The sequence below is a fragment of the Streptomyces sp. NPDC005070 genome, from assembly GCF_053600395.1.
Genome location: NZ_JBSFZS010000037.1, coordinates 1 through 56,861, shown reverse-complemented (window position 1 = coordinate 56,861; position 56,861 = coordinate 1). Strand labels below are relative to the sequence as shown.

Annotated in this window: 50 protein-coding genes and 1 riboswitch (1 of these 51 running past the window's edge); of the genes, 36 read left to right on the top strand and 14 right to left on the bottom strand. The window is 70.1% G+C overall.

Annotation, left to right across the window (positions count from 1 at the left end):
* The 5 genes from ACWEBX_RS15195 to ACWEBX_RS15175 all read left to right on the top strand — a co-directional run.
* Positions 1-708, top strand: partial view of a type II secretion system F family protein gene (locus ACWEBX_RS15195; protein WP_451885306.1) — the 3' portion only. The gene continues 216 nt to the left of window position 1, outside the view; 708 of the gene's 924 nt are visible here — the last part of the coding sequence; its start codon lies beyond the left edge, outside the window; the stop codon is at positions 706-708.
* A 63-nt stretch (positions 709-771) separates the two neighbouring features.
* On the top strand, positions 772-1,023 hold the full coding sequence (locus ACWEBX_RS15190) for a hypothetical protein (RefSeq protein ID WP_351863077.1): 252 nt from the start codon (positions 772-774) through the stop codon (positions 1,021-1,023).
* A gap of 90 nt (positions 1,024-1,113) precedes the next feature.
* Positions 1,114-1,494, top strand: a complete 381-nt coding sequence (locus ACWEBX_RS15185; protein ID WP_451885305.1) for a TadE family protein — start codon at positions 1,114-1,116, stop codon at positions 1,492-1,494.
* Positions 1,491-1,937 (top strand): TadE/TadG family type IV pilus assembly protein, encoded by a 447-nt coding sequence (locus ACWEBX_RS15180; RefSeq protein ID WP_451885304.1) that lies wholly within the window; start codon positions 1,491-1,493, stop codon positions 1,935-1,937. Before ACWEBX_RS15185 ends, ACWEBX_RS15180 begins: the two co-directional genes overlap by 4 nt.
* Positions 1,934-2,500, top strand: coding sequence for a Tad domain-containing protein (locus ACWEBX_RS15175; RefSeq protein ID WP_451885303.1), 567 nt, complete (start codon positions 1,934-1,936; stop codon positions 2,498-2,500). Before ACWEBX_RS15180 ends, ACWEBX_RS15175 begins: the two co-directional genes overlap by 4 nt.
* A 31-nt stretch (positions 2,501-2,531) precedes the next feature.
* On the opposite strand, the gene ACWEBX_RS15170 is transcribed toward ACWEBX_RS15175, so the two are convergent.
* From ACWEBX_RS15170 to ACWEBX_RS15155, 4 genes are all read right to left on the bottom strand, one after another.
* The gene (locus ACWEBX_RS15170; protein ID WP_451885302.1) at positions 2,532-2,861 is read right to left on the bottom strand and encodes a hypothetical protein; all 330 of its coding nucleotides are present in this window, start codon (positions 2,859-2,861) and stop codon (positions 2,532-2,534) included.
* 34 nt (positions 2,862-2,895) lie between these two features.
* Positions 2,896-3,039 carry a hypothetical protein gene (locus ACWEBX_RS15165; RefSeq protein WP_451885301.1) on the bottom strand — a complete coding sequence of 48 codons (144 nt, stop codon included), beginning with the start codon at positions 3,037-3,039 and terminating at the stop codon, positions 2,896-2,898.
* A gap of 151 nt (positions 3,040-3,190) precedes the next feature.
* The gene (locus ACWEBX_RS15160; RefSeq protein ID WP_451885314.1) at positions 3,191-3,394 is read right to left on the bottom strand and encodes a DUF397 domain-containing protein; all 204 of its coding nucleotides are present in this window, start codon (positions 3,392-3,394) and stop codon (positions 3,191-3,193) included.
* A gap of 9 nt (positions 3,395-3,403) precedes the next feature.
* Entirely contained in the window at positions 3,404-4,255 is an 852-nt protein-coding gene (locus ACWEBX_RS15155) for a helix-turn-helix domain-containing protein (RefSeq protein WP_451885300.1), read from the bottom strand.
* A gap of 558 nt (positions 4,256-4,813) precedes the next feature.
* Here ACWEBX_RS15155 and ACWEBX_RS15150 point away from each other — a divergent pair.
* From ACWEBX_RS15150 to ACWEBX_RS15135, 4 genes are all read left to right on the top strand, one after another.
* Positions 4,814-7,843, top strand: a complete 3,030-nt coding sequence (locus ACWEBX_RS15150; RefSeq protein WP_451885299.1) for a BTAD domain-containing putative transcriptional regulator — start codon at positions 4,814-4,816, stop codon at positions 7,841-7,843.
* Between the two features lie 196 nt (positions 7,844-8,039).
* Complete coding sequence (locus ACWEBX_RS15145; RefSeq protein ID WP_451885313.1) at positions 8,040-8,777, top strand: prepilin peptidase; 738 nt, start codon at positions 8,040-8,042, stop codon at positions 8,775-8,777.
* A 158-nt stretch (positions 8,778-8,935) separates the two neighbouring features.
* Complete coding sequence (mqnC, locus tag ACWEBX_RS15140) at positions 8,936-10,135, top strand: cyclic dehypoxanthinyl futalosine synthase (protein WP_361677010.1); 1,200 nt, start codon at positions 8,936-8,938, stop codon at positions 10,133-10,135.
* A 7-nt stretch (positions 10,136-10,142) separates the two neighbouring features.
* Positions 10,143-10,742, top strand: coding sequence for a hypothetical protein (locus tag ACWEBX_RS15135; protein ID WP_451885298.1), 600 nt, complete (start codon positions 10,143-10,145; stop codon positions 10,740-10,742).
* Positions 10,743-10,762: 20 nt separating this feature from the next.
* Here the strand turns inward: ACWEBX_RS15135 and ACWEBX_RS15130 are convergent, their stop codons facing one another.
* A complete protein-coding gene (locus ACWEBX_RS15130; protein WP_451885297.1) occupies positions 10,763-11,812 on the bottom strand; it encodes a chitinase in 1,050 nt (349 codons plus the stop codon).
* Between the two features lie 328 nt (positions 11,813-12,140).
* Between ACWEBX_RS15130 and ACWEBX_RS15125 the strand changes: the two genes are divergently transcribed.
* The 5 genes from ACWEBX_RS15125 to ACWEBX_RS15105 all read left to right on the top strand — a co-directional run bounded on the left by ACWEBX_RS15125 (position 12,141) and on the right by ACWEBX_RS15105 (position 18,919).
* Positions 12,141-12,560, top strand: coding sequence for a hypothetical protein (locus ACWEBX_RS15125; protein ID WP_451885296.1), 420 nt, complete (start codon positions 12,141-12,143; stop codon positions 12,558-12,560).
* Positions 12,561-12,579: 19 nt separating this feature from the next.
* Positions 12,580-14,937, top strand: a complete 2,358-nt coding sequence (locus ACWEBX_RS15120; protein WP_451885295.1) for a bifunctional polysaccharide deacetylase/glycosyltransferase family 2 protein — start codon at positions 12,580-12,582, stop codon at positions 14,935-14,937.
* Complete coding sequence (locus ACWEBX_RS15115) at positions 14,938-16,338, top strand: acyltransferase family protein (RefSeq protein ID WP_451885294.1); 1,401 nt, start codon at positions 14,938-14,940, stop codon at positions 16,336-16,338.
* Positions 16,339-16,454: 116 nt separating this feature from the next.
* Positions 16,455-17,993 carry a reprolysin-like metallopeptidase gene (locus ACWEBX_RS15110; protein ID WP_451885293.1) on the top strand — a complete coding sequence of 513 codons (1,539 nt, stop codon included), beginning with the start codon at positions 16,455-16,457 and terminating at the stop codon, positions 17,991-17,993.
* 230 nt (positions 17,994-18,223) lie between these two features.
* Entirely contained in the window at positions 18,224-18,919 is a 696-nt protein-coding gene (locus tag ACWEBX_RS15105) for a demethylmenaquinone methyltransferase (protein ID WP_451885292.1), read from the top strand.
* A 49-nt stretch (positions 18,920-18,968) separates the two neighbouring features.
* On the opposite strand, the gene ACWEBX_RS15100 is transcribed toward ACWEBX_RS15105, so the two are convergent.
* Positions 18,969-19,301 (bottom strand): PASTA domain-containing protein, encoded by a 333-nt coding sequence (locus tag ACWEBX_RS15100; RefSeq protein ID WP_451885291.1) that lies wholly within the window; start codon positions 19,299-19,301, stop codon positions 18,969-18,971.
* Positions 19,302-19,383: 82 nt separating this feature from the next.
* Positions 19,384-19,890, bottom strand: coding sequence for a GNAT family N-acetyltransferase (locus ACWEBX_RS15095; protein WP_451885290.1), 507 nt, complete (start codon positions 19,888-19,890; stop codon positions 19,384-19,386).
* Positions 19,891-19,989: 99 nt separating this feature from the next.
* Here ACWEBX_RS15095 and ACWEBX_RS15090 point away from each other — a divergent pair, with 99 nt between their 5' ends.
* Positions 19,990-21,291 (top strand): geranylgeranyl reductase family protein, encoded by a 1,302-nt coding sequence (locus ACWEBX_RS15090; RefSeq protein ID WP_451885289.1) that lies wholly within the window; start codon positions 19,990-19,992, stop codon positions 21,289-21,291.
* Between the two features lie 120 nt (positions 21,292-21,411).
* Here the strand turns inward: ACWEBX_RS15090 and ACWEBX_RS15085 are convergent, their stop codons facing one another.
* Complete coding sequence (locus tag ACWEBX_RS15085; protein WP_451885288.1) at positions 21,412-22,245, bottom strand: C40 family peptidase; 834 nt, start codon at positions 22,243-22,245, stop codon at positions 21,412-21,414.
* 724 nt (positions 22,246-22,969) lie between these two features.
* Between ACWEBX_RS15085 and ACWEBX_RS15080 the strand changes: the two genes are divergently transcribed.
* From ACWEBX_RS15080 to nuoN, 14 genes are read left to right on the top strand one after another with little or no spacing between them, the layout of a single operon-like run.
* On the top strand, positions 22,970-23,329 hold the full coding sequence (locus ACWEBX_RS15080) for an NADH-quinone oxidoreductase subunit A (RefSeq protein ID WP_037627175.1): 360 nt from the start codon (positions 22,970-22,972) through the stop codon (positions 23,327-23,329).
* A gap of 14 nt (positions 23,330-23,343) precedes the next feature.
* On the top strand, positions 23,344-23,898 hold the full coding sequence (locus tag ACWEBX_RS15075) for a NuoB/complex I 20 kDa subunit family protein (RefSeq protein ID WP_003998928.1): 555 nt from the start codon (positions 23,344-23,346) through the stop codon (positions 23,896-23,898).
* Positions 23,895-24,635: an NADH-quinone oxidoreductase subunit C gene (locus ACWEBX_RS15070; protein ID WP_451885287.1), complete on the top strand. Its 741-nt coding sequence runs from the start codon at positions 23,895-23,897 to the stop codon at positions 24,633-24,635. Before ACWEBX_RS15075 ends, ACWEBX_RS15070 begins: the two co-directional genes overlap by 4 nt.
* Positions 24,632-25,972 carry an NADH-quinone oxidoreductase subunit D gene (locus tag ACWEBX_RS15065; RefSeq protein ID WP_451885286.1) on the top strand — a complete coding sequence of 447 codons (1,341 nt, stop codon included), beginning with the start codon at positions 24,632-24,634 and terminating at the stop codon, positions 25,970-25,972. The genes ACWEBX_RS15070 and ACWEBX_RS15065 overlap by 4 nt, the downstream gene beginning before the upstream one ends.
* A complete protein-coding gene (gene nuoE, locus ACWEBX_RS15060; RefSeq protein ID WP_451885285.1) occupies positions 25,969-26,811 on the top strand; it encodes an NADH-quinone oxidoreductase subunit NuoE in 843 nt (280 codons plus the stop codon). The genes ACWEBX_RS15065 and nuoE overlap by 4 nt, the downstream gene beginning before the upstream one ends.
* Positions 26,808-28,160, top strand: a complete 1,353-nt coding sequence (gene nuoF / locus ACWEBX_RS15055; RefSeq protein WP_384789661.1) for an NADH-quinone oxidoreductase subunit NuoF — start codon at positions 26,808-26,810, stop codon at positions 28,158-28,160. Before nuoE ends, nuoF begins: the two co-directional genes overlap by 4 nt.
* On the top strand, positions 28,157-30,661 hold the full coding sequence (locus tag ACWEBX_RS15050) for an NADH-quinone oxidoreductase subunit G (protein WP_451885284.1): 2,505 nt from the start codon (positions 28,157-28,159) through the stop codon (positions 30,659-30,661). The genes nuoF and ACWEBX_RS15050 overlap by 4 nt, the downstream gene beginning before the upstream one ends.
* Positions 30,658-32,031 (top strand): NADH-quinone oxidoreductase subunit NuoH, encoded by a 1,374-nt coding sequence (gene nuoH / locus ACWEBX_RS15045; protein ID WP_451885283.1) that lies wholly within the window; start codon positions 30,658-30,660, stop codon positions 32,029-32,031. Before ACWEBX_RS15050 ends, nuoH begins: the two co-directional genes overlap by 4 nt.
* Entirely contained in the window at positions 32,024-32,653 is a 630-nt protein-coding gene (nuoI, locus tag ACWEBX_RS15040; protein ID WP_451885282.1) for an NADH-quinone oxidoreductase subunit NuoI, read from the top strand. The genes nuoH and nuoI overlap by 8 nt, the downstream gene beginning before the upstream one ends.
* Positions 32,650-33,468, top strand: a complete 819-nt coding sequence (locus ACWEBX_RS15035; protein WP_384789673.1) for an NADH-quinone oxidoreductase subunit J — start codon at positions 32,650-32,652, stop codon at positions 33,466-33,468. Before nuoI ends, ACWEBX_RS15035 begins: the two co-directional genes overlap by 4 nt.
* Positions 33,465-33,764 carry an NADH-quinone oxidoreductase subunit NuoK gene (nuoK, locus tag ACWEBX_RS15030; RefSeq protein WP_384789676.1) on the top strand — a complete coding sequence of 100 codons (300 nt, stop codon included), beginning with the start codon at positions 33,465-33,467 and terminating at the stop codon, positions 33,762-33,764. The genes ACWEBX_RS15035 and nuoK overlap by 4 nt, the downstream gene beginning before the upstream one ends.
* Before the next feature lie 14 nt (positions 33,765-33,778).
* Positions 33,779-35,692 (top strand): NADH-quinone oxidoreductase subunit L, encoded by a 1,914-nt coding sequence (gene nuoL, locus ACWEBX_RS15025; protein WP_451885281.1) that lies wholly within the window; start codon positions 33,779-33,781, stop codon positions 35,690-35,692.
* 5 nt (positions 35,693-35,697) lie between these two features.
* Complete coding sequence (locus tag ACWEBX_RS15020) at positions 35,698-37,269, top strand: NADH-quinone oxidoreductase subunit M (RefSeq protein ID WP_451885280.1); 1,572 nt, start codon at positions 35,698-35,700, stop codon at positions 37,267-37,269.
* A complete protein-coding gene (gene nuoN / locus ACWEBX_RS15015) occupies positions 37,266-38,924 on the top strand; it encodes an NADH-quinone oxidoreductase subunit NuoN (RefSeq protein ID WP_451885279.1) in 1,659 nt (552 codons plus the stop codon). Before ACWEBX_RS15020 ends, nuoN begins: the two co-directional genes overlap by 4 nt.
* Before the next feature lie 59 nt (positions 38,925-38,983).
* Here the strand turns inward: nuoN and ACWEBX_RS15010 are convergent, their stop codons facing one another.
* Positions 38,984-39,703 (bottom strand): hypothetical protein, encoded by a 720-nt coding sequence (locus ACWEBX_RS15010; protein ID WP_451885278.1) that lies wholly within the window; start codon positions 39,701-39,703, stop codon positions 38,984-38,986.
* A 290-nt stretch (positions 39,704-39,993) separates the two neighbouring features.
* On the opposite strand from ACWEBX_RS15010, the gene recQ reads away from it, so the two are divergent.
* Complete coding sequence (gene recQ, locus ACWEBX_RS15005; RefSeq protein ID WP_451885312.1) at positions 39,994-42,027, top strand: DNA helicase RecQ; 2,034 nt, start codon at positions 39,994-39,996, stop codon at positions 42,025-42,027.
* 349 nt (positions 42,028-42,376) lie between these two features.
* On the opposite strand, the gene fahA is transcribed toward recQ, so the two are convergent.
* Positions 42,377-43,606 (bottom strand): fumarylacetoacetase, encoded by a 1,230-nt coding sequence (gene fahA, locus ACWEBX_RS15000; protein ID WP_451885277.1) that lies wholly within the window; start codon positions 43,604-43,606, stop codon positions 42,377-42,379.
* Between the two features lie 719 nt (positions 43,607-44,325).
* Here fahA and ACWEBX_RS14995 point away from each other — a divergent pair.
* Positions 44,326-45,135, top strand: coding sequence for an HAD family hydrolase (locus tag ACWEBX_RS14995; RefSeq protein ID WP_451885276.1), 810 nt, complete (start codon positions 44,326-44,328; stop codon positions 45,133-45,135).
* Between the two features lie 77 nt (positions 45,136-45,212).
* Here ACWEBX_RS14995 and ACWEBX_RS14990 read toward each other — a convergent pair whose 3' ends face one another.
* Positions 45,213-45,983: a transglycosylase SLT domain-containing protein gene (locus tag ACWEBX_RS14990; RefSeq protein WP_451885275.1), complete on the bottom strand. Its 771-nt coding sequence runs from the start codon at positions 45,981-45,983 to the stop codon at positions 45,213-45,215.
* A 4-nt stretch (positions 45,984-45,987) separates the two neighbouring features.
* Positions 45,988-46,149, bottom strand: a riboswitch (cyclic di-AMP (ydaO/yuaA leader).
* A gap of 539 nt (positions 46,150-46,688) precedes the next feature.
* The gene (locus ACWEBX_RS14985; RefSeq protein ID WP_451885274.1) at positions 46,689-48,680 is read right to left on the bottom strand and encodes a CocE/NonD family hydrolase; all 1,992 of its coding nucleotides are present in this window, start codon (positions 48,678-48,680) and stop codon (positions 46,689-46,691) included.
* Between the two features lie 432 nt (positions 48,681-49,112).
* On the opposite strand from ACWEBX_RS14985, the gene ACWEBX_RS14980 reads away from it, so the two are divergent.
* Complete coding sequence (locus ACWEBX_RS14980) at positions 49,113-50,123, top strand: polyprenyl synthetase family protein (protein ID WP_355761912.1); 1,011 nt, start codon at positions 49,113-49,115, stop codon at positions 50,121-50,123.
* A gap of 160 nt (positions 50,124-50,283) precedes the next feature.
* Here ACWEBX_RS14980 and ACWEBX_RS14975 read toward each other — a convergent pair whose 3' ends face one another.
* Positions 50,284-50,859 carry a COG4315 family predicted lipoprotein gene (locus ACWEBX_RS14975; protein WP_451885273.1) on the bottom strand — a complete coding sequence of 192 codons (576 nt, stop codon included), beginning with the start codon at positions 50,857-50,859 and terminating at the stop codon, positions 50,284-50,286.
* Between the two features lie 254 nt (positions 50,860-51,113).
* Here ACWEBX_RS14975 and ACWEBX_RS14970 point away from each other — a divergent pair, with 254 nt between their 5' ends.
* The 4 genes from ACWEBX_RS14970 (at position 51,114) to ACWEBX_RS14955 (ending at position 55,836) form a co-directional block, all read left to right on the top strand.
* Entirely contained in the window at positions 51,114-52,130 is a 1,017-nt protein-coding gene (locus tag ACWEBX_RS14970) for a CHRD domain-containing protein (RefSeq protein ID WP_451885272.1), read from the top strand.
* A gap of 278 nt (positions 52,131-52,408) precedes the next feature.
* On the top strand, positions 52,409-53,674 hold the full coding sequence (locus tag ACWEBX_RS14965) for a LolA family protein (protein WP_451885271.1): 1,266 nt from the start codon (positions 52,409-52,411) through the stop codon (positions 53,672-53,674).
* 31 nt (positions 53,675-53,705) lie between these two features.
* Positions 53,706-54,845 (top strand): ABC transporter ATP-binding protein, encoded by a 1,140-nt coding sequence (locus ACWEBX_RS14960; RefSeq protein WP_451885270.1) that lies wholly within the window; start codon positions 53,706-53,708, stop codon positions 54,843-54,845.
* Positions 54,832-55,836, top strand: coding sequence for an ABC transporter permease (locus tag ACWEBX_RS14955; RefSeq protein WP_451885269.1), 1,005 nt, complete (start codon positions 54,832-54,834; stop codon positions 55,834-55,836). The genes ACWEBX_RS14960 and ACWEBX_RS14955 overlap by 14 nt, the downstream gene beginning before the upstream one ends.
* A gap of 9 nt (positions 55,837-55,845) precedes the next feature.
* Here the strand turns inward: ACWEBX_RS14955 and ACWEBX_RS14950 are convergent, their stop codons facing one another.
* Complete coding sequence (locus ACWEBX_RS14950) at positions 55,846-56,430, bottom strand: flavodoxin family protein (protein WP_451885268.1); 585 nt, start codon at positions 56,428-56,430, stop codon at positions 55,846-55,848.
* Between the last annotated feature and the right edge of the window lie 431 nt (positions 56,431-56,861).

Sequence of the window (56,861 nt, the reverse complement as noted above, 5' to 3'; positions counted from 1 at the left end):
GCCGAGCTCTACCTCCAGCAGGGCTGGGAACAGCGCTCGCTGCGTGCCGATCTGGCGGTCCTGGACCGGAGTTGGGAGAGGTTCCTCGCGACGAAGGTGCTGCTGGCCGCGGCCGGTGTCTTCTTCGGCCCGTTCCTCTTCGCCATCGTCTGGACCCTCGGCGTCGGGCGCAGTCCGATCATCCCGGTCTGGCTCGCGCTGCTCTTCGCGATCGTCTTCTTCTTCCTGCCCGATCTGGAGGTGCGGCGGGACGCGGTGGACAAGCGGCGCGACCTGCGGCGCGTGATCGGCGCGTATCTCGACCTGGTGTCGATGAGCCTGGCCGGCGGCCGCGGTCTGCCGGAGGCGCTGATGGCCGCCGCCGAGATCTCCGACGGCTGGGCCACGCAGCGCATCCGCAACGCGCTCGCCGACGCCCGGATCACGGGCATCAGCCAGTGGCAGGCGCTCGGCTCGCTCGGTGAGGAGCTCGGCGTCGAGGAGCTGAAGGATCTGTCGGCGTCCCTGGCGCTGGTCGCGGACGACGGGGCCAAGGTGCGGGAGTCGCTCGCCTCGCGTGCCGAGACGATGCGCCACCGCGAGCTCTCCGAGATCGAGGGCAGCGCGGGCGAGAAGTCGCAGTCGATGCTCGTCGCCCAACTGCTGCTGTGCGCGGGCTTCCTGGTCTTCCTGATCTTCCCGGCGGCGATGCGTGTGTTCCAGGTCTGATCGACCGCGGCGCCCGCGGGGCCACCCGTCGGCCAAAACTTTTCTTCGAGAGGACAACTCACCATGAACGGACGGAACTTCAGCACCGGGATCCCGGGGGTGGACTTCCTGATCACCTTCCTCCAGGGCCGGGTGCAGCGTGCCCGCTCCGGCGAGCTCGACCGGGGCGCGTCCGCGGTCGAGTGGGTCATCATCTCGGCCGTCGTCGTCGCCATCGTCGGCGTGGTCGCGGCCATCATCAACGCGGCGCTGAGCGAGGGCGCCAACAAGGTCGGCGACTGCATCAAGGGCGCCGACGCCGGCAAGACCTGCTGAGCGGCGGGGATGCGCGTGCGCGAACACCGAGGGCTACGACGCTGGGTGCGCCGCAGGGTGGAGGCAGCCTCCGCCCGCGGTGACTCCGGCATGACCGCGATCGAGTTCGTGCTGCTCACTCCGGTGCTGTTCTTCATGATCTTCGCGACGGTGCAGTTCGCGCTGTACTTCTTCGCGGACCACGTCGCCCAGGCGGCGGCCCAGGCGGGCGCCCGCAAGGCCCGTGCCACGGCGGACGCGCAGCCCGGCGCGTGGCGCGGCGAGGCGGGTGACGTCGTCGACAGCTACATCAGCCAGCTCGGCCCGAAGCTGGTCCTGTCCCCGGACGTGACGATGCTCCAACCGGAGCCGAACACCGTCGGGGTCGAGATCAGGGCGAGGGTGCCCTCGGTCTTCCCGGGCCTGGACCTGACGGTGCACGCGCAGTCGTCCGGCCCGGTGGAGAGATTCGTGAAGGAGGAGGCGCCGTGACGGGACCGAAGGTCCGGCTCGCCGCCCTCCTGGACCGCGTGTCCGGGCATCGGCGCGACCGGGGACTGTCCACCATCGAGGTGGTCATCCTCGCGCCGGTGATGATCCTCTTCATTCTGGTGCTGGTGGCCTTCGGGCAACTGGTCGACGGCCGCGGCGCGCTGGACGGCGCCGCCCGGGACGCCGCGCGGGCTGGTTCGATCCAGAAGGACCACGCGACCGCGATGGCCGAGGCGAGGAAGGCGGCCGAGGCCGACCTCGGGGACGTGTGCTCGGGACCGGTGAGCGTGACGCAGACCAGCGCGGGCTTCGAGCCGGACACGCTGTTCACCGTCGAGGTGAGCTGCGAGGTGCGGGGCCTGGCGATGATCGGCCTCGATGTGCCCACCACCCTGGAGGCGTCCTTCAGTTCACCGCTCGACCCGTTCCGGAGGACGGCATGAAGCTGAACTCCGCGCTCCGGGAGCGGACCCGCCGGGCGTGCCCGAAGCCGAGTCCCGCCCGGCGGGATCCGAAGCCGAGCCCCGCCCGGTGGGGCCCGAAGCCGCCCACCGCGCTGCGCGGCTGGGCCGCCGCGCGCCGGGAGCGGCTCGACGACCGGGGCTCGGGGGCCGGCGCGGTGATCATCTTCGCGCTGGTCTTCCTCTCCCTCTCGGCGTTCGTCATCGACGGCGGGATGTCCATCTCCAAGCGGGAACGGGCCGCCGACATCGCCGAGCAGGCCGCCCGGTACGCGGCCCAGGACATCGACCTGGACTCCCTCTACGAGAACCAGAACGGCCCGGCGCCCATCAACTTCGAGAACTGCGGCGCCCGAGTGAAGGCGTTCGCCCGGGAGATGGGCATGTCCGGCGCGGACATCGCGGCGACCCGCTGCGTGACCGCGGACGCCGATCAGGTCGAGGTGGAGGTCCAGTTGACCTACTCGCCGGTCTTCACGGGCATGTTCTACGGCGGAGACGTGACCGTCCACGGCCGCGCGGTGGCGGAGAACGAGGTGGGCTGAGGCCCGGCCCTGCCCGGGCCGGGGTCGCGAACTACTTGGCTCCGCCCTTCTTCTCCGTCTTCACTCCCTCGGAGACGTTCTTGGCCAGGTCGTCGTCGAGTTTCTTGAACTCGCGGACCACGGCGTCGGACATCTTCGCCAGGGCGTCGAGGGCCTGGCCGATGTCCTCGCGGCCGTCCTCCCAGCCGGACTCGAAGTCGTCCAGGGCGTCGTAGACGGTGTGGTCGCCCAGGTCGTCCTGGTACGACTCGAAGAGCTTCTTGGTGTGGTTCAGCCGGGTCTTGATGTCCCGCAGCCGCCCGCCGTAGTCCTCCAGCTCGCTCAGCGGGAGCGCGAGGTCGCTCTTGCCGCCACCACTCATGTCGGTTCCCCCTTGTCGAGTCGTGAAGTCCCGGTCAGACGAACAGGAACGTGCCGGTCACCGCGTCGAAGATGTCGTGGAACGCCTCGGCCAGATCCAGCACCGGGCCGGCTCCGGAGACGAGGACGACCTGGTCGGTGGTTCCCGGGACCGGGATGTACGTCTGGGTCAGCACCATACGAAGGGTACGGGTATCGCCCGGCGCGACGGTTGCGTCCTCCACGCCGAACGCGTCGGCCGCCAGACCGATTTGGGGGAGAACGTACGTATGAACGTATCTCGGTGATCGTTGCGAGCGGAACGCCGAACAGGGCGTCGTCGAGGGGTTGTCACGAGCGGGGTGTGCCCACCGCTCCGGTGCGGATGGCCTGGAGCAGGTGGCCGACGGGGGGAGGGGTGGTGGTGAGGACGGTGTCCGGGTCGTCGGACTCGCGGAGATGGAGCACGGCGGGGGTGGAGGCGAGCTCGACGCAGGAGTCGCCGTCACCGGGCCCCGAGTAGGACGACTTCTGCCAGTTGGCGGGGGTGCTCATGGACAACTCTCACAGCTCCTTCGTCAACCTGTGGATGAAGTCGCGGGACCGGTCGGCGTCCAGCGACACCGCCTCGACCGTGTGGAACAGCGTGCGATAGGCGTTGAGCTGGGCTTCGGAGTCGATGAACGCGGCGCCCTGGGGGGCGTCGCGTACGACGGTGTCCAGCCTGGGCACGGGGCCGCCCGCGTAGGTCATGGCACTCGCGGCGCCACCGAACCCCTCCAGGTCGAAGGGGATGACGCGCACGGTGATGTGCTCGGCCTCGGACAGGTCCAGCACGTGGGCGAGTTGGGACCTCGAAGCGGCGCGGTTGCCGACCATGATGCGCAGGGCCGCCTCGTGGACGACGCCGTCGTACCGTTTGGGACCGGGCCCGTCGAGGAGTGCCTTGCGCTGCATCCGGTGCCGTACACGTAACTCGACCTCGTCCGCCGGGAGTTCTGGGACGCGGTAGGAGAACACCGCGCGTGCGTACTCCTCCGTCTGGAGAAGGCCGGGGACGTGGAGGAACTGGACGTCCCGCAGGAAGGCGGCGTAGTGCTCCAGCTCGGCGAGGTCCAGGAACGGCGTGGGCAGCAGACCGCGGTACGGCTCCCACCACCCGCGTGTCCGGTCGGTGGCCATGGCGACCAGGGCCTCCACGAACGTCTCGTCCGTGCAGACGTACTGTGCGGCGAGCCGGCGTAATCGCTTCTCGCTCACGCCCGCGAGGCCGGCCTCGATCTGGCTGATCTGTGCGGGGCTCACTCCGAGCAGTGTGGCCGCTTCACGCGATGCGAGTCCGGCCGCTCCGCGGAGTCGGCGCAATTCCGCCGCCAGACGCATCTGACGGGCCGTCGCGTCACGCCTCAGTGCCATCGGGTTCCCCTCTCGGCGTGCCATGAAGGTGACTCGTTCGGGGGCAGATTACGCGACCGTCCCCGTGGATCTAAGGGGCTGGATCTACCGTCGGTGACGTTATGGCCACTCTGCGCACCCTCGACCTTCGCTGGAGAAGTCACTCCCTATACAGGGTGCGGGTCTCCCGGAGGCAAGGCCGGGTCGGGAGAGCCGGCCGTTCCGGCCGCCGGGGATCGTCCCGCTCGTCGAGGCTCGGTTCGCCCCGTGACCGATGCGCCGAACACTCTTCCCGGGCCGTGACCGATGCGCCGAACACCCTCCCCGGGCCCTGTCCGGGCTGCGCGGCCCGCCGGCGGGAGGCCGTCTTGCGGATGTTGTGAAGGGTATGAGGGGGTCAACGGTGCTGACGGAAGTCAGGGTGAAGCGGCAACTCGGTTGTCCTGGGCGGTTGGTGATGAAACGGGCGGTCTGCCGTCCATGCCGTCCGACCGGCCTTCGACACCCTCCTTAGACTCTCAGTAGGCTCGGTTCACCCCCGAACTCACGCCCTCCCCCAACGACCCCAGGACACCCGCCATGGCGCGACGCACCACCTCCCGTTCGACGGGCGGCTCGCCGGGTCCGAGGAATCGGACGCCGCAGCCCCTGCCCAGGCGTCGTCGGACGTTCGGGGACTTCGTGAAGGCGTTCGGGGCGTTCGTCGCCCTGCTGGTGCTGCTCGTCGGTGTGCCCGGCGCGCTGGTGGTCGCCGTGGGCTGGCCGCTGCCGCACGGGACGCCGTCGCTGGACTGGCTCCAGCAGGAGATCACCGTCGGCACGTTCATCCACGTGCTGACGGTCATCGTGTGGCTGGCGTGGGCGCAGTTCACCGCGTGCGTCCTCGTCGAGATGAAGGCCGCGCTGTCGGGCGTCGGGCTGCCCAACCGCGTACCGGGCGCCGGGGCGAGCCAGTTGCTGGCCCGTCAGCTCGTCGCGGCACTCCTGCTCGTCGGCGCCGCCGCCGCGAGCTTCACCCCCGGCCTCTCCCAGCTCGGCCAGAGCCTGGAAGGCAACCGGCACGGCTCCGTCGCCGCCGCTCAGCAGACCCCGGGCACGCTGTTCGGGCAGCAGCGGGAGCAGGCCGCCGCGGGAGCCGCCGCCGTCGCCGAACAGGCCGCCGACGCCGCGGCCCAGGCCGCCTCCCAGCAGGACGGCGGCTCCTCCACCCGGCACGGCGACACGAAGTACTACCGGATCCAGCCCCCCGAGGGCCGTCACCACGACTCCCTCTGGGAGATCGCCCAGCGCCACCTCGGCGACGGGCGCCGGTACAAGGAGATCTACGAGCTCAACAAGGACCGTACGCAGCCCGACGGGTCCAAGCTGTCCGAGGCCAGCCTCATCCGGCCCGGCTGGATCATGGAGATGCCCGGCGACGCCCACGGCGGCGAGCTCGTCGAGATGCCCGAGGCCAAGCCCGGGATCCCGGAACAGGTCCAGCAGCAGATCCACGACTACGCGAAGACCGGCGACCACCAGCAGGCCGGCGGACAGCGGGCCGGCGGCGTCGGCCGGCAGGGCGAGCAGGGCGACCGGGACACCGCGCACTTCCGCGTTCCCCAGCAGCGGGCCGGCGGCGACCAGGGCCAGGAGAGCGACCGCGCCTCCTCCGGCGAAGCCGCCCCGGACGCGCGCGACGGACAGAGCACGCCGTCGGCCTCCGAGGAGAGCGGGTCCTCCTTCGGGCTGCCCGAGGCCCTCGTCGGCGCGCCCCTCCTCGCCGCGGGCCTCCTCGGAGCCCTCGGCCGGCGCCGCCGCCAGGCCTTGTGGCAGTCGGCCCTCGGCGCGGTCGGCGGACGCCGGGGCATGGAGCCGCCGGTTCCCACCGGAGCCGCTGCGGACGCCCAGGACGCGCTGCTCGTCGGCGCCGACCCCGAGGGCGTACGCCTCCTCGACCTGTCGCTGCGCGGCCTCGCGGCCGCCCTCGCCGCCGAATCGCGCCCGCTGCCGACCGTCTACGCGGCCTGGCTCGGCGGCGACGGCGATCTGCACCTCCAGCTCGCCCAGCCGGCCGGAAAGCCGCCCACGCCGTGGCAGGTCGGCCAGGACCAGACGTTCTGGATGCTGGCAAGGGCGGACGCCGAGCGGTACGAGGAAGTCGACACCGCCGCCCCCTACCCGGGCCTCGTCAGCCTCGGCACCATGGACGACTCGCGGCTGCTGCTCAACCTGGAGGCCGTGCCCGGCATCGTCTCCCTGAGCGGCAGCGCGGCCGACCGCGCCGGAGTCTTCGCCTCCGTCGCCGCCGAACTGGCCACCAACGGCTGGTCGGACCGCATGACGATCACCCTCGTCGGCTTCGGCGAGGACCTGACGCCGCTCGCACCCAACCGGCTGCGCCACCTCGACGACATCGAGGCGCTCGTCGAGACCATGGAGGCCGAGACACGGCAGCGGCGCGGCGCGCTGGGCGCCGCCGGACACGACTCCGTGCTCACCGGCCGCACCGGGCCCGCCCAGCACACCCGTTGGGCCCCGCACCTCGTCCTCCTCGCCGCCGAACCGTCCCCCGTCGACGCCCTCAAGCTCGCCGAACTGGCGGCAGATGCCGGGCGGTTGGGCATCGGCTACCTCGTCGGCACCGAGAGCGGTGAACTGCCGGGCGCCGCCTGGGAGATGGAGGTCACCCGCGAGGGCAAGCTGCTCGCACCGCTCCTCGGCCTCGAACTCGACGCGCAGATGCTGCCGGTCGCCCAGCAGCGGGCGGTCGTGGAACTCTTCGTCGAGGCGGACCCGGAGGGCGGGCCCGACGGTCCGACCGACTCCCCGCCGTTCCTCGTCGACATCAGCGAGCAGGGGCGGCCCGCCGTCTACGCGCGGCTCGTGGGCCCGTACGAGATCATCGGTCTGGAGACGCCCGAGGGCGAACGCAGTCCGCTGCTGCACGAGGCGCTGGCGCTGCTCCTGCTGCACCGCGAAGGGGTGCACCCACGCGTGCTCTCCTCCGCGCTGTGGCCGCGCGGAGTCACCGACGACGTGCGGGACGCGCTCGTCGAGCGGCTGCGCGGCTGGCTCGGCGACGACCCCGACGGCACCCCCCGCCTCGGCTCCGACGCGACCGGGCGGCTCACGCTCGCCAAGTCCGTCGTCTCCGACCTGGACGTGCTGCGCTCCCTCTACCACGAGGCGACGCAGGGCAAGGGCGTCGACAGCCGGGTGGTGCGCGGTCGGCTGCTCACCGACGCGCTCGTCCTCGTCCGCGGCCCGCTGCTCGCCGACCGTCCCGAGGGGCGTTACGGCTGGCTCACCCACGAGATCATCGACGCCCAACTGCCGCTGCTGGTGGCGGACATCGGCCTCGCGCTCTCCGCGTTCCATCTGGAGAAGGGCCGGGCGGAGAAGGCGATCGAGGCGCTGAACGCGTCGATGAACTCGGCGCCGGCGGACGAGCGGCTGTGGAACGAGCTGCTGCGCGCGACGCACGCGACGGGGGACGAGGACAAGGTGAAGCGGCTCGCCGCCGACCTGGTGTCCCGCAGCGGGGCGCGTGGGCTGCCGCCCCGGACGGAAGCGCTGCTCGACGAACTCCTCCCGACCTGGCGCGGCGGCACGGCAGCGGTGAGCTGACCGCTCGGGCCCCGGCCCGGCGCCCGCCCGGCACACCGGCTGCTTTCGACCGGGCGGCGCGACGCACCACCCGGCCTCGGCCGTCGCTCCGGTCGCCGGCCGGGAGGGGACGTCGGTGGCCGTGGCCGACGGCCGGGCGCTCGTCACCGGTCCCGCCGGTCGGCCCGGCCGGTACACCGGACTCTTGGGGGAACGCGTGGATCTCGATCTCTGGCTCGTCGTCGCCGCCGCGTTCTGGGGCGCGGCGGCGGGGCTTCTGGTGCCCCGGCCCGCGTACCGCCTCGCCGTCGAGCCCGACGAGCCGTGGCGGGACCGCGGTCCGGAAGGGCAGCCGATCACCGGGGCCGCGCGCGGATGGCTGGGGCTCGCCCGTTCCCCGAGCGGAACCCGCTACGGCCCCAGCGCCCTCCTCGTCTCGCCGGTCACCGCTCTCCTCTGCGCCGGACTCGCCCTCGCGACCGGCACACGTCCGGAGCTCGGCGTCTGGCTGCTGCTCACGCCGCTCGGCCTCCTGCTCGCCGTGGTGGACTTCCGGGTGCAGCGGCTGCCGGACGCGCTGACCCTGCCGCTCGCGGCGGGGGCGCTCGTCCTGCTCGGGGTGGCCGCCGTGCTGCCGGAGCACGCGGGGGAGTGGACGACGGCGCTGTTCGGGTCGCTCGCACTCGGCGGCGGGTACTTCGTGCTGTTCCTCATCAACCCGAACGGCATGGGTTTCGGCGATGTGAAACTCGCCCTCGGCCTCGGCGCGGTGCTCGGCTGGTACGGGTGGAGCGTGGTCGTCCTCGGCACCTTCGCCGGGTTCCTGTTCGGCGCGCTGTACGGGATGGCGCTCGTGATCGCCCGGCGCGCGGGGCGCAAGACGTCGATCCCGTTCGGCCCGTTCCTGATCGCGGGGGCGTACGTGGGGCTGCTGATCGGGGCTTTCGCGGTCTGACGCCGACCCGGGCCGGCGCCGGTCGCGCCGATGGGCCTGACGCCGGTCGGCCGGTGAGCCCGGCGCGGGGCCGCCGGTGGGCCTGGCGTCGGCCGGTGGGGCGGGCTGGCGTAGGGTGGTTGAGTCTGTCCACAACCCTTACGAAAGGGACGCTCCCGGTGACCGAGAAGGCCGACCTTCAGTCCGTGCTGGACCGTGCCGCCGCGGGTGGGCGGATCACCCCGGAAGAGGCGCTCGTCCTCTACCGCGACGCCCCGCTGCACGCGCTCGGCGCCGCCGCCGACGCCGTACGCCGCCGCCGGTACGCGGGTACCGAGCACATCGCGACGTACATCATCGAGCGCAACATCAACTACACGAACGTGTGCGTCACGGCGTGCAAGTTCTGCGCGTTCTACGCGGCCCCGAAGGACACCGCCAAGGGCTGGACGCGCGACCTCGACGACATCCTGCGCCGCTGCGCGGAGACCGTCGAGCTCGGCGGGACGCAGATCATGTTCCAGGGCGGGCACCACCCGGACTACGGCGTCGAGTACTACGAGAAGCACTTCGCCGCGATCAAGGGCGCGTACCCCGAGCTGGTCATCCACTCCCTCGGCGCGTCCGAGGTCGAGCACATGGCCCGGATCTCCAAGGTGAGCGTCGAGGAGGCCATCCAGCGGATCCACGCGGCCGGTCTCGACTCGTTCGCGGGCGCCGGCGCCGAACTGCTCCCCGCCCGCCCGCGCAAGGCGATCGCCCCGCTCAAGGAGAGCGGCGAGCGGTGGCTGGAGATCATGGAGATCGCGCACGGCCTGGGTGTCGAGTCGACGTCCACCATGCTGATGGGCACCGGCGAGACCAACGCCGAGCGCATCGAGCACCTGCGGATGATCCGTGACGTACAAGACCGGACGGGCGGCTTCCGCGCGTTCATCCCGTACACCTACCAGCCCGAGAACAATCACCTGAAGGGCCGCACGCAGGCGACGCTCTTCGAGTACCTGCGGATGATCGCGATCGCGCGTCTCTTCCTCGACAACGTCGCCCACATCCAGGGCTCCTGGCTGACCACCGGCAAGGAGGTCGGCCAGCTCTCCCTGCACTACGGCGCGGACGACCTCGGCTCGATCATGCTGGAGGAGAACGTCGTCTCCTCCGCCGGCGCCAAGCACCGCTCCAACCGCATGGAGATCATCGATCTGATCCGCAAGGCGGACCGTGTCCCCGCCCAGCGGACCACGACGTACGAGCACATCGTCGTCCACGACGACCCGGCGAACGACCCGGTCGACGAGCGCGTCATGTCCCACATCTCCTCGACCGCGATCGAGGGCGGCACGGCGCACCCCGAGCTGAAGCTGCTCGCGTCCAACTGACACGCCCATGCTGACGATTCACGTTGCCGAGCGGACGCCGGAGACAGCCGTCCTGGTCGACGGGGCGGCCGTCGCCGCCGTCGGCCCGTACGAGGACCTGGTCGCCGTGCGCCCGACCGCGAAGGTACGGCGCTGGCCCGGCATCCTGACGCCGGGTCTGCTGAACCCGTACGGCCCGGAGCTCCTGGAAGCCACGTACCACCCGGACCCGCGCGAGGCCGAGGGCTTCGGTACCGAGCCCATCGGCGGGGAGCGGGCCCGGCGGATCTTCCGCGCGGATCCCACACGCCTCGGCGCGAGCGCGCGGCGCGGGATCCAGCGGATGCTGGCCCACGGCACGGTGGCGGTGGCCGGTGAGCTGCGGTCGCGAGCCGTGGTCGACGCGGTGCGGAGGGCCGGCCTCGCGGTGGGGCGGCGGCCGGACCGGCTCCCCGGTCCGGCGGCGCTGTCCCCGGCCCCGCTGATCCTGCTGCCCGGGCTGGTGCCGGGCGGTCCGGCCCGGTTCGCCGTGTTCGACGTCGCGGACCGCGCCGAACTGGTCCGACAGGGCGCGGGAACCTGCGTGGCGACCGTGATCGGCGGCCGACTGGTGTACCGCGCCCGCTGATCCCGGCACGTGACGCCGACTCAGCCCGCGAGTGCCTTCGCGAACGCCCCCGCGTCCTGCTTCACGCCGCTGCAGTCGGTCGCCGCGTCGTCCGCCGTGGCGCTGCCCTTCTCACACTGTCTGTCGCGGAACGTCGACCACATCGACACCCAGGCCACCCCCTTCTTCTCGGCGAACTCCCGTACCTGCGAGGCGTCCGCGAGCCCGAACGTCTCGTTGTCCACGTCGTTGACGCCGATCATCGAGGTGAGCGCCAGCCCCTGCCAGGCGTCGGCGCTCGACAGTCCGAACACCTTCCTCAACTGGGTGTGGGCCGCTTCGGCGGACGTGATCGCGTAGTCGCCCATGTCGCCGGCGTACGAACTGCCGTAGTTCATGGTCATGATGTTGACCGTGGAGACGTCCACGGAGTGGTCGTTGGCGGACTCCAGCAGGGCCAAGCCGTCGGCGTCGAGCCCGGACGGCATCACGGGCAGGGTGAACGACACCGTCAGTCCGGGACGCTTCTTCTGGAGCAGCGCGATGGCCTCGGAGCGCAGCGCGACCGAGTCGGAGTCGCTCAACTGGGCGCCCTCGACGTCGAAGTCGGCCTGCGTGGACCCGGCCGCGTCCAGGGCCGCGCCATAGGCCGCGGCGAGGTCGCTCGCGCTGTCGCACGTCGACGCCAGCTCCTTGCCGGAGGCACCCCCGAACGACACCCGCACCCGTGCCCCGGACTTCTCGAGCGCCGAGATCCGGGACTTCACCGCCGTGTCGCCGATGGCGTACATCCCGTCCCACTTCGGTGTGCAGCCGCTGCCGTCCGAGATCACGAAGGCCAGGTTGTACGTGGTCGGCGACCCCGCCGAGTCGGTGTCCGCGGCGGTCGTGGCGCTCACGTACGGCGCGTACGAGGTGGCCGACGACTTCGCCGCACCGGCCCCCGCCTCCGGCGACGCCGCCGCGGCCGTCGTCCGGCCGGCCCGCGTGGACGACCGGTCCGAGGCGTCACCGCCGCCCGAGGAGCACCCCGCACAGGCCAGGGCCACCAGACAGACGACCCCCACGGCCGGCCTCAGGAAACTCCGCATTCCGCACGCACCCACTCTCGTGATCTTTCATGATCTCGTGTGATGTCTGTCTCGGATCGAAAACAAACAGCCGTTCCCCGACTGGAAATGTGTCACATCCGGAACGGAATGCCGAATGGAGATCGTGAGGGGAAATCGCAGGCAGAGGTGCGCACAAAAGGGGTGATTCGGGCTTTAGGTGGGTGCATATCTCCCGTATCCATCGGGTCCGGGTCGCGCGGGCATTTCTCGATTCTCATAGGAAAAGTACAGGCTCGGGCCTCTCTCATGGGCCGTTCATACGGAACTCGGAGTTTCCGGCACATAAACGCGTCCTACCGTCTGGGGAATGCAATCCGAGTCCGCCGTCGAAAACCGTGTCCAGGTGCGTGGCCGTAGCCGCAAACGCGGCAGGGGGGCCGAGGCCGGCCCCGTGTTCGTTGACAGCTCCGGGCGCCGTGCCCGCCTGCTGAGCAGAGTCGGCATGCTCGTCGGCGTCGTCTGCCTGGGGTACGCCGTCGTGCTCGGCATGGCCTTCATGGGCTGGGGCACCTCGCTGACGCCGTCCTCGCTCCTCCCCTTCGGCAGCGGCCGCTCCGGCTCCGCACCCGGCGGGGCCTACGGCGGGCCCGGCGCCGGTACCCGCCCGAGCGGCGCGCCGGACGCGGCGCCCACCGGCGTCCCGCCGTCGGGCCCGCCCACCGGCTCCGCGCCCTCCTCCGCCCCCACGACCACCGCCGGGGCGTCCGCGTCCACCGGCGCCGAGTGACGGGGACGCGCCCACTCCCATGACCACGACGACACCCACGCGCGGCCGTCGGCGGGCCCCCTCCAAACTGGAGCGGGCCGCCGGGAAGGCCGCGGCGCTGCAGAAACCCCGTGTCATCCTCGCCCTGATGCTCCTGCTGGCCCTCATCAGCGTCATGCTGCTCGACGGCTATCTGCGCTCGGAGATCGGCAACGACGCCCGGGTGCGCGACGGCGCGGCCTACGACAAGGTCCCCCAGAAGATCCTCGACGGCGGCCCCATCCTGACGTTCGCCGACGGCGCCGCGAAGACGCAGTCCGTGCCGGAGAAGACCGTCGTGCTCACCTTCGACGACGGGCCGACCCCCGACTGGACGCCCGAAGTACTGAAGGTCCTGGCGAAGAACGACGTCGACGCCACCTTCTTCGTGGTCGGTTCGATGGTCTCCCGCTACCCCGACGTGGTGAAGAAGCTGGTGAACCAGGGCAACGAGGTCGGCATCCACACCTTCACCCACGTCGACCTCTCCTACCAGAGCACCGCGCGGCTCCAACGCGAGCTGAAGCAGACGCAGTTGGCCCTCGCCGGCGCGGCCGGAGTCCAGACCACGCTGTTCCGTGCCCCGTACTCCTCGGAGATCAGCGCCGTCGACAACTACAGCTGGCCCGTCTACAAGGAGCTCGGCAGTCTCGGCTACACCAGCGTCTTCGTCGACACCGACAGCGACGACTGGAAGAAACCGGGCGTCTCGAAGATCGTCCAGTGGGCGACACCGAAGAAGAACCAGGGCGCCATCGTCCTCATGCACGACGCGGGCGGCGACCGCTCGCAGACGGTCCAGGCGCTCGACGCGTACATCAAGAAGATGAAGGCGAAGGGCTACACCTTCACCACGGTCAGCGGCGCCCAGGCCGAACTGAACAGGTCCGCGTCCCTGGCCGCCGCCGCCGACCGGGGCGGGTCCGGGGCGGCGGGCCGGAGCGGGTCCGGGGCGGCGGCCGGCCAGGGCGGTTCCCGGGCCGGGGACACCGCCGCGGCCGGCGGTCCGTCGGCGGGTGCCGTCGAGAGCGCCGAGGCGCAGGCGGGCCAGCGCGAGGCGACCGGCGCGACTCTCTACGAGGGCAAGGCGCTCGTCTACGCCGTGGCGGTCGCCGAATGGGTCGTACCGGCGCTGTCCTGGTTCCTGGTGGTCGTCGGCGTCGCCGTCATGGGCCGGTTCGCGATGATGCTGGTCCTCGCCCGCCGGCACTACCGGCAGCGCAACCGCAACCGCAGCCGCAGAGGCGGCCGGGGCGGGAAGTTCGGCTGGGGACCGACGGTCACCCGGCCGGTGACCGTCATCGTGCCCGCGTACAACGAGAAGGAATGCATCGCCAACACCCTGAGGTCACTGGCCAAGAGCACGCATCCGATCGAGATCATCGTGGTCGACGACGGTTCCGAGGACAACACGTCCGAGATCGCCGAGTCGCTCGGCATGCCGAACGTCCGGGTCATCCGGCAGGAGAACGCCGGAAAACCCGCCGCGCTCAACAACGGTGTCCGGCACGCCCGTCACGACATCGTCGTGATGATGGACGGCGACACGGTCTTCGAGCCGGACGCCGTGCACCAGCTCGTGCAGCCCTTCGCCGACGCGGAGATCGGGGCCGTCGCGGGCAACGCCAAGGTCGGCAACCGCGACACCGTGATCGGCGCGTGGCAGCACATCGAGTACGTGATGGGCTTCAACCTCGACCGCCGCATGTACGACCTGCTGCGCTGCATGCCCACCATCCCCGGCGCGATCGGCGCGTTCCGCCGGGACGCCGTGCTGGAGGTCGGCGGCATGAGCGAGGACACGCTCGCCGAGGACACCGACATCACCATCGCCATGCACCGCGCGGGATGGCGGGTCGTCTACCAGGAGCACGCCAAGGCCTGGACGGAGGCGCCCGGTTCGCTCAAACAGCTCTGGTCGCAGCGCTACCGCTGGTCGTACGGCACCATGCAGGCGCTCTGGAAGCATCGCAAGTCCCTGACGGACAAAGGTCCTTCGGGCCGCTTCGGGCGCGTGGGCATGCCGCTGGTGGTGCTCTTCCAGATCGTCACGCCGGTCTTCGCGCCGCTCATCGACGTGTTCACCGTCTACTCGATGATCTTCGTGGCCTTCCGGGCCGCGCTGCTCGCCTGGCTGGCCGTCCTCGCGGTCCAACTGATCTGCGCGGCCTATGCGTTCCGGCTCGACCGGGAGAAGTACCGCTACCTCGCGATGCTGCCGCTGCAGCAACTCGCCTACCGCCAGATGATGTACCTGGTTCTGATCCACTCCTGCGTCACGGCCCTGACCGGCGGCCGCCTCCGCTGGCAGAAGCTCAAACGCACGGGCGAGGTCGGAACCCCGGCAGGAGTGAGCTAGATGACCTGGGGCGCGGAGCAGCAGGGGCAGGGGCAGGGGTACGAGGGCGGGTACGGATACGGGCACGGCTCCGGGTACGAGGGCGGGTACGGTCACGGCCCCGCGTACGGGTACGACGGCGGGTACGCCTACGACCCCGGGCAAGGGCTCCCGTACGACCAGAGCCTGGCGTACGACCAGAGCCTGGCGTACGAGCAGCCGGCGCCGTACGAGGAGCAGTGGCCGTACGTTCCCGAGCCGGCGGACCCCGTCCTGACGGAGCCAGAGCCGGAGCCGGAGACGATGGGGGTGGGGGTGGCGGCGGAGACGGAGCCGGCGGCGGCCGAGCCGGACCCGGTCCCGTCCCCTTCCCGCAAGAAGGGAGCGGGGGGCGGCCGAGACCGCTACTTCGACGCCCTCCGCGCCGTAGCCCTGGTCCGTGTCGTCACGTACCACACCTTCGGCTGGGCCTGGGCCGGACTGGTCTTCCCATCGATGGGCGTGATGTTCGCGCTCGCCGGCACGCTGATGGCCAAGTCCCTGGAGCGCCCAGCGCTCAAGGTGGTGCGCGGCCGGATGCGGCGACTGCTGCCGCCGTTCTGGTTCTGGGGCCTCTTCGTCGTGGTGGCGATGCTGATACACGGCTGGATGCCGGGATGGCAGATCGTGTTCTGGATCGTCCCGGTCGGCGACCCTCCGGGCAACCAGTGGGGCGAGCAGGCCTGGGAGATCCTCTGGTACCTGCGGACGTACCTCTGGTTCGTGCTGCTCTCGCCTCTGCTCCTGAACGTCTTCCGCAGGGCCCCCGTACCGGTGCTGCTCCTCTCGCTCGTACCGATCGTGGTCCTCCAGTACGCGTGGCAGCCGCCGGACGACCGCTTCGGCAGCGCCCTCACGGACCTCGCCACCTATCTCTTCTGCTGGCTGCTCGGCTTCGCCCACCGCGAGGGGGCGCTGCGGCGCCTGAAGCCGGCCGTGGTGGTCCTCGCCTCGGCGGCCGCCCTCGCGTACGGCGGCTGGTACGCCCTCGCGCACCGGGCGGAGTACGGCACGTACGACCTGGACGACATACCCCTCGCCCAGACCTTCTGGTCGGCGGGCTTCGTGACGGCGCTGATGTACTTCAAGGCCTACTACGACGTCGACTTCGCCTGGATGGCCCGCTTCAGGCGGCTCGACCGCACGGTGACGGTCTTCAACGGGCGGGCGGTGACGATCTACCTCTGGCACGAGATCGCGCTGATCCTGGCCGTCCCGCTGATCGACCGGTTCTGGAACGTGCCGGCCTTCGAGAAATGGCTGCCCCTGGAGAGCCAGTGGTTCATGTTCGGCGTCGGCTGGGTGCTGATCGGGATCGCGATCCCGCTGTTCGGCTGGGTCGAGGACGTGGCCGCCCGGAAGCGGCCCCGGCTGCTGCCGTAGCGGCTCGAAGGGTGAACCTCGCCCCGGTTGGCCGTGTGTGGACGTCTCCAACGAGCCGAGCGCGATCTTGGTTACGGAGCATGGGGGAAACCCCCACAGAGAGGCTGACGTTCCTCATGCGTCGTTCCCTGCTCGCCGCGTCCACCGCGGCGACCGCACTCGCCGCCGCCCTGTCGCTGGCCGTGAACACCCCCGCGGCCGCCGGAGCCGGACCCGGCCACGACCCCGAGCCGTGGGTGAAGCGCAGCGCGGTGATGCGCGCGAATCCCAAGGACTTCCATTCGCTGTGCGGCAGACAGAAGGACGGCGTGCCCGAGCGCCGCACCTTCCCGCTCTTCGAGCACCAGAAGGGCTTCACGGCGATCGAGGACTTCAAGCGAGAGGACCCGGACGGCACGGTGTTCTGGTCCGGCCACGACCCGAGGCACCCGGAGAACACGATCTCCGTGTCCATCATCGGAGCGTGTAACGCCGGACCGGTCACCCTGTCCGGCGAGATCGAGGCGGGCTTCCGGCAGTACCTCTACAAGCCGGTGCCCAAGAGGCCGGGCAGGTATCTGCTGCAGGAGATCGACGCGCTGAAACTGCCGCCGAGCGGCCAGGGCGTCGACACGGTGACACTGCCGCCGACCAGGTCGGCCCAGCCGAACCAGCCCGGTCGGCGGATCGCCACCCCCGACAACCCCGCGGCCATCGACATCGTCGTCGCCTACACCCCGGCCACCGTCACCGAACTCGGTTCGGTCTCGGCGGTCCAGAGCCGGATCACCTACGGCGTGAACCAGCTCAACAGGGCACTCGCGACCAGCTACGTGCCGGCCAGCGTGCATGTCGTCCACACGTACCAGACCCAGGCGACCGGCGTCGACCGTGAGAACGCCGGAACCCTGCTGGGCATGATCAGCAACCCGTTGAACCCGACCCTCGGAGCCACGGCCGCCGCCAACCGGACCGCCTACGGCGCCGACCTGGTGGCGCTCATCGCCTCCATCCCGGCCGAGGACAGCTCCGGGCAGGCCAACCTGCCCACCCCCGCGGGCCCGACGACCAGCAACAACGCCTTCTCGGTCACCAGCGCCTTCTCCATCACGGGATGGGAGAACCTCGCGCACGAGATCGGCCACAACTTCGGTCTCAAGCACGACCGCAAGACGGTGGTGGCCCAGGGCGGCACGACTCCCGTGGGCACCGACAACTACGGCTGGGTCACCGCCGACCAGCGGCATCACACGATCATGGCCTACTCCAGCGCCTGCACCCTGCGGTGCGCGGTCGTCAACCAGTACTCCAACACGGTGAACCTGCTGGGCGACCAGGCTCTCGGCGACGAGAACAACAACAACGCCGCCAACGCGACGAGGGCCGCCGAGTTCCTGGCGGGCTACCGGGCCTCCCTGGTCACCAACCGGGTCTCCCTCACCATGACCTCCAGCCCTGCCGCCGGAGGCAGCCTCAGGCCGAGCGAGTACGGCCCGTACGACCCCGGCACGCAGGTCACCGTCACCGCCGATACGAGCCCCGGCTTCCGGCTCACCGGCTGGGAGGTCGACGGTGTGCTCCAGACCGACACCACGCCGAACTACACGATCACCATGAACGCCAACCACACCGTCAACGCGGTGTTCGCCGAGATCCCCGAGCCGCCCACCCGCTAGTCCCCGGGACTCGGTGGTACGTGGGATTCGGTGGCACCCGGAACTCGGTGGCACCCGGCACGCGGAAGAACCCGCCAGGCGACAGAAGCCGTCGGGCCGTCGGAACGGCGCCGTATCCTCCCCGTGGTTCACGGGGGCGGGTGCGGCGCTTTCCCCGTACAGGGGAACGGCGACCGGTTCCCGGCCGGGCGCCGGAAAGCCGTCGGGCCCGTACTGCCACAATGGGGACCGTGATTCGCGCATCCCTGGACAAGCAGCCGCACGAAGTCGCCTCGATGTTCGACGACGTGGCGGAACGGTACGACCTGACGAACGACCTGCTGTCGCTCGGACAGGACCGGGCGTGGCGCAAGGAGGTCGCGAAGGCGGTCGACGCGCGCCCCGCGCAGAAGATCCTGGACCTCGCGGCCGGCACCGCGACGTCGTCGCTCCCCTTCGCCCGCACAGGCGCGTACGTCGTCCCCTGCGACTTCTCCCTCGGGATGCTCCGCGTCGGCAAGCGGAACCACCCCTGGCTGCCGCTGACGGCCGGTGACGCGACCAGACTGCCCTTCAAGGACGACACGTTCGACGCCGTCACGATCTCCTTCGGGCTGCGCAACGTGCAGGACACCGACACCGCGCTCCGCGAGCTGTACCGCGTGACCAAGCCGGGTGGACGCGTCGTGATCTGCGAGTTCTCGCACCCCACCTGGGCGCCGTTCCGCACGGTCTACACCGAGTACCTGATGCGCGCGCTGCCCCCGGTCGCCCGCGCCGCCTCCTCGAACCCCGACGCGTACGTCTATCTCGCCGAGTCCATCCGCGCCTGGCCGACCCAGCCGGAACTGGCCCAGCGGCTGATCGGCGCAGGCTGGTCGAAGGTGGCCTGGCGCAACCTGACGGGCGGCATCGTGGCCCTCCACCGAGGCTACAAGCCGGCCTGACCCCGTTCGGCGCCCGGGGGGAACCTCCGGGGCCGGCTACCGGGACCGGCTACCTGAGGACCACGAACGGGTCGCCGGGCAGCTCGAGTTCGCGGCGCAGCCCGCCCGACGGCGGACGGGGCGGACGGGGCTCGCGCACCCCGGCGCCGCCCTCCGCGTCTCCCAGGTCGAACCACACCGTCACGACGGCTCCGCGCGGCACCTCGGCCCCGGGCTGCGGAAATTGCCGTACGACGTAGTCGACGACCGTCCGATGGAAATCGGGCCGGTCGGGCGCGGCGAGCAGAACACCGCGAGCCTCAGCCGTCTCACGCGCGTCCACGGCCATCAGACCGACGAGCCGCGGCACGCGCACTTCGGATGTCTTGGGTGTTATGCGCACAGACGTCACCCCCAGCGGTACCCGGAAGGGTAAGCCTCGCCCGTGCCCTTCCGGAAGCCATGAGAAGACGCGCGGGACTCCGTCACAGGGCCAGCCGGTAGCGGTGGCCCTCCTGCCGTGACGAGGGCAGCGTGAACCGCTCCGCGAGCTCCATGCCGAGCCGTCTCGTCACCGCGATGGAACGGGTGTTGCCCGCGTTGACCATGGCGACGACGTCCGTGACGCCCGCCGCGCGGACCCGCTCCAGGGTGGTCCGGGCCGCCGCCGTGACATACCCCTTGCCCCAGTGCGCCCGCCCCAGCCGCCAGCCGATCTCGATCTTCCCGGCCGGGCCCCAGGCGTGCGGCCAGGGCTGCGCGCCCGTGAAGCCCAGTACCTCGTCCCCGGGACCGACCATCGTCCACAGGCAGAACCCGTGCTCCGCGTCGTGCCGCCGCTGGCGCGCCGTGAGTTCCTCGTAGACGGAGCGCTCGGCCGCGCGGCCCCCGTGGAACTCCATGACCTCGGGGTCGTCGAAGACCCGGTGCCACTCGAGAGTGTCCTCGTCGGTGGGGACGCGCAGGCGTACATCGGGGAGAGCTCGGTTCACGGGGCAGCCCTTCAGCCGGGTGATCGGTACCGCTGCATAGACTGCCCATGTCCAGTGCCCGTCGGCACGTTGATTTCGAGTCTTGGGGAGACCCCCGCCGTGACCGAGCCCCAGCCCCTCTCCGAGAACACCGCCGACGTCATCGTCGTCGGGGCCGGGCCAGCCGGCTCCACCACCGCCTACTACCTGGCGAAGGCGGGGCTCGACGTCCTGCTCCTGGAGAAGACGGCCTTTCCCCGCGAGAAGGTCTGCGGTGACGGACTGACCCCGCGCGCGACCAAGCAGCTCGTGTCGATGGGCATCGACATCTCCGAGGAGGCCGGCTGGCTCCGCAACAAGGGCCTGCGCATCATCGGCGGCGGTGTGCGCCTCCAGCTCGACTGGCCGGATCTCGCCTCCTTCCCCGACTACGGACTCGTCCGCAAGCGGGACGACTTCGACGAGCAGCTCGCGCGCCAGGCGCAGAAGGCGGGCGCGCGGCTGTACGAGCGCTGCAACGTCGGCGCCCCGATCCTCGACGAGCGCACCGGCCGGATCATCGGCGTGCACGCCAAGCTGGGCGACGCCGACTCCAAGGAGAAGCGGGAGGTGACCTTCCACGCCCCGCTGGTGGTGGCGGCGGACGGCAACTCCAGCCGTCTCTCCCTCGCGATGGGCCTGCACCGCCGCGAGGACCGCCCGATGGGCGTCGCCGTCCGTACGTACTTCACCTCGCCGCGCCACGACGACGACTACCTGGAGTCGTGGCTTGAGCTGTGGGACCGCCGGGGCGCCGAGGACCGGCTGCTGCCCGGCTACGGGTGGATCTTCGGCATGGGCGACGGCACCTCGAACGTCGGCCTCGGTGTCCTCAACACCTCCGACTCCTTCAAGGAGCTCGACTGGCGCGAGGTACTGAAGGCGTGGTGCGCCTCGATGCCGGAGGACTGGGGCTACACCCCCGAGAACATGACCGGCCCGATCCGTGGCGCGGCCCTCCCGATGGCCTTCAACCGTCAACCGCACTACACCAAGGGCCTGCTGCTGGTGGGTGACGCCGGCGGTCTGGTGAACCCCTTCAACGGTGAGGGCATCGCCTACGCCATGGAGTCCGGCCAGCTCGTGGCCGACGTCATCGTCCAGGCCCACGCCCGCGCCACCCCCGGCCAGCGCGAACTCGCTCTCCACCGCTACCCGCGGGTCCTGAAGGACACCTACGGCGGCTACTACACGCTCGGCCGCGCCTTCGTGAAGCTCATCGGCAACCCGAAGGTCATGAAGATCGCCACGCAGCGCGGTCTGACCCACCCGATGCTGATGAAGTTCACCCTCAAGATGCTCGCGAACCTCACCGACCCGACGGGCGGCGACGCGATGGACCGCATCATCAACGGCCTCTCGAAGGTCGCCCCGAAGGCCTGACCGCACGCGCCGCCCCGGTGGTCACCGGGGCGGCTCCGGACGCCGTCGGCACCGGTTCCGGAACAGCCCGAAGGACCGCTCCCCGCACAGGAAGCGGTCCTTCGGCAGTTCACCCGGGGGTCAGAGCACGCGCACCGCACCCGTGGCCGGGTAGCCCGACAGGTCCTGGATCACGACGCCCTTGGAGGGGTTGGCCGCGTCGAGGTACTGGCCGTTACCGATGTACACACCTACGTGGTAGGCCGAACCCGCCGAGCCCCAGTACAGAATGTCGCCGACCTGGACATTGGACAGGGAAACCGGCGTACCGGACACCGACTGGTCCTGCGAGACACGCGGCAGGTCGACGCCGACCTGCTTGAACGCCGCCTGCACCAGACCGGAACAGTCCCACGCGTTGGGTCCGGTGCCGCCCATGACGTACGCGTCGCCGACCTGCGCCTTGAGGAAGGCGATGACGGTCGCGACACTGCCGCTGGCCGGGGCTGCGACGTTCGTGGACGTGGACGTGCTCGCCGACAGGGTGGTCCGCGCCGAGGAACGCGAGACGGCGTCGGCCGCCGCGGCCTTGCGCGCGGCCTCGGCCTTCTTCTTGGCCTCAGCCTTCTTCTTGGCGTCCGCCAGGTCGGCCTTGGCCTGCTTGGCGGCCTTGGCGGCCGCCGCGTCGCGCTCCGCCTGGAGCTGATAGTCGGCCGCGGCCTGCTGGGTGGCGTCCGCGGACTGGGCGACCTGGTTGGCCAGGTCGGCCGTCAGGGTCGGCAGTTCCATGGTCTGCGTGACGGGCTCGGCGGCGCTCGCCGAACCCGCGGCCGCGGCGACGGCGAGGGTGCTGAGGACGCCACCGGCAACTCCGGCGCGCATCGCGAGCGACGGAGCGTTGCGACGGGGCTTCCGGTGGCTTCGTATGTGTGCGGTGTGGGACATGGGTACTAGCGGTACCAGGGGCTCCTCCATACCTTCAAGAAACGTGTGGTGCGCCACAGTTGTTCAATCGGCCGCCGAATTCGTCGCCCGTCACTCTTTATTGACGCCGTAACGGGCATTGCGGACACTGTCCATCAGGCCCATGATCATGGCCTTTCAGTATTACGTCCGAATTGCCCGCCACCTACCACCGGTTGAAGAGGATGGCCAAGCCCGGCTTATCTGACCCATAGGTAGATGTGGCGCAGGTCACGGAACGGTCACCCGGGCCCTCGCGTCCCGCGCGTGGACCCCCATCGCCTCGCCGTCGCGCCCGCTCGTGAACGCGTGCACGTGTCCACATCGGTCCCCTTGATCCCCCCGACGTGTGAACGCGGTCCTCTATCAAGGGGGTGTGTCCAACGCGAATTTGCATGCGGCGGAAGTCTCTTGATATGGAGACGACCCCCTGGGCCTGCGGAGATGAACGAAAATGTCACGTCTGGTGACCGACCTGACGCTTCGCGTGTGAAGATCACTGCTCATCCGACTTCATGATCGTTCGTCAGGTGGTGGAGATCACAAAGCTAAGGCAATACCCCGTGTCGCAGATCACAGACCGCCGGGCATAAGATGCGAGGCAGTTGGGCTTGTGACCTGCTTCACATGTCCGCGATCTTCGCCGGGACGGGTGGGGTTCGCGGTGCTGACGAGGCAGGGGTGCGGGCCCGTCGAAACCGCCACCAGTCAGTGCCGACTGAGAGGAGCGAGGAGCGTGAACGCGTATGCGCCGATCCTCGTACTGGGAGCCCTCGGGGCAGGCTTTGCGATCTTCTCCGTGGTCATGGCCACGCTGATCGGTCCGAAGCGGTACAACCGCGCCAAACTCGACGCCTACGAGTGCGGCATCGAGCCGACCCCCACGCCGGTCGGCGGCGGGCGTTTTCCCATCAAGTACTACCTGACGGCGATGCTCTTCATCGTCTTCGACATCGAGATCGTCTTCCTCTACCCCTGGGCCGTCACCTTCGACGCCCTGGGTGTTTTCGGGCTCGTGGAGATGCTGCTCTTCGTGCTCACTGTCTTCGTCGCCTACGCGTACGTATGGCGGCGCGGCGGCCTGGAATGGGACTGAGGGGCCTTTAAGACATGGGACTCGAAGAAAAGCTGCCGAGCGGATTCCTGCTGACGACCGTCGAGCAGGCCGCGGGCTGGGTGCGCAAGGCGTCCGTCTTCCCCGCGACATTCGGACTCGCCTGCTGTGCCATCGAGATGATGACGACCGGCGCCGGGCGCTACGACCTGGCCCGCTTCGGTATGGAGGTGTTCCGCGGATCGCCCCGCCAGGCCGACCTGATGATCGTGGCCGGCCGGGTGAGCCAGAAGATGGCGCCGGTGCTGCGGCAGGTCTACGACCAGATGCCCAACCCCAAGTGGGTCATCTCCATGGGGGTTTGTGCCTCATCGGGCGGAATGTTCAACAACTACGCCATTGTGCAGGGAGTTGACCACATCGTCCCGGTCGACATCTATTTGCCCGGATGTCCGCCGCGGCCCGAGATGCTGATGGACGCGATTCTCAAGCTCCACCAGAAGATCCAGACCTCGAAGCTCGGCGTGAACGCCGAGGAGGCGGCCCGCGAGGCGGAGGAAGCGGCGCTCAAGGCGCTTCCCACCATCGAGATGAAGGGCCTGCTGCGGTGAGCGACGCGAACGGCAACGGGGTCAACCCCGAGAAGGACCTGAGCGCCTCCAACCTTCCCGGCCAGCGAGGCGACCAGGGCGAGGAGATCCGCGTCCAGCGCGGCATGTTCGGCGCCGACAACGGCGGCGACACCTCCGGCTACGGCGGCCTGGTCCGCTCGATCCGGCTGCCCGGCGCGGCCGCCCGCCCCTACGGCGGCTGGTTCGACGAGGTGGCCGACGAACTGGAGGGGGCTCTCGAGGAACAGGGACTCGTCCCCGAGAACGTCATCGACAAGACGGTCGTCGACCGCGACGAGATCACCTTCCACGTCGAACGCGAGTACCTGCTCCCCGTCGCCCAGACCCTGCGCGACGACCCGGCCCTCCGGTTCGAACTGTGCACCGGCGTCTCCGGCGTCCACCACCCGCAGGACAAGGGCCGCGAGCTGCACGCCGTCTACCACCTGCGCTCGATCACCCACAACCGGCTGATCCGGCTGGAGGTCAGCGCCCCGGACGCGGACCCGCACGTCCCCTCGCTCGTCAGCGTGTACCCGACGAACGACTGGCACGAGCGCGAGACGTACGACTTCTTCGGCCTGATCTTCGACGGCCACCCCGCGCTGACGCGGATCATGATGCCGGACGACTGGCAGGGGTTCCCGCAGCGCAAGGACTATCCCCTCGGCGGCATTCCCGTCGAGTACAAGGGCGCCCAGATCCCGGCTCCGGACCAGCGGAGGTCGTACTCATGAGCACGCAGACCCCTTCCGGGGCATCGGCCGCCTCGCCCCGCGAGACGACCGAGGGCACCGTATACACGGTCACCGGCGGCGACTGGGACGAGATCGCCCAGTCCGCGGCCAAATCCGACGACGAGCGCATCATCGTCAACATGGGCCCGCAGCACCCGTCCACCCACGGCGTGCTCAGGCTCATCCTGGAGATCGACGGCGAGACCGTCACCGAGGCCCGCTGCGGCATCGGCTACCTCCACACCGGCATCGAGAAGAACCTCGAGTTCCGCACGTGGACCCAGGGCACCACGTTCGTGACGCGCATGGACTATCTGACGCCGTTCTTCAACGAGACGGCCTACTGTCTCGGCGTCGAGAAGCTCCTCGGGATCACCGACCAGATCCCCGACCGTGCCTCGATCATCCGGGTGCTCCTCATGGAGCTGAACCGGCTCTCCTCCCACCTGGTGTGCATCGCCACCGGTGGCATGGAGCTGGGCGCCACCACGATCATGATCTACGGCTTCCGTGACCGTGAGCTCATCCTCGACATCTACGAGCTGATCACGGGCCTGCGGATGAACCACGCGTTCATCCGCCCCGGCGGACTCGCCCAGGACCTGCCCCCGGGCGCGGTGGACCAGATCCGCGAGTTCGTGAAGAAGATGACGAAGAACCTTCCCGAGTACGACAAGCTCGCCACCGGGAACCCCATCTTCAAGGCCCGCATGCAGGACGTCGGCTACCTCGACCTGGCCGGCTGCATGGCCCTCGGCGCCACCGGCCCGATCCTGCGCTCGGCGGGCCTGCCGCACGACCTGCGCAAGTCCCAGCCGTACTGCGGCTACGAGACCTACGACTTCGAGGTCCCCACCGCCGACACCTGCGACTCCTACGGGCGCTTCCTGATCCGCCTGGAGGAGATGCGCCAGTCGCTGCGGATCGTCGAGCAGTGCCTGGACCGGCTCCAGCCCGGCCCGGTCATGGTCGCCGACAAGAAGATCGCCTGGCCCGCCCAGCTCGCGCTCGGCCCCGACGGTCTCGGCAACTCGCTCGACCACATCAAGAAGATCATGGGCACCTCCATGGAGGCCCTGATCCACCACTTCAAGCTGGTGACCGAGGGCTTCCGCGTGCCGCCGGGACAGACGTACGCGGCGATCGAGTCGCCCAAGGGCGAGCTCGGAGTGCACGTCGTCTCCGACGGGGGCACCCGCCCCTACCGGGTCCACTTCCGTGACCCGTCCTTCACCAACCTGCAGGCCATGGCGGCGATGTGCGAAGGCGGCCAGGTCGCCGACGTCATCGTCGCCGTCGCGTCCATCGACCCCGTGATGGGAGGCGTCGACCGGTGACCACCACCCCCGAGGGCGTCAGCCTGGGCATGCCCCAACTGCCCGCGCCCGACTACCCGGCCGACGTCCGGGCCCGGCTGGAGGCGGACGCGCGCGAGATCATCGCCCGCTACCCCGACTCCCGCTCGGCGCTCCTTCCGTTGCTGCATCTCGTGCAGTCGCAGGAGGGCCACGTCACGCGCACGGGCCAGCGGTTCTGCGCGGAGGTACTGGGCCTGACGACGGCCGAGGTCACCGCGGTCGCGACCTTCTACTCGATGTACCGGCGCAAGCCGAGCGGTGACTACCAGGTGGGTGTCTGCACCAACACCCTGTGTGCCGTCATGGGCGGCGACGCCATCTTCGAGGCACTCCAGGACCACCTGAGCGTCGGCAACGGGGAGACCACCGGTGACGGCAAGGTCACCCTGGAGCACATCGAGTGCAACGCGGCCTGTGACTTCGCGCCGGTCGTGATGGTCAACTGGGAGTTCTTCGACAACCAGACCGTGGACTCCGCCAAGCGTCTCGTCGACGACCTGCGCGCGGGTGCCGACGTCCAGCCGACCCGCGGCGCCCGGCTGTGCACGTTCAAGGAGACCGCCCGGATCCTGGCGGGTTTCCCCGACGAGCGCGAGGGCGCGGTTGAGGCCGGCGGCAGCGCGGGCCACGCGTCCCTGGTGGGGCTGCGCCTGGCCAAGGGGGAGAGCGCCCCCGCGCGCGTGGTGCATCCGCGGGGCGGAGGAGCACCTCAGAACCTGCGGCCCGCCGAGCACCCGAGTTCGCACGACGCGCCGCAGGACACGTCGGCCTCCGACCCGTCCCACCCGGCGGGTCCTGTGGCAGAGGAGGGGGAGTGATGACCTTGGCAGCCGAGATCAACGAGACAAGTCCGGAAAAGCTGCTCGCACCCGTGCTGTCGGCCTTCTGGGACGAGGACAGGTCCTGGTCGCTGGACGTCTACCGAAGGCACGAGGGGTACGAGGGCCTGCGCAAGGCACTCGCCATGTCACCGGACGACCTGATCGCGTACGTCAAGGACTCCGGGCTGCGGGGCCGTGGCGGCGCCGGCTTCCCGACCGGAATGAAATGGCAGTTCATTCCCCAGGGAGACGGCAAACCTCACTATCTAGTTGTCAACGCCGACGAATCGGAGCCGGGAACCTGCAAGGACATCCCGCTCCTCTTCGCGAACCCACACAGCCTCATCGAGGGCATTGTGATCGCGTGCTACGCCATCCGGTCTTCGCATGCCTTCATCTATCTCCGCGGTGAAGTCGTCCCCGTATTGCGGCGGTTGCACGAGGCCGTACGTGAGGCCTACGCGGCGGGCTACCTCGGCGAGAACATCCTGGGCAGCGGACTCGACCTCCAGCTCACCGTGCACGCGGGCGCGGGCGCGTACATCTGCGGTGAGGAGACCGCGCTGCTCGACTCGCTCGAAGGCCGCCGTGGTCAACCGCGGCTCCGTCCCCCTTTCCCTGCTGTCGCGGGCCTTTATGCGTGTCCAACTGTTGTGAACAACGTCGAATCGATCGCGTCAGTTCCCGCAATTCTCCAAAAAGGCAAGGAATGGTTCAGGTCGATGGGCAGCGAGAAGTCTCCGGGCTTCACGCTCTACTCGCTCAGCGGTCATGTCGCCAGTCCCGGCCAGTACGAGGCACCCCTCGGCATCACCCTGCGTCAACTCCTCGACATGAGTGGCGGGATGCGCCCCGGCCACCGGCTGAAGTTCTGGACGCCGGGCGGCTCCTCGACCCCGATGTTCACCGCAGAGCATCTCGACGTCCCTCTTGATTACGAAGGAGTGGGCGCCGCGGGTTCCATGCTCGGCACGAAAGCACTCCAGTGCTTCGACGAGACGACCTGCGTCGTCCGCGCCGTCACCCGCTGGACCGAGTTCTACGCCCACGAGTCCTGCGGCAAGTGCACGCCGTGCCGCGAAGGAACGTACTGGCTCGTTCAGTTGCTGCGCGACATCGAGGCCGGCAAGGGCGTCATGTCCGACCTCGACAAGCTCAACGACATCGCCGACAACATCAACGGCAAGTCCTTCTGCGCCCTCGGCGACGGTGCCGCATCGCCGATCTTCTCCTCGCTCAAGTACTTCCGCGAGGAGTACGAGCAGCACATCACGGGCCGCGGCTGCCCCTTCGACCCCGCCAGGTCCACGGTCTGGGCGGACAAGCACACGGAGGTGAACGCATGACAGTGACCACCAGCGCTCCCTCCGGAGGCGGGGAAGCCGCGGTCCCGCCGGAGGACCTCGTCTCGCTGACGATCGACGGCGTCGAGATGAGCGTGCCCAAGGGCACCCTGGTCATCCGGGCCGCCGAACAACTCGGCATCGAGATCCCCCGGTTCTGCGACCACCCGCTTCTCGACCCGGTTGGCGCCTGCCGCCAGTGCATCGTCGAGGTCGAGGGCCAGCGCAAGCCCATGGCGTCCTGCACGATCACCTGTACGGACGGGATGGTCGTCAAGACTCAACTCACCTCCCAGGTCGCCGAGAAGGCACAGCACGGTGTGATGGAGCTGCTGCTCATCAACCATCCGCTGGACTGCCCGGTCTGCGACAAGGGCGGCGAGTGCCCCCTGCAGAACCAGGCGATGTCGCACGGCAACGCCGAATCCCGGTTCGAGGGCAAGAAGCGGACGTACGAGAAGCCGGTCCCGATCTCCACCCAGGTGCTCCTGGACCGTGAGCGGTGCGTGCTGTGCGCCCGCTGCACCCGCTTCTCGAACCAGATCGCGGGCGACCCCATGATCGAACTGGTCGAGCGGGGCGCGCTCCAGCAGGTCGGCACCGGTGACGGCGACCCCTTCGAGTCGTACTTCTCCGGCAACACGATCCAGATCTGCCCGGTGGGCGCGCTCACGTCGGCGGCCTACCGCTTCCGCTCGCGCCCCTTCGACCTCATCTCCTCGCACTCCGTGTGCGAGCACTGCTCGGGCGGCTGCGCGACGCGCACCGACCACCGGCGCGGCAAGGTGATGCGGCGTCTCGCGGCGCCGGACCCCGAGGTCAACGAGGAATGGGTCTGCGACAAGGGCCGGTTCGGGTTCCGGTACGCGCAGCAGCGCGACCGCCTCGACACCCCCCTGGTGCGCAACGCCGACGGCGTCCTCGAACCCGCGTCCTGGCCGGAGGCCCTGGAGGCCGCCGCCCAGGGGCTGACCGCCGCCCGCGGCCGGACCGGTGTCCTCACCGGCGGCCGGCTCACCGTCGAGGACACCTACGCGTACAGCAAGTTCGCGCGCGTGGCCCTCGACACGAACGACATCGACTTCCGCGCGCGCGTGCACAGCTCCGAGGAGGCCGACTTCCTGGCCGCCCGGGTCGCCGGACGCGGCCGGGATCTCGACGGCACCGGCATCACGTACACCGCTCTGGAGAAGGCGCCCGCCGTCCTGCTGGCGGGCTTCGAGTCGGAGGAGGAGGCGCCCGGCGTCTTCCTGCGGCTGCGCAAGGCGTGGCGCGGGCACGGACAGAAGACGTTCTCCCTCGCCACGCACGCCACCCGCGGTCTGGAGAAGGCGGGCGGCACGCTGCTGCCGGCCGCCCCCGGCACCGAGACCGAGTGGCTGGACGCGCTCGCGAGCGGCGTCGGCCTGGAGGGCGACGGCGCGAAGGCCGCCGAGGCGCTGCGCGCCGAGGGCGCCGTGATCGTCGTCGGTGAGCGGCTGGCCTCCGTGGCCGGAGGGCTGACCGCCGCCGCGCGGACCGCCACCGCCACCGGCGCCCGCCTGGTGTGGATCCCGCGCCGGGCCGGGGAACGCGGTGCGATCGAGGCCGGCGCGCTTCCGTCGCTGCTGCCGGGCGGACGCCCGGCCACCGATCCGCGCGCGCGGGACGAGGTCGCCGCCGCGTGGGGCGTCTCCGAACTCCCGCACCGCTACGGCCGCGACACCGGCCAGATCGTGGAGGCCGCCGTCGGCGGCGAACTGCGCGCCCTGGTGGTGGCGGGCGTGGAGGTCGCCGACCTCCCCGACCCGGCACGCGCGCGTGAGGCCCTGTCCGAAGTCGGCTTCCTGGTGTCGCTCGAAATGCGGCCCAGCGAGGTCACCGAGCACGCGGACGTCGTCCTGCCGGTCGCCGCGGTCGCGGAGAAGGCCGGAAGCTTCGTCAACTGGGAAGGCCGGGTCCGCTCCTTCGAGGCCGCTCTCAAGCCCGACCAGATGACCCGGCGGCTCGCACCCGCCGACGCGCGCGTCCTGCAGATGCTGGCCGACGCCATGGACGTCCACCTCGGGCTGCCGGACCTGCGCTCCACGCGCGGGGAGATCGACCGGCTCGGCGCCTGGAGCGGACAGCGGGCCGGCGAACCCGGGGAGACCGGGGTGCAGATGCCCCGTCCGGCCGCCGGGGAGGCCGTACTGGCCGGACACCGGCTGCTGCTCGACCAGGGGCGCCTCCAGGAGGGCGACACGGCGCTCGCCGGGACCCGGCACGCCGCACGCGCGCGCGTGTCGGCCGCCACCGCCGCAGAAGCCGGGGTCAAGGACGGCGATGTGATCGCCGTGACCGGTCCCGCCGGAGCGGTCGCACTCCCGCTGCAGATCACCGAGATGCCCGACCGTGTGGTCTGGCTCCCGCTGAACTCGACCGGAGGGGGCGTCGCCTCCGACACCGGGGCGCTGCCCGGCGCACTCGTCCGTATCGGCCCGGCGACGATCGCCGCCGAGGCCCTCAAGGAGGTGGAGGCATGACGCCGCCGTACCTCGCCGCTGAAGACCTCTCGATGTTCGGCCACGACCCCTGGTGGCTGGTCGTCATCAAGGCGGTGTTCTGCTTCGCCTTCCTGATGGTGACCGTCCTCTTCTCCATCGTGTGGGAGCGCAAGGTCGTCGCCTGGATGCAGCTCCGCATCGGCCCCAACCGGCACGGGCCCTGGGGCATGCTCCAGTCGCTCGCCGACGGCGTGAAGCTGATGCTCAAGGAAGACCTCATCGTCAAGCGCGCGGACAAGGTCGTCTACGTCCTCGCGCCGATCGTGGCGGCCATCCCGGCCTTCATGGCGATCGCGGTGATCCCCTTCGGGCCCGCGGACAACGAGATCTCGATCTTCGGCCAGCGCACCACGATGCAGCTCACCGACCTGCCGATCGCGATGCTCTACATCCTCGCGGTGGCCTCGGTGGGCATCTACGGGATCGTGCTCGCCGGCTGGAGCTCCGGATCCACGTATCCGCTGCTCGGCGGTCTGCGTTCCTGCGCCCAGATGATCTCGTACGAGATCGCCATGGGTGCCGCGTTCGCCTCGGTGTTCCTCTACTCCGGGTCGATGTCGACCTCGACGATCGTCGAACAGCAGCAGGACCGCTGGTACATCATCCTGCTGCCGGTCTCGTTCCTGATCTACATCGTGACGATGATCGGCGAGACCAACCGGGCCCCGTTCGACATGCCGGAGTCCGAGGGCGACCTCGTGGGCGGTTTCAACACCGAGTACTCGTCGATCAAGTTCGCGCTGTTCATGCTCGCCGAGTACGTGAACATGGTGACGGTCTCGGCCGTGTCCACGACGCTCTTCCTGGGCGGCTGGCGTGCGCCCTGGCCGATCAGCAGCTTCTGGGAGGGCGCCAACCACGGCTGGTGGCCGATGCTCTGGTTCGTGGTGAAGGTGCAGCTCCTGCTGTTCTTCTTCATCTGGCTGCGCGGCACGCTCCCGCGCGTCCGCTACGACCAGCTCATGAAGCTCGGCTGGAAGGTGCTCATCCCGGTCTCCGTGGTCTGGCTGATGCTCGTCGCGACGGTCCGGACGCTGCGCAACGAGAACTACGACTTCGCGGACATCGCCCTGTACGTCGGCGGAGGCGTCCTCGTCCTCCTGCTGCTGTCGTTCGTGGCGGACATCTTCCGCGACAAGCAGGGCCAGGAGACGCCCGCCGAGCCCGCCGCCTTCGACCCGATGGCCGGTGGATTCCCCGTGCCCCCGCTGCCCGGACAGGAGCTGCCGCCGGTTCCGCGGCGCCGTCCGCGCCGCGAGCGGGAGCTGATTGTCAGTGGCGGGTCCGATACTGCGAGTGATGGACCGGTTACCGGATCTCGTGACGGAAAGGAGGGGTCCGATGGCTGAGGAGCCGAAGGAGACCAAACCGGGTTTCCAGAACCCTGTCGCCGGTTTCGGCGTGACCTTCAAGGCCATGTTCAAGAAGCGGCTGACCGAGCAGTACCCGGAACAGCAGAAGACCACCGCACCGCGGTTCCACGGCCGGCACCAGCTCAACCGCCACCCGGACGGCTTGGAGAAGTGCGTCGGCTGTGAGCTCTGCGCCTGGGCCTGTCCCGCGGACGCCATCTATGTGGAGGGCGCGGACAACACCGAGGAGGAGCGCTACTCCCCGGGCGAGCGCTACGGCCGCGTCTACCAGATCAACTACGCCCGCTGCATCCTGTGCGGCCTGTGCATCGAGGCGTGCCCCACGCGCGCGCTGACGATGACGAACGAGTTCGAGCTCGCGGACAGCAGCCGAGCCAACCTCATCTACACCAAGGAGCAACTGCTCGCCGGACTCCAGGAAGGCATGGTCGACACACCGCACTCGATCTTCCCGGGCACGGACGAGCAGGACTACTACCGAGGTCTGGTGACCGAGGCGGCACCCGGCACCGAGCGCCAGGTGGCCGTCTCCAACGGCGAGTTGCACCCCTCGGCGAGTCCGTCGGGCACGTCCGCCGGAGAGGGGGCGGAGGCATGACCGCCAACCTGGCCGCGTACTCCACCTCCACCGGAGAAGCCGTCCAGTTCTGGGTTCTCGGCACCGTCGCGGTGATCGGCGCCCTGTCCACCGTCTTCATGCGCAAGGCCGTGCACAGCGCGCTGTGCCTCGCCGGGACCATGATCGTCCTGGCGGTGTTCTACCTCGCCAACGGCGCCTACTTCCTGGGCATCGTCCAGGTTGTCGTCTACACCGGCGCGATCATGATGCTCTTCCTCTTCGTCGTCATGCTCGTCGGTGTCACTGCGGCGGACTCGTTGAAGGAGACCATCAAGGGCCAGCGCTGGCTGGCCCTGCTCTGCGGAGCCGGCTTCGGCATCCTGCTGTTCGCCGGCATCGGCAACGCGTCCGTCCAGGACTTCGACGGTCTGGCGAAGGCGAACGCGAACGGCAACGTGGAGGGCCTCGCCGCCCTCATCTTCACGAAGTACGTGTTCGCCTTCGAGATCACCGGCGCCCTGCTCATCACGGCCACGGTCGGCGCCATGGTGCTGACGCACCGCGAGCGCACCGAGCGTGCCAGGACCCAGCGCGAGCTGTCCGAGCAGCGGGTGCGCGAGGGCAAGCACATCCCGCCGCTGCCGGCGCCGGGTGTCTACGCCCGGCACAACGCGGTGGACATCGCGGGCCTGCTCCCCGACGGCACTCCGTCCGAGCTGACCGTCAGCAAGACGCTGCGCGACCGCGGGCAGATCCGTGACGTGTCGGCGGACGCGCTGAAGGACCTGAAGGCGCTGGAGCAGCGTGCCGAGGAGCGCCTGGAGCGCACGAAGCCGGAGGAGGCGTCCAAGTGAATCCGGTCAACTACCTCTATCTCGCCGCTCTGTTGTTCACGATCGGCGCCACCGGTGTCCTGATCAGACGGAACGCGATCGTGGTGTTCATGTGCATCGAGCTCATGCTCAACGCCTGCAACCTCGCCTTCGTCGTCTTCTCCCGGATGCACGGCAATCTCGACGGCCAGATCTTCGCCTTCTTCACGATGGTCGTCGCCGCCGCGGAGGTCGTCGTCGGGCTCGCGATCATCGTGTCGCTGTTCCGTTCCCGCCACTCGGCCTCGGTCGACGACGCCAGCCTGATGAAGCTGTAAGGGGTCGCTGAATCGTGGAGAACCTGATTGCGCTGCTCATCGCGGCGCCTCTGCTCGGAGCGGCCGTACTGCTGTGCGGTGGACGTCGGCTGGACGCCGTCGGTCAGTGGATCGGCACCGCGCTCGCGGCCGCCTCCTTCGTGATCGCGGTCGTGCTCTTCGCCGACATGCTGGGGAAGAGTCCGGACGACCGGACGTTCACCCAGCATCTGTACAGCTGGATCGCCGTCGGAAACTTCCGCGCGGACGTCGGCTTCCAGCTCGACCAGTTGTCGATGACGTTCGTCCTGCTGATCACCGGCGTCGGCTCGCTGATCCACCTGTACTCGATCGGGTACATGGAGCACGACGAGCGCCGCCGCCGTTTCTTCGGCTATCTGAACCTGTTCCTGGCGGCGATGCTGCTGCTCGTCCTCGCCGACAACTACCTGCTGCTGTACGTCGGCTGGGAGGGCGTCGGTCTCGCCTCGTACCTGCTGATCGGCTTCTGGCAGCACAAGCCCAGCGCGGCCACGGCCGCCAAGAAGGCATTCCTGGTCAACCGGGTCGGCGACATGGGCCTGTCCATCGCCATCATGCTGATGTTCACGACCTTCGGGACCTTCGCCTTCGGGCCGCTGCTCGGCACCGAGGGGCACCCCGGCATCGCCGGGGACGCCACCGAGGGCAAGCTCACGGCCGTCGGGCTGATGCTGCTGCTCGCGGCCTGCGGCAAGTCGGCCCAGGTGCCGCTGCAGTCCTGGCTCGGGGACGCGATGGAGGGCCCGACCCCGGTCTCGGCCCTCATCCACGCGGCCACCATGGTGACCGCGGGCGTGTATCTGATCGTGCGCTCGGCCGCCGTGTTCAACGCGGCACCCGACGCCCAGCTCGTCGTCACCGTCGTGGGCGGGGTCACGCTCCTGTTCGGTGCGATCGTCGGTTGCGCGAAGGACGACATCAAGAAGGCGCTCGCCGGCTCGACCATGTCGCAGATCGGCTACATGGTTCTGGCGGCGGGCCTCGGCCCCATCGGCTACGTCTTCGCGATCATGCACCTGGTGACGCACGGCTTCTTCAAGGCCGGGCTCTTCCTCGGCGCCGGTTCGGTCATGCACGGCATGAACGACGAGGTCGACATGAGGAAGTTCGGCGGCCTCAGGAAGTACATGCCGGTCACCTTCGTGACCTTCGGCCTCGGCTATCTCGCGATCATCGGTTTCCCGGGCCTGTCCGGCTTCTTCTCCAAGGACAAGATCATCGAGGCGGCCTTCGCCAAGGGCGGCACCGAGGGCTGGATCCTCGGCGGTGTGGCCCTGCTGGGCGCGGCCATCACCGCGTACTACATGACGCGCGTGATGATCATGACTTTCTTCGGGGAGAAGCGCTGGCAGCCCGACGCCGAGGGCCACGAACCGCACCCGCACGAGTCGCCCAGGTCCATGACGATCCCGATGATCGTGCTGGCCTTCGGGTCGGTGTTCGCGGGTGGCTTCTTCAGCATCGGCGACCGCTTCGTGCACTGGCTGGAGCCGGTCACCGGTCACGCGGAGGGCGACTCGCCGGTGAGCGCCCTCACGGTCACCCTGGCCACCATGGTGCTGCTCGTCGTCGGCGCCGGCATCGCCTACCTCCAGTACGGACGCAGCTCCGTCCCGGTCGTCGCCCCGCGCGGCTCCCTGCTCACCCGCGCCGCCCGGCGCGACCTGTACCAGGACGACTTCAACCACGTCGTGCTGGTACGCGGCGGTGAGCACCTCACCCGCTCCCTGGTGTATGTCGACCACACGCTGGTCGACGGAGTCGTCAACGGGACGGCGGCCTCCGTGGGCGGCCTCTCCGGGCGGCTGCGCAAGCTGCAGAACGGCTATGCGCGCAGTTACGCGGTCTCGATGTTCGGCGGTGCGGCGATCCTCGTCGCCGCGACCCTGCTGATGAGGGCGGTCTGATACCGATGTCCTTTCCTCTGCTGACAGCGACGGCGGCGCTCCCGGCCCTCGGGGCGATCGCCACGGCCGCCGTGCCGGCCGCGCGGCGCGTCGCCGCGAAATGGCTGGCGCTGCTCGTCTCCCTCGGCACGCTGGCGCTCGCCGCGGTCACCCTGGTGCGTTTCGACCCCGGCGGCGACCGCTACCAGCTCACCGAATCCCACTCCTGGATCCCGGACTTCGGGGTGAGCTACCAACTGGGCGTGGACGGCATCGGGGTGGCGCTCGTCGCGCTCACCGCGCTGCTGATGCCGTTCGTGATCCTGGCGGGCTGGCATGACGCCGACCCGATGGAGACCGGAAGCAGGCGCTGGCGTCCGACGCAGGGCTTCTTCGCGCTGATCCTGGCCGTCGAGGCGATGGTGATCATCTCCTTCGAGGCCACCGACGTCTTCCTCTTCTACATCTTCTTCGAAGCCATGCTGATCCCGATGTACTTCCTCATCGGCGGCTTCGGGGACCGGGCCCACGAGCACGGCGACGAGGCGGCGGCGACGCAGCGCTCGTACGCCGCGGTGAAGTTTCTCCTCTACAACCTGGTCGGCGGTCTGATCATGCTGGCCGCCGTGATCGGCCTGTACGTGGTCGCCGGAAGCTTCTCGCTCCAGGAGATCGTCCACGCACGGGCCGACGGCTCCCTGCACATGGCGACCAGCACCGAGCGGTGGCTCTTCCTCGGCTTCTTCTTCGCCTTCGCGGTGAAGGCGCCCCTGTGGCCGCTGCACACCTGGCTGCCCAATGCCATGGGTGAGGCCACCGCCCCGGTCGCCGTGCTGATCACCGCGGTCGTCGACAAGGTCGGCACCTTCGCGATGCTCCGCTTCTGCCTCCAGCTCTTCCCCGAGGCGAGCAAGTGGGCGACGCCCGCGATCCTCGTACTGGCGCTGATCAGCATCGTCTACGGGGCGCTGCTCGCGGTCGGGCAGCGGGACATCAAGCGGCTGGTCGCGTACGCCTCGATCTCCCACTTCGGGTTCATCATCCTGGGCATCTTCGCGATGACGAGCCAGGGCCAGTCGGGCGCGACGCTCTACATGGTCAACCACGGGATCTCGACCGCCGCCCTGATGCTGGTGGCCGGCTTCCTGATCTCGCGGCGCGGCTCGCGTCTCATCGCCGACTACGGAGGGGTGCAGAAGGTCGCCCCGGTGCTCGCGGGCACCTTCCTCATCGGCGGCCTCGCGACGCTGTCGCTCCCGGGTCTCGCGCCCTTCGTGAGTGAATTCCTGGTCCTGGTCGGCACGTTCACGCGCTATCCGGTGGCCGGCATCATCGCCACCTTCGGCATCGTCCTCGCCGCGCTCTACACCCTCGTCCTCTACCAGCGGACGATGACGGGCCCGGTGAAGGCCGAGGTGGCCCGGATGCCGGACCTCAGGGTGCGCGAGCTCCTGGTCGTCGCCCCGCTGATCGCTCTGCTGATCTTCCTGGGCGTCTATCCGAAGCCGCTCACCGACATCGTCAACCCGGCGGTCAAGCAGACCATGTCAGACGTACACAAGACGGACACCAAGCCCGAGGTGGAGGCGGCCAAGTGAGCGCATCAGTCGTCCACAGCCTGTGGACAACAGCGGCAACAGCGGCCGAGCCGATCTCCAAGATCGATGCACCGAAGATCGAATATGGGCAATTGTCGCCCACTTTGATCGTTCTCGGCGCGGCGGTCATCGGGGTTCTGGTCGAGGCCTTCGTGCCGCGCAAGTCCCGTTACTACGCACAGGTGTTCGTCGCCGTCGTGGCGCTGGCCGCGGCGTTCTCCGCGGTCGTCGCGCTCGCGGCGGGCGGATACGGCACGACCAAGGCGCACATCGCGGCGATGGGCGCGGTCGCGGTCGACGGACCGGCCCTGTTCCTCCAGGGCACGATCCTGCTCGCCGGAATCCTCGGCGTCTTCACGTTCGCCGAGCGGCGCCTCGACCCCGAGGCGCACGGGAACCGGGTCGACGCGTTCGCCGCGCAGGCCTCGGCGGTTCCCGGCAGCGACAGCGAGAAGGCCGCCGTGAAGGCCGGGTTCACCACCACCGAGGTGTTCCCGCTGCTGCTCTTCGCGATCAGCGGCATGCTCGTCTTCCCCTCGGCCAACGACCTGCTGACGCTGTTCATCGCTCTGGAGGTCTTCTCCCTGCCGCTCTACCTCCTGTGCGCCGTGGCCCGCCGCAAGCGGCTCATGTCGCAGGAGGCGGCGGTCAAGTACTTCCTGCTCGGCGCCTTCGCCTCCGCGTTCACGCTGTTCGGCATCGCCCTGCTGTACGGCTACGCGGGATCGGTGTCGTACGCGACGATCGCGCACGTCGTCGACGGAACGGTCACGAACGTCGACCCGGCACTCGCCGGCACCATGGGCAACGACGTGCTGCTGCTCATCGGCACCGCCCTGGTCGTCATGGGCCTGCTCTTCAAGGTCGGCGCGGTGCCGTTCCACATGTGGACGCCCGACGTCTACCAGGGCGCGCCGACCCCGGTCACCGGCTTCATGGCGGCCGCGACGAAGGTGGCGGCGTTCGGCGCGCTGCTGCGCCTGCTCTACGTCGTCCTGCCCGGCCTGCGCTGGGACTGGCGGCCGGTCATGTGGGCCGTGGCGATCGTCACGATGCTGGGCGGCGCGATCGTCGCGATCACCCAGACCGACATCAAGCGACTCCTGGCGTACTCGTCGATCGCGCACGCCGGATTCATCCTCGCGGGTGTCATCGCGACCTCGCCGGACGGAGTCTCGTCGGTCCTCTTCTACCTGGGCGCGTACTCCTTCGTGACGATCGGCGCCTTCGCCGTCGTGACGCTCGTGCGGGACGCGGGCGGAGAGGCCACGCACCTGTCCAAGTGGGCCGGTCTCGGGCGCAGGTCCCCGTTGGTGGCCGCGGTGTTCGCGATCTTCCTGCTGGCCTTCGCGGGTATCCCGCTCACTTCGGGGTTCGCCGGAAAGTTCGCCGTGTTCAAGGCGGCGGCCGAGGGCGGCGCGGGCGCGCTGGTCGTGGTCGGTGTGATCTCGTCGGCGATCGCGGCGTTCTTCTACATCCGCGTGATCGTGCTGATGTTCTTCAGCGAGCCGAAGCCCGAGGGGCCGACGGTCGCCGTGCCGTCGCCGCTGACCATGACGGCGATCGCCGCGGGTGTGGTGGTCACGCTGGTGCTCGGTGTGGCGCCGCAGTACTTCCTGAACCTGGCCGACCAGGCCGGGGTCTTCGTGCGCTGAGTGGTTCCTCACGCGGCTCGGGCCCCGCTCCCTTCGACGGAGCGGGGCCCGAGCCGTTCTCAGTGGGCGGCGTGGCCCGCGTGGGCCGTGCCCGCGGAACCGGTGTGCGCCCTGCCGGACGAGCCGTGGTGGGCGGTGGGCGTCTTGCCGTTGTGGGCCGTGTCCGTCTTGCCCGTGTGGGCCGAGTCCGTCATACCGGAGTGGGCCGTGTCCGTCTTGCCGGTGTGGGCCGGGGCGGCCGGGCACTTCACCCTGGGGTTCCAGCGGTCGAACAGTCCGTTCGGATTCTGCTTCCACAGCCAGACATGCAGGTCGTAGTGGATCGGCATACCGGGGTAGTGACCCGGCATCGGACCGTCGAACTTCTGCCCGCCGAACATCGACGGCCGGTCCTTGCTGGTCTTCATGTTCTGGTCGGAGTCCAGCACGATCCACTCGACCCCGGCCAGCCTGCGCTTTCCGTCCTTGCCGTCCTCGAAAAGCAGGGCCGAGGGCTTCCTGGGATCGAGTGAGCCGTAGCGGGACTCGTTGAAGTAGTGGTAGCCCATGCTGCCGTGCCCCGCGGGGTCCGAGGAGCACTGGCGGGGCACGTACCCGTCGGCGAGAGCGACCTTCTCGTCGAGGTACTTGACGCTCGCAAGGTATGCCTTGACCAGATCGTGCAAGGCCTTCGGGTCGACCGGGGGGTCCGCGGCCGGGGCGGGGCCCGCGGACAGGGCGAGCGACGCGGTGGCGGCTGTCACGAGGGTGATGACGGTCCTGAGGGGACGCTGGGGCATGCGAAGGCTCCTAGAGACACGAGAGAGGCGTACGGACTGCACGGGTCCGTCTGCTGCGGGCCCCCTCCTCCCGCCCGAGCAGCATGGCCCTCGGCCCCGAAGCGCCGCCATGCAAGCGGGGCCAACGGGTTGAACCCCGCAGGGGCGCGCCGTGCAGCAGAGTGAGACAGGACGGGCGCCGATACGTAGGGAAGCCGGTCCCTCGCAGCCTGTGGACAACTCTCGGACTGTCGGCGCGGACCCCTATCGTGGACGCAGTGGTCGAGGCGCGACGTACGGGGGACGGAACGATGGGTGGGACGGGTGTGATGACCGAAGCGGACGCGACGGAGACGCTGGGCGGGAGCGAGGCGCTGGCCGCCCTCCAGCGGGTCTTCGGGTACGACGCCTTCCGCGGCGAGCAGGAAGCGATCATCGAGCATGTGGTGGCGGGCGGTGACGCCGTCGTCCTGATGCCGACGGGTGGCGGCAAGTCTCTCTGCTACCAAATTCCTTCCCTGGTCAGACCGGGTACGGGCATTGTGGTCTCCCCGCTCATCGCGCTCATGCAGGACCAGGTGGACGCGTTGCGGGCGCTGGGCGTGCGCGCCGGGTTCATGAACTCCACGCAGGACTTCGACGAGCGCCGCGTGGTCGAGGCGGAGTTCCTGGCCGGCGAGCTCGATCTTCTCTACCTGGCTCCCGAGCGACTGCGTCTCGACGGCACGCTGGACCTGCTGTCCCGCGGGAAGATCTCCGTCTTCGCGATCGACGAGGCGCACTGCGTGGCCCAGTGGGGCCACGACTTCCGTCCCGACTATCTGGCGCTCTCGCTGCTCGGCGAACGCTGGCCGGATGTCCCGCGCATCGCGCTGACGGCCACCGCCACCCATGCGACGCACAAGGAGATCACCCAGCGGCTGGGCATGCCCGCGGCCCGCCACTTCGAGGCGAGCTTCGACCGGCCCAACATCCAGTACCGGATCGTTCCCAAGGCCGACCCGAAGAGGCAGTTGCTGTCCTTCCTGCGCGAGGAGCACGCGGGCGACGCGGGCATCGTGTACTGCCTCTCACGCAACTCCGTGGAGAAGACCGCCGAGTTCCTCTCCCGCAACGGCATCGAGGCGGTGCCCTACCACGCGGGCCTGGACTCGGGCACCCGAGCCGCGCACCAGTCCCGTTTCCTGCGGGAGGAGGGTCTCGTGGTCGTCGCCACGATCGCCTTCGGCATGGGCATCGACAAGCCGGACGTCCGGTTCGTCGCCCACCTCGACCTGCCGAAGTCCGTCGAGGGGTACTACCAGGAGACGGGCCGCGCAGGCCGTGACGGACTGCCCTCCACGGCCTGGATGGCGTACGGCCTTCAGGACGTCGTCCAGCAGCGCAAGATGATCCAGGGCTCGGAGGGCGACGAGGCGTTCAGACGCCGGGCCACCGCCCATTTGGACTCGATGCTCGCCCTGTGCGAGACGGCCCGGTGCCGGCGCTCCCAACTCCTCGCCTACTTCGGCCAGGACCCCGACACCCCGGCCTGCGGCAACTGCGACACCTGTCTGACACCCCCGGAGACCTGGGACGGCACGGTCGCGGCACAGAAGCTGCTGTCCACGGTGGTGCGCCTCCAGCGCGAGCGGGGACAGAAGTTCGGCGCCGGTCAGATCGTCGACATCCTGCTGGGGCGGAAGACCGCCAAGGTGATCCAGTTCGACCACGACCAACTGTCCGTGTTCGGCATCGGCGAGGAGCTGGCGGAGTCCGAATGGCGCGGTGTCGTACGGCAGTTGCTTTCCCAGGGGCTGATCGCGGTCGAGGGCGAGTACGGCACGCTGGTGCTGACCGAGGCGAGCGGGACCGTGCTGCGGCGCGAGCGGGACGTGCCGCTGCGCAAGGAGGCGCCGAAGCCGGCCGCGTCCCGGTCGTCGGCACCCAAGGGTGAGCGCAAGGCGAAGGCGGCGGCGGCCGAACTGCCCGCCGAGCTCGTGCCCGCCTTCGAGGCACTGCGTGCCTGGCGCGGCGAGCAGGCGCGTGAGCAGGGCGTCCCGGCGTACGTCATCTTCCACGACGCCACGCTGCGGGAGATCGCCACGGTGTGGCCCACCTCCGTGAAGGACCTGGGCGGTATCAGCGGGGTGGGCGAGAAGAAGCTGGCGACGTACGGCGAGGGCGTCATCGGGGTGCTCGTCTCGCTGGCCGGTGGTGCGCCGGCGTCGGGGGCCGGTGGTGCGCCCGCGATCCCGGGGGCCGGCGGCAGACCCGAGGCCGCATCGGTTCCGGCGGCCACGGCGGGACCGGACCCGGACTGGCCGGAGCTGGACCAGGAGCCGGAGCCCGAGGACTGGATGTAGCGGGCCCGACGCCGGACGACCGGGGACGAGGCGAGCGTCTGTCGGGCTTCACCGACTCCGCCGGGCCCCCGCCGAACGCGCAGGGCTTCACCGTGCAGGGCTTCACCGTGCAGGACTTCACGGTGCCGGGCCTCACCGTGTAGGGCCTCACCGTGCCGGGCTTCGCGGGGCGCGGTGGCCAGGATCCTGGCCACCGTGACACGGACCTCGTTCCCGCTGGAGGCCTCTCTCGGAGGGGTGTCCGGGAGGTCCCTCTTGGAGGTCCCTCCCAGACGCGTCTCCCGGATGTCTCTCCTGGAAGCGCGCCCCGGGACCCTCTCCAGGGGCCCCGAAGCTTCCCCGGAGACCTCTACGGGGAGACGGCCGGAGTGATGCGGCCCCGGACCTCGCCCAGGCCGACTCTGGTCCCGCCCGGACCCGGTGCCCAGGCCGTCAGCGTGACCTCGTCGCCGTCCTCGAGGAACGTCCGCTTGCCGTCGGGGAGTTCGAGGGTGTCGCGCCCGTTCCAGGTGAGTTCGAGCAGCGAGCCACGCTCGCCCTCGGTGGGGCCGCTGACGGTTCCGGAGCCGTAGAGGTCACCGGTGCGCAGGGAGGCACCGTTGACCGTCATGTGGGCCAGTTGCTGGGCGGCCGTCCAGTACATCGTGGAGAAGGGGGGTTCGGAGACGACGTGGCCGTTGATGGCCACGGAGATCCGGAGGTCGTAGCCGCCCGGTTCCTCGGAGGCGTCGTCGAGATAGGGGAGGAGGGGGTGCGTACGGACGGGCGGGGCCACCAGGGCGTCGTCGAGGGCGTCCAGCGGGGTGATCCATGCCGACACGGACGTGGCGAAGGACTTGCCGAGGAAGGGGCCGAGCGGGACGTACTCCCAGGCCTGGATGTCACGCGCCGACCAGTCGTTGAGCAGGCAGAGGCCGAAGACGTGGTCGCGGTAGTCGCCCAGGGGCACCGGCCGGCCCTGTTCCGAGGGGGTGCCGACCACGAAGCCGACCTCCGCCTCGATGTCCAGGCGGATCGAAGGGCCGAAGACCGGGGCGGCGTCCGCGGGAGCCTTGCGCTGGCCCGACGGGCGGACGACATCCGTGCCGGACACCACGACGGTGCCGGAGCGGCCGTGATAGCCGATCGGCAGGTGCTTCCAGTTCGGCGTGAGGGAGTCGGCGGCGTCGGGGCGGAAGATCTGGCCGACGTTCCGGGCGTGGTTCTCGGAGGCGTAGAAGTCCACGTAGTCCGCGACGGTGAACGGGAGGTGCAGCGTCACGTCGGAGAGCGGGTGGAAATGGGGAGCGAGGGTTTCCCGGTGGGCCGGGACGGTCACCCAGGCCGTCAGCGCGCGCCGGACATCGGACCAGGCGGTGGGGCCCGCGGCGAGCAACGGGTCGAGGGTCGGCTGCGCGAGCAACCCGGCGTAGGGGGAGCCGAGTGAGCGGGCTGCCGCACCCGCGTCGAGCACGTGGTCGCCGAGCCGTACGCCGACGCGCCGTTCGGCGTCGCCGGCCGGGTCGGTCAGGGAGAACACGCCGTACGGCAGGTTGTGCGGACCGAAGGGATCGCCCTCGGGGACATCGAAGGGGGGCATCGGTAGGTGCCTCGCTTTCGGATTCGTACTCGCCATGTGAGCCATGAGTTCCACGCGTTTGATGTGGTCGGAGCACACGTTACGGGGGAGTGTCCCCGCAGTGGCAGGGCCTAAAGAGTGCGCAATGCCTGAATTGGCCCGGTGTGGAACCGGCGGTTGGCGATCCGCGGCGTACGGAAGCGTGTACGGAAGCGCGATGCAGGGTGCCGAACCCGGCCCCGGACCGTGCTTGTCGGAGCCGCCGCCGCGCTCCTGCCTCGTTCGTGCCGCGTTGGCGCCCGCTCTTGTCCGCGGGTCCGCGCCCCCGCCCGCGACGGTCCACCGCCCCACGCTCCCGCCCACCGCCCCACGCTCCCACCCGCCGCTCCGCGCCCCGCCCGCGGCCGCCCGTGACTCCGCGCGGCTGCCGTGCACGGTCCCGGGGTGCGTTTCGCGCGAGAGGGAGTTCGCCTTGGCTCGCCCCAACAGAGATGGTGCGTAACGGACTTGGTGATGGACGATTTCCATGCCGGGCCGAGTTGGCCTTGGTGCAGGGGGTGTTGGGGAGTTGTGGGTGGTCCTGTGCGGGAAAGTGGGTGTGGGCGGAAGCGGAGCGTGGGTGATCCGAAGCGGTCGCAACGCGCTTACCACCGTGCGGTGAACGGCGTTGCTGACGGGATACCGGACGTCGTCCGGTTCAGGCCGGGCCGATGAGTCGTTCGATCCGTATTCTTCGGATCATGGCCGCTCCGACTGCATATTCACTCATCGCCACTGACCTGGACGGAACGCTGCTGCGCGGCGACGACACACTTTCCGACCGGTCACGGGCCGCGTTGGCGAAGGTGACCCAGGCAGGTGCCCGGCATCTCGTGGTCACGGGCCGTCCCGCACCGCGCGTGCGACCGCTTCTCGACGAACTCGGCGGCGAGGGGCTGGCGGTGTGCGGTCAGGGGGCGCAGCTCTACGACGCCGGCGCGGACCGCATGCTCTGGTCGGTGACCCTGGACAGGGAGTTGGCGGAGACGGCGCTCGGCAAGATCGAGGCGGAGGTCGGGCTGCTGTACGCGGCGGTCGACCAGGACGGCGTGGACGGGCTGACGCTCATCGAGCCGGGGTATGTCATGCCGCACCCGACCCTGCCCGCGGTGCGGGTGCCGCGTCGGGACGACCTCTGGGCGGAGCCGATCAGCAAGGTGCTGCTCCGTCACCCGTCGTTGTCCGACGACGAGTTGGCGTCGGCGGCGCGCGGAGTGGTCGGTTCGCTGGCGACGGTGACCATGTCCGGGCCCGGCACCGTCGAACTCCAGCCATGCGGGGTGACCAAGGCGACGGGCCTCGCTCTGGCCGCGGCGCATCTCGGGCTCACGCCGGGTGCGACGCTCGCCTTCGGTGACATGCCCAATGACATCCCGATGTTCGACTGGGCGGCCCGGGGTGTGGCGATGGCCAACGCCCACCCGGAACTGAAGGCGGTGGCCGACGAGGTCACCCTGTCGAACGAGGACGACGGGGTCGCGGTCGTCCTGGAGCGCCTCTTCGGCTTCTAGCGACGCCGACGCACCCGCCGACGGGCCGGAAGGCGCCGTCGGCGGGTGCGGGTGAAGCAGGTGGTGCGGGGGTGGGATCAGTAGGCGCCGTTGACGTTGTCGATGGAGCCGTACTTGTCGGCCGCGTAGTTGCAGGCCGCGGTGATGTTGGCGACCGGGTCGTAGATGTTCGACGACGTGCCGGCGACGTGGTACGCCTGGAACGTGGGGTCGATCACCTGGAGCAGGCCCTTGGAGGGGATGCCCGCGGCGGCGTTGGAGTCCCAGTTGTTGATGGCGTTGGGGTTGCCGGAGGACTCGCGTATCACGTTGCGGTGGATGCCGTCGTAGCTGCCCGGGATGCCGGCCTTGGCCATGACGTCCAGGGATTCCTTGATCCAGCCGTCGAGGTCGTTGGAGTACGTCTTGGCGGCGGCCTGGGTGACGGTGGTCGCCTTGGACTTGGCGACGGCGGCGGTCGCGTTCGCCGTGGTGCGGACGGTCGTCGACTTCAGCGTCTTCGTGCCGACGGTCAGCTTCAGGCCCGGACGGATCATCGCGGGGTTGTCGCCGATGACCGCGCGGTTCGCCGCGTACAGCTTCTTCCAGCCACCGCTCTTGGGGTACTTCTTCGCCACCTTGGACAGGGTGTCGCCGGCGACCACCTTGTAGGTGACGAGCTGCACGTTGGGGACCACCGCGGTGTGGGCGGTCTTGGCCGCCTGGGGGGCCTGCGCCGGGGTGGCGGCGCTGGCGCCGGTCGCGCTCACGAGGGGGAGGGCGAGGGCGATGCCACCCGTGCCGGCGGCGATCATGCCCCGGGTGATGACGTTGGTCTTCTTGCGGCGGTGCTTGGCTCGTACGGGCATGGCGAAATGTCCTCTCCGACGCCTGCGAGGTGAGCTGTCGGGTTCGGGCGGGAGATGCCCGGCCGCGCTCTGGGCGCGGCTTCACCCCAAGCCGTTCCGGGTGTGTCCGGACCGGCGGCTTACCTGTGGTTCCCCCGCTCCTGCCGTGCGTGGGTCGATGGGTTTCCGGGCGGCGGCAGGATTCGGCGATCCGCCCGGGGTCAACCAGAACGTATGCGAGAGCACATGTCCGAAACAAGACGAGATTTGACCGCGAAGATCGCTTTGGCCTGGTTAATGCGAGGGTGAAAAGTCCGATTGTGCCGGAATTGGATCCTCAACTTGCCTTTCGCAAACGGGTTGATCCATAAGGGGCGTCCATCGATGGCCCGGCGGGCCGGTGACCCAACTCACGAGACCAAAGAGCATTAAGGCACCATGAGGGGGTAATTCGGGCATTGCGCCTGCGTCGGCGGACGCTTTCGAGCCCCTCGGAAGGCGCCGAGCGGCCCCTGGCGCGACGGGAATTGTGGCGCGGGCCACATCGGCGAACGCGGCAGGTCCCGGGCGGGAGCGCCGGGCCGGAAGCGGGCCGAACCCCGGTGGGCGCGTGGCGAAGTGGACGTCCTGTCAGCAGAGTTCGGCGTGCGCACGCCCCACAGACGGTGAACTTCCTTGTTAGTAGGCTTAGTTGTTCGGCCTGGTCGGTCGGCCCGGTCGGCCCGGTCAGCCGGCCGTGCGGGGGATGCGCTTCTCCCAGGTCCGGTGGAAGACGACCTCGTCGCCGTTCTTGCAGACGAGTTCGTCGGTCGTGATGAAGTCCTGCGCGTCGCAGGCGATGGCGGAGACCGTCTCGACGCGGGCGTCCCACGGCAGCTCGGGCCGGTGCAGCCGGATCGACCAGACCGCGTGGGCGCGGGCGGACAGCGGGTCCGCCGCGTCGATCGTGTACGTCTCCCGGGCCTCCTCCGTGCATTCGAGACCGTCGGGGAACACCCGGGTCCCGACGCGCCCCGGGTCCACTTCCAGGCTCCAGGTCTCCGCGGCCACGTCGCGCAGGACCAGGCGCCGCGGGCGGGGCTCGTCCAGGGTCGCCGAGACGGTCACGCCGAGGGGTTCGGCCTCCTCCGGTTCCCCGAAGGTGATCGAGGGGTCCGACTCCGGTGCCCGTACCGGGAGTTCGAGGACGCTGCCGACCGGCTCCAGGGTGAAGCCGGTCTCCGAGCCCGGCTGGGGCCAGAGCCAGGGCCAGTACGTGGAGGAGACGCCCAGCCGGATGCGATGGCCCGCCGGGAACGCGTAGCCGATGGCGTTCAGGTCGAGGACCACGTGCTCCGTGGCGCCGGGTCGCCAGGGAACCGCCTGGTCGGGGCCCCGGCGCGCCGACAGGTTCAGAACACCCCGGGTGACGAGCGTGGACGCTCCGTCCGGGGCCACGTCGCACAGCCGGGCGATCACCTGGCCCCTGGGCGACGCGGACGTCAGCCGCAGATTGACCCGGGGGCGGCCCAGAACCCAGGTCTCCTCCGTCACCTCGAACTCGAAGCAGGCCGACCGGGCGTCCTCCTCCCGCTGGTCCGGCGGCAGGTCGGCGTCGTCGCCCGAGGGGAAGAGGCAGCCCGCGTCGACCCCCGTGTGCTGCGGGGACCGCACCGGCAGCGGGGCGCCCTGGAGCGCGTACGTGACCGGGGTCACCGAGGGTGAGGGCCAGGCCGGGTCGCCCACCCAGCGGCCGGGGATCCGCTCGTACGCGGTCGCCGGAGGGTGCGCGTCCATCACGTACGAGCGCAGAAGGGGGACGGAGTCCGTCTCCTCGTCGCGGAGCCAGTGGTCCCACCAGCGCAGCGTCTCCTGGAGGAAGCCGATCGCCGGTCCGGGCGGCAGGCCCCGGTCCGGGTACTGGCGGGACCAGGGGCCGATGAGACCTCGTACGCGATCCGGCGGCAGGTTCCGCACCAGGCGCAGCACCGTGTCGCGGTGCGGATCGTGCCAGCCGCCGACGGCGAGGACCGCCGCGCGGATGGCTCCGTACTCCTCGCGGACGCCGCCCTCGCGCCAGTACGCGTCCCGGGTCTGGTGGGCCAGCCAGGTGTGCGCGCGGGGGGTGACCGCCTCCAGTCGCTTCTCCCACATGTCCCGCCACATCCCCTCGCCCACGTGCGCGGGGTCCGGCGGGCGGGCGGCGAAGGCGAGCAGACGGGCCGACCGGGCGTGCGTGTCGACGGCGAGGACGGAACCTCCGGCGTGGTGCGCGTCGTTGTCATAGAGGTCGTCGGTCGAGCAGACCGTGACGACAGCCTTGAGCGGCTCGGGTGCGCGGGCCGCGACGCGGAGGGAGCTGAAGCCGCCCCACGACATCCCGAACATGCCGACCCGGCCGGTGCACCAGGGCTGGGCGGCCAGCCAGGAGACCACCTCCACCCCGTCGTCCGGCTCGGTCCCCGCCCGCTCGTCCCCCGGCACGCCCTCCGAATTGCCGTGCCCGCGCGCGTCCACGCGGACGGAGGCGTAGCCGTGCCCGGCGTACCAGGGGTGGCGCTGCTGGTCGCGTGGGGCCGACCAGTCGCTCAGGCGGTACGGGGCGTACTCCAGGAGCGCCGGTACCGGCTCCTCGGTCAGCGGCCGCCAGATCCGGGCGTACAGACGGGTGCCGTCCGGGAGAGGGACGAGGACGTCCTCGTGAGTGGTCTCGTAAGGGAAGGACGTACGGATGTGCATGAGCGTCACCTCAGTGGACGGAATGCGTCGTGCGGCACGGCCGGAAGAGCGGGGATCGTCGGGTCCCGGCCGTACACGGGCCGGGCACGGCTGTGGGACACGGTGGCCTCTTCCGGGTGCTTCGCAGCATGTCGTCGCAAGTCGGTTCACATCGTCTGATCATGAACATACCGCCGGTGATCGGGTGGCGCCCGTGAGCCGGGGTACCCGTCGTTGGGGCACGCAGGTGCTTCCCGTGTGCCTTCCGGGTGTACTCCCGCATACCTCCTGGCGGAGCGAAGTGGGCCGGGGGACGGTGGGCGCTCGCGGTGATCGAAACGTGACCGGATACGCTGACTTGAGTGATGGCAGCGACACATCGACAAACCGTGTCATCGACCGATTGATCGACCGAGTTCGCCATGTGATCGTCAGCAGACAGGAGAACCTCTCGTGACCGTCGTCGGGCCGTTCGGGCTGAGCGTGCGGGACCAGGCTCTCGAAGCCGATGTCCAGGCCGGATTGGCGGCTGTCGAGGAGGGTTTGCTCGAAGCCACCAAGAGCGAGGTCCCGTTCATCACGGAAGCCGCCCAGCACCTCGTGCGGGCCGGCGGGAAGCGGTTCAGGCCGCTGCTCGTGATGCTCGCCGCGCAGTTCGGCGACCCCTACGCGCCGGGTGTCGTGCCCTCGGCCGTTGTCGTCGAGCTGACCCACCTCGCCACGCTGTACCACGACGACGTGATGGACGAGGCCGAGGTCCGGCGCGGGGTGGACAGCGCCAACGTGCGCTGGGGCAACTCGCTGGCCGTCCTCACGGGTGACTTCCTCTTCGCCCGCGCCTCGTACATCCTGGCCGACCTCGGGCCCGAGGCGGTCCGGATCCAGGCCGAGGCGTTCGAGCGGCTGGTGACCGGACAGATCCTGGAGACGGCGGGACCGCGCGACGGCCGCGATCCGGTCGACCACTATCTCGATGTGCTCGGCGGCAAGACCGGGTCGCTGGTCGCGGTCGCGTGCCGGTTCGGCGCGATGATGTCGGGCGCCGACGAGACCGTCGTGGACGTGCTCACGCAGTACGGCGAGCGCCTCGGCGTCGCCTTCCAGCTCGCGGACGACGTCCTCGACATCGCCTCCGACTCGCACGAGTCCGGCAAGACGCCGGGGACGGACCTGCGCGAGGGCATCGCCACGCTGCCGGTGCTGCGGCTGCGCGAGCGCGCCGAGCGGCTGGGCCTCGCCGAGGACATCGCACTGTGCGAGCTGCTCGAATCCGACCTGACGGACGACGCGCGGCACGCCGAGGCGCTGGCCCGGCTGCGGGAGCACCCCGCGCTGGAGCAGGCGCGCCGGGACACCGTGCGGTACGCGGAGGAGGCGCGCGCCGCGCTGGCCCCGCTGCGCGAGTGCGACGCGAAGGCCGCGCTGGTCGAGCTGGTGGACGCGGTGGTGCACCGGGCCGGCTGAGCCGACGCGGGGGTCACCGGTTCACCCGCTACGGGCCGGCCGGGAATCCGACGCGGAGGTCACCGGTCGCGAGCCGTTCGGGAAGCCGACGCGCGAGTCACCGGTCATGGGCCGGTCGGGATGACCGGCCCATGCCAGAGGTGCCCCCGGAAGGGGGACTTCAGTAGCCCCCGCCGCTTCCCGTGCTCGTCGCGACCGGCGTGGTGATCTTCGCTCCGCTGGGCGTGACGGCCCACCACGTTCCGTCCACTCCCTGGCCGTACGGCTCCTTCGGCTCGTCGTCCTTGGCGTACCGGTACAGGGGCCAGCCGGCGAGGGTGATCTGGGTGGTGCCGTCGTTGCGCTTCACCGTGGAGACCAGGCTCTTGTCGATGCCCTTCGTCGTCACCGCGCTCTTGGCCGTGGTCGTGGCCGCGGGCCAGAGGGCGGCGCAGGTGTCGTAACAACTGACCCTGGTCGGGTTCGCCGAGTCCGTGTCGAAGCGGTACAGGACGTACCCCTTGCCGTCGGTCACGACCGTGCCCAGTTTCGCGACCTTGGCGGTGGTCAGCGTCGACGTCGCCGATCCTGTCGTGCCGTTCTGCGTCGAGCCGCCGCTCTGCGCGGAGCCGCTCTTCTGCGGGGTGCTGGTCCCGCTGTCGCTGCCGCCGCCTCCCCCTCCGCATCCGGCGAGCGCGAGCGCCAGGACGGCGGCGCCCGTAGCGGCGTATCCCGTGACATGCCTGATGGCAACCATGGCGATCCCTCGATCCTGTGAGCCCGGAGTGCTGGGCGCTCCGGCTGCTGCCACCCGTACGTACGGATTCGAGCCGATTTTTGCTCGAATGGTCGCCATATTTGACTGCTTCTGGGTGATGTGGAGTGATGTGACCGGTGCCACAGGGTGAGGGTGAGTCCGGGCCGAACCGGGTCCGTAATCCTCCGCAGAAGCTGACGCAGGGGGCGTCGGCCGGGTTACGGGGAGAAAACGGAATCATGGGATCGAACGCCATGTCCACGACGCGTCGCCAGAGCCTGATCCTGACCGGCGTCGCGGTGGCCGCCGCGGCCGGAGTCGCCGCCGCCGTCGTCCCGGCGGCCGCCGCCGACCACGGCGCGCACGCCGGGAGCACGAGCCGGAGCGGCGGCGCGCACCACGCCGGGCGCGACGCGCGGACGGTCGTGACCAGCCACGCGGTCATGGGCGGCAGCGGCGGCACCGTCCTCGCCGCGAGCCTGCGCGGCGCCGCCGAAGTGCCCGTCGAGGGCGGCCCCGCCGTCGGCGACCCGGACGGCGCGGCGCTGGAGTTCATCAAGGTCGAGGGCGACAAGGTGTCCGTCGCCGTGAAATGGCGCGGTACCGGCAGGCCCACACTGCTCCACATCCACCAGGGCGCGAAGGGAGCGAACGGCGACGTCAAGATCGACTTCACCGGACTGCTCGGCCGGATCAAGGGCCACAGCGCTGTCGGAACCGTCAAGGTCGAGGACACGGCCCTGCTCGACACGCTGAAGACCGATCCCGGTTCGTTCTACGCCAACCTGCACACCACGAAGTTCCCGGGCGGGGCCGTCCGCGGACAGCTCCACAAGGTGACGGGCGCCTTCGACTTCCGCAACGCCCTGCACAACTTCCAGGCGTCCGTGGTCGAGGGCGAGCAGATCTACGAGTGCAAGCCGGCCGACGGCGGCGGCTACGCCTTCGCCCAGCGCGATGTCTCCGCACGGCTCGGCGGCCACATCGCTCACTCGTTCGTGAAGCCCAACTCCGGTACTCCGCAGTGGATCGCGCCCGACCGCAGTGCCGTCACCGGCGCGCTGATCGCGAAGACCCCGAACGGCGCAACGAACATCCCCGAGCTCGATCTCAGGGCCACGCAGTCCGGCAGGGACCATGGTCTGCTGGCCGGCACGCAGGAGGTCCTGCGCCTGAACACGGTGGGCGGTGTCGCCCCGGCGGGCTCGTGCACGCCGGGCGCGATCGTGGGTGTTCCCTACCGCGCCGACTACGTGTTCGTGCAGAGCTGAGCCGAGCCGCCGGGCCGCCGGGCCGGCGGGACACCGGCCGAGGCGACGCCAGGGCGGCGTTTCCCCCGCGAGCGACCCCTACGGGTCCGGGGGAGGCGCCGCCCTTTCACGTCATACCGCAGGACTACGCGGAGTTGAGCCCGCGGGTTGACGCGTTCATCCGGCGTATTTGGTCAGATGGAGAACACCACTCCTCACCGGTCCGGGTGAGAATGGCGGCTTGGGAGTGGAGCGGAAACGAGGGCAGGGCCGCCGCCGACGACGGAGGTAAGGCACACATGGCACCGTACGAATCCGACGACAGCGCGAGGGCCGAGGAGGCCGACGACAGGCTCGCCGGGCGACGCAAGGCCGCTCGGTACGTCGTTCCGGTCGCGGTGGTGGGGGTGGCGGCGGCGACGATCGGACTCGTCCCGGCGCTCGCCGACTCCGGAGACCCCGACCTGCCGAAGGTCACCGCGCAGCAACTCATCGAGAAGATCGCCCAGTCGGACGTCGAGCAACTGTCCGGCACCGTCAAGATCAGCACAGATCTGGGGCTGCCCGACCTGGGCGGTCTGGAGAGCGGCCTGCTGTCCGGCGCGGCCGGAGGGCGCGACGGTTCCTCCGCCGACCCGCAGTCCAAGCTCCTCGAACTGGCCTCGGGCACGCACACCCTGCGTGTCGCGGCCGACGGCCCGGACAGGGGCAAGGTCTCCCTGCTGGACGCCGCCGCCGAGTACAGCGTCATCCACAACGGCAAGGACGTGTGGGGGTACGACAGCAAGTCGAACGAGGTCTTCCACTCGACGTCCGCCGAGTCCGGGCACGCCGACGAGGGCGCCAAGGGCAAGGCGCCGCGGGATGTCCCGGCCACCCCGAAGGACTTCGCCGACGAGGTCCTCAAGTCCGTGGACGACACGACCTCCGTGACCGTCGACGGCACCGCCCACGTCGCCGGCCGCGACGCCTACAAGCTGGTCGTCAAGCCCCGGCAGTCCGGCACCACGGTCGGCGCGATCAGTATCGCGGTGGACGCGAAGACAGGGCTGCCGCTGAAGTTCACACTGACCCCGGCGAGCGGTGGCGCGGCCGTCGTGGACGCGGGCTTCACCCAGGTCGACTTCTCCCGGCCGGCCGCGTCGACGTTCGCCTTCACGCCGCCGAAGGGCGCGAAGGTCACCGAGGGCGACGACCTGAAGGGCGCGAAGGGCGGCGAGTCGAAGGGCGGCGGACCGAAGGACTTCGAGAAGGTGCTGCCGAAGGGACACGAGGACACGGCCGACGGGCTCGGCGGTTCGAAGACCATCGGCGAGGGCTGGAACACGATCCTCGTCCTCGACACCGGTGGCGAGGGCATGCCGTCCGGCGCGTCCGGCTCGACCGGCAACAGCGACGTCGACGGGTTCCTGAACTCCCTCGGCGACCACGTCAAGGGCAAGTTCGGCTCGGGCACGGTCTTCTCGACCCGCCTGGTCAACGCGTTGATCACGGACGACGGCACGGTGTACGCCGGGGCCGTCACCAAGGCCGCGCTGGTGAAGGCGGCCGACGCGGCCCAGTAGGACAACCAGGCGAACCGAACCGAGGGAGCCCATGGAGGAGCTGTCCGCCGACGAGCCCGATCCGGCGCGCGCCGCGGGCGCCGACGTCCCCGCGGGGCGGACGGCGAGAGCGGGCACGGAGCCGGCCCGGGACCCGGGAGGTTTCGGCGCCGCGCCCGCGAGGGCTCCGGGCGACGCGGTCGCCGCGTCGCCCGCCGTGACCGCACGGCGGGCCGGAGAGGCCGGTGCCGCGTCCGCCGAGGGCGCGGTGATCGCCACCCGCGCGCTGAGCAAGCGGTACCGCGGCGGACAGCTCGCCGTCGACGGCCTGGACCTCACCGTCCCGGCGGGCAGCGTCTTCGGCTTCCTCGGCCCGAACGGCTCGGGCAAGACCACGACCATCCGCATGCTGATGGGCCTGATCGAGCCGACCTCGGGCACGGCGAGCGTGCTGGGGCGGCCCATGCCCCGGTCCGCGCGCGACGTGCTCCCGCACGTCGGGGCGCTGATCGAGGGCCCCGCCCTGTACGGCTTCCTCTCCGGGCGGGACAACCTCCTCCGGTACGACGCCGCGGACCCGACCGCCGATCCCCGCACCCGGCGGACACGCGTCGGGACCGCGCTGGACCGGGTCGGACTGACCGCGGCGGCGGGAAAGAAGGCGAAGGCCTATTCCTTGGGGATGAAGCAGCGGCTCGGACTCGCGGCCGCGCTGCTCCAGCCCCGTCGGCTGCTCGTCCTGGACGAGCCGACCAATGGTCTCGACCCCCAGGGCATGCGCGAGATCCGTGCGCTCGTCCGGGAGCTGGCCTCCGACGGCACGACCGTCTTCCTCTCCTCGCACCTCCTCGACGAGATCGAGCAGGTCTGCACCCACGCGGCCGTGATGGCCCAGGGACGGCTGATCGTCCAAGGCCCGGTGGCGGACCTTGCGGCCGGTGCCCGGGGCCGGCTGGTGGTGACCACCCCGGACACCGGGGACGCGGCGCGGATCCTCAAGGAGCAGGGCGTCACGGATCTCGTCGTGACCGAGACGGGAGTGACGGCGGAGCCGCCCGCTGGTGAACTGGCCGAACTGAACGCCGCGTTGGTGACGGCGGGCGTCCGGGTCCGCGGCTTCGGAGTGGAACGGGCCTCGCTGGAGGACGCGTTCGTGGCGCTGACCGGGGAGGGTTTCGATGTCGCGGGCTGAGAGTCTGCCGAAGCGGGACGCGGAAAGGCCGCCGGAGGCGCGCACAGAAGGAAGCGCATCCCCGTCGGCGAAGCCAGGAGACAACGGAGCGGCGGCGGCCGGTACGCCAACGCCCACAGGAGCGACAGCGAAACCCGGAACCACCCGCCGACCCCGCCCCCTCTGGACCCTCGGACTCTTCCGCGACGAACTCGTCACCACGTTCCGCCGCTGGCGCACGATCGCGCTGCTCGGGGTGCTCGCGGCCGTGCCGATCCTCATCGGCGTGGCCGTCAGGGTCGAGACCGGAGACGGCTCGACCGCGGGTGGCGGCGGCGAGGGCCCCGCGTTCATCGCGCAGATCACCAACAACGGCCTGTTCCTGGTGTTCACCGGGCTCGCCGCGACGCTGCCGTTCTTCCTGCCGATGGCGATCGGCGTCATCGCGGGCGACGCGATCGCGGGCGAGGCCAACGCCGGGACCCTGCGCTATCTCCTCGTCGCGCCCGCGGGCCGAGCGCGGCTGCTGCTCACGAAGTACGCGACGACGATGACGTTCTGCCTGGTGGCGACGCTGGTGGTGGCGGTCTCGGCGTTCGCGGTGGGTGCCCTGCTGTTCCCGCTGGGCGACCTGACCACGATCTCCGGGACCCGCATCGGATTCGCCGAGGGGCTCGGCAGAGCGCTGCTCATCGCCCTGGTCGTGGCCGCGTCACTGACCGGTGTCGCCGCGCTCGGCCTGTTCGTCTCCACCCTCACCAACAGCGGCATCGCGGCCATGGCGACGACGGTCGGCCTCCTGATCACCGTCCAGATCCTCGACCAGATCCCCCAGCTCCACGCGCTCCAGCCGTACTTCTTCTCCCACTACTGGCTGTCCTTCGCCGACCTCATGCGCGACCCCGTCTACTGGGACGACCTGGTCCGCGACCTCGGCCTCCAGAGCCTGTACGTCGCCGTGTTCGGGTCGGCCGCGTGGGCGCGCTTCACGACGAAGGACATCACCGCCTGAGCGCGCGCGTCACCCCTCGTATGGGAAACGCGCGAGCGGTGCCTCCTGGGCGAAGAAGGTCTTCGCGCGGGTCAGCGCCGCGGTGTCGTTCAGCACGTCGCCGCGCCGGCTGCCGTTGCCGAGCAGGACTCCGCCGAAGCGCATCCCCATGTACGCCGCTGTGTGGTTCAGCGTGCCGATCAGCGGGTCGGCGACCTCCGGCTCCTCGTGCGCGAGCGCGGTGACGCCCCAAAGGGTGCGGCCGGCCAGGGTGGCCTTGAAGTCGACGCCGGGCGTACGGAGCCAGCCGGACCAGTAGTCCAGGTAGCGCTTGGTCTGGCCGGACACCGAGTACCAGTACAGCGGGGAGGCGATCACGATGTCCGTGGCGGCGAGGGTGGCGTCGAGCAGGGTGCCCTCCGTGCCCGAGGCGGGCGGGCGTACGTGGTCGCCGTCCCGGCGCAGGTCCGTGAAGTCGGGGAGCGGGTGCTCCGCCAGGGTCAGCCAGCGTTGCTCGACGTCGGCGGGGAGTTGTTCGGCTGCCCTGCGGGCCAGGGTCTCGGTGTTGCCGTCGGGGCGGCTGCTGCCGAGCACGAACAGGAATCGGCGGGTCATGGTTTCCCCCTGAGATGCGTCGGCCTCTATCACTTGCGTGAACAATATATGCATACGCATCTACCGTCCAGGCCCGGGTCCCGTGGGTCGGCTCACCCCAGGTTGTCTCGCCCCCTCCGCCCCTACCCTTCCCGTCCCGGGGCTCCGCCCCGGACCCCGCTCCTCAAACGCCGGAGGGGCTGAAATTTTCCCCGGCCGGGGCAGAACATCGCACCGGCGGACGGCGGACGACAGCCGGGATCCGGCGGCAGGCGTCAGGCGGCAGCCGGGATCCGGCCGCAGGGGGCAGGGGGCACCACGCCACACCCGCAGTCGGCGACGCGCCGTCGGGGCCGTGCCGGTACATCGATGCCCGTCGCCACCGACGCCCACCCCTCACCCAACGGCGACGGGCTGATGCACCGGCACGGCCCCGACCCACCCACCGGAGC

Excerpts from the sequence above, each read along its gene's own strand:
- ACWEBX_RS15110 (WP_451885293.1), top strand. The coding sequence starts at position 16,455 with ATGCGTCGTTCCCTGCTCGCCGCGTCCACCGCGGCGACCGCACTCGCC.
- ACWEBX_RS15175 (WP_451885303.1), top strand. The coding sequence starts at position 1,934 with ATGAAGCTGAACTCCGCGCTCCGGGAGCGGACCCGCCGGGCGTGCCCG.
- ACWEBX_RS14955 (WP_451885269.1), top strand. The coding sequence starts at position 54,832 with ATGTCGCGGGCTGAGAGTCTGCCGAAGCGGGACGCGGAAAGGCCGCCG.
- fahA (WP_451885277.1), bottom strand. The coding sequence starts at position 43,606 with ATGCCCCCCTTCGATGTCCCCGAGGGCGATCCCTTCGGTCCGCACAAC.
- ACWEBX_RS15130 (WP_451885297.1), bottom strand. The coding sequence starts at position 11,812 with ATGCGGAGTTTCCTGAGGCCGGCCGTGGGGGTCGTCTGTCTGGTGGCC.
- ACWEBX_RS15135 (WP_451885298.1), top strand. The coding sequence starts at position 10,143 with ATGCTGACGATTCACGTTGCCGAGCGGACGCCGGAGACAGCCGTCCTG.
- ACWEBX_RS15150 (WP_451885299.1), top strand. The coding sequence starts at position 4,814 with ATGGCGCGACGCACCACCTCCCGTTCGACGGGCGGCTCGCCGGGTCCG.
- ACWEBX_RS14960 (WP_451885270.1), top strand. The coding sequence starts at position 53,706 with ATGGAGGAGCTGTCCGCCGACGAGCCCGATCCGGCGCGCGCCGCGGGC.
- ACWEBX_RS14975 (WP_451885273.1), bottom strand. The coding sequence starts at position 50,859 with ATGGTTGCCATCAGGCATGTCACGGGATACGCCGCTACGGGCGCCGCC.
- ACWEBX_RS15085 (WP_451885288.1), bottom strand. The coding sequence starts at position 22,245 with ATGGAGGAGCCCCTGGTACCGCTAGTACCCATGTCCCACACCGCACAC.
- ACWEBX_RS14985 (WP_451885274.1), bottom strand. The coding sequence starts at position 48,680 with ATGCACATCCGTACGTCCTTCCCTTACGAGACCACTCACGAGGACGTC.
- ACWEBX_RS15035 (WP_384789673.1), top strand. The coding sequence starts at position 32,650 with ATGACCGCCAACCTGGCCGCGTACTCCACCTCCACCGGAGAAGCCGTC.
- ACWEBX_RS15165 (WP_451885301.1), bottom strand. The coding sequence starts at position 3,039 with ATGGTGCTGACCCAGACGTACATCCCGGTCCCGGGAACCACCGACCAG.
- ACWEBX_RS15155 (WP_451885300.1), bottom strand. The coding sequence starts at position 4,255 with ATGGCACTGAGGCGTGACGCGACGGCCCGTCAGATGCGTCTGGCGGCG.
- ACWEBX_RS14990 (WP_451885275.1), bottom strand. The coding sequence starts at position 45,983 with ATGCCCGTACGAGCCAAGCACCGCCGCAAGAAGACCAACGTCATCACC.
- nuoI (WP_451885282.1), top strand. The coding sequence starts at position 32,024 with ATGGCTGAGGAGCCGAAGGAGACCAAACCGGGTTTCCAGAACCCTGTC.
- ACWEBX_RS14950 (WP_451885268.1), bottom strand. The coding sequence starts at position 56,430 with ATGACCCGCCGATTCCTGTTCGTGCTCGGCAGCAGCCGCCCCGACGGC.
- ACWEBX_RS15050 (WP_451885284.1), top strand. The coding sequence starts at position 28,157 with ATGACAGTGACCACCAGCGCTCCCTCCGGAGGCGGGGAAGCCGCGGTC.
- ACWEBX_RS15115 (WP_451885294.1), top strand. The coding sequence starts at position 14,938 with ATGACCTGGGGCGCGGAGCAGCAGGGGCAGGGGCAGGGGTACGAGGGC.
- ACWEBX_RS15075 (WP_003998928.1), top strand. The coding sequence starts at position 23,344 with ATGGGACTCGAAGAAAAGCTGCCGAGCGGATTCCTGCTGACGACCGTC.
- ACWEBX_RS15160 (WP_451885314.1), bottom strand. The coding sequence starts at position 3,394 with ATGAGCACCCCCGCCAACTGGCAGAAGTCGTCCTACTCGGGGCCCGGT.
- ACWEBX_RS15185 (WP_451885305.1), top strand. The coding sequence starts at position 1,114 with ATGACCGCGATCGAGTTCGTGCTGCTCACTCCGGTGCTGTTCTTCATG.
- recQ (WP_451885312.1), top strand. The coding sequence starts at position 39,994 with ATGGGTGGGACGGGTGTGATGACCGAAGCGGACGCGACGGAGACGCTG.
- ACWEBX_RS15065 (WP_451885286.1), top strand. The coding sequence starts at position 24,632 with ATGAGCACGCAGACCCCTTCCGGGGCATCGGCCGCCTCGCCCCGCGAG.
- ACWEBX_RS15120 (WP_451885295.1), top strand. The coding sequence starts at position 12,580 with ATGACCACGACGACACCCACGCGCGGCCGTCGGCGGGCCCCCTCCAAA.
- ACWEBX_RS14995 (WP_451885276.1), top strand. The coding sequence starts at position 44,326 with ATGGCCGCTCCGACTGCATATTCACTCATCGCCACTGACCTGGACGGA.
- ACWEBX_RS14970 (WP_451885272.1), top strand. The coding sequence starts at position 51,114 with ATGTCCACGACGCGTCGCCAGAGCCTGATCCTGACCGGCGTCGCGGTG.
- ACWEBX_RS15190 (WP_351863077.1), top strand. The coding sequence starts at position 772 with ATGAACGGACGGAACTTCAGCACCGGGATCCCGGGGGTGGACTTCCTG.
- ACWEBX_RS15170 (WP_451885302.1), bottom strand. The coding sequence starts at position 2,861 with ATGAGTGGTGGCGGCAAGAGCGACCTCGCGCTCCCGCTGAGCGAGCTG.
- ACWEBX_RS15010 (WP_451885278.1), bottom strand. The coding sequence starts at position 39,703 with ATGCCCCAGCGTCCCCTCAGGACCGTCATCACCCTCGTGACAGCCGCC.
- ACWEBX_RS15125 (WP_451885296.1), top strand. The coding sequence starts at position 12,141 with ATGCAATCCGAGTCCGCCGTCGAAAACCGTGTCCAGGTGCGTGGCCGT.
- nuoH (WP_451885283.1), top strand. The coding sequence starts at position 30,658 with ATGACGCCGCCGTACCTCGCCGCTGAAGACCTCTCGATGTTCGGCCAC.
- ACWEBX_RS15020 (WP_451885280.1), top strand. The coding sequence starts at position 35,698 with ATGTCCTTTCCTCTGCTGACAGCGACGGCGGCGCTCCCGGCCCTCGGG.
- ACWEBX_RS14965 (WP_451885271.1), top strand. The coding sequence starts at position 52,409 with ATGGCACCGTACGAATCCGACGACAGCGCGAGGGCCGAGGAGGCCGAC.